We start from the raw sequence: 53,169 nt of genomic DNA, 5'->3' as shown, positions 1-53,169 counted from the left end.
GAATAACGTTTTTTTGTACTTGGGGGTAGTAAAAAGGCTTAAGTTGATGGGCATGGGAGTCAATCAGCAGAGCAAAAAAAAGGGATACTATATGCGGCTGGTGCTTATACGATGTGGGGAATCCTACCGATCTATTGGAAATGGGTTGAGGAAGTTCCAGCAGATGAAATATTAGCACACCGCATCGTTTGGGCATTTGTTTTTATGTTACTTGTATTAGGTGTTACGAAGAGGTTTCGCCAGTTTATTGGGGAATTTGTGAATCTTTTTAAACGACCTAAATTATTAATGTCATTAACAATAGCTTCAGTCTTGATTAGCGGAAACTGGTTTGTTTACATATGGGCCGTTAATCATAATCATGTTATTGAAGCGAGTCTTGGCTATTATATTAATCCGCTTATTAGTATTTTACTTGGTACAGTCGTTTTAAAGGAAAAGTTAAACTTTTGGCAATATGTTGCAGTTGGTTTAGCAGGAGTAGGGGTTGTCATTTTAACAGTACGTTTCGGATCTATTCCGTGGGTTTCTCTTTCACTTGCCTTTTCATTTGGATTGTACGGATTAACGAAAAAACTGTTAAATTATGATGCTACAATTGGACTTACGATGGAAACGATGTTAGTGACGCCGTTTGCGATCATTTATCTTGTTATGACAGGAGCACATGGTTTCGGCTCATTTGGATCTATTTCAATGTTATCAACGTTACTTTTAATAGGAGCAGGTATTGTAACGGCATTACCACTATTTTATTTTGCAAAAGGAGCACAACTTATTCCGCTTTATATGGTGGGATTTTTACAATATATTGCGCCAACAATTAGCTTAATTTTAGGTGTATTTGTATTTGGTGAACATTTCACATCTACACATATGATTGCATTTTTCTGTATATGGGTTGCTTTATTTGTATTCTCGGTAGCGAAGACAAAGTTTTTAGTGCAGAAACAACCGAAATTTATAAAAAATAAATCAGCAAAAGTATCATAATGCGTAGTATTTTCTACGCATTTTTCTTTATACTTATATTATATAGAATTTCCATTATAGTCAGTAAGGAGCTGAGAACATGGAAACAATTTTACATAATGATCCGCTTATGGCAGCTGTAATTTCATGGTTTTTAGCACAATTAACGAAAGTAGTCTTTAAATTAGTTAAAATGGGTGAATTTGATTTTGCAAAGTTTTTTGCTTCAGGTGGGATGCCAAGTTCTCATGCTTCAACTGTTACAGCGCTTGCTACAGGAGTTGGAGTAGTGGAAGGTGTGGAAAGCTCGATGTTTGCGGTTGCTGCTATTTTTGCCATTATTGTTATGTATGATGCTTCAGGAGTAAGGCTTGCAGTAAGTAAACAAGCAAAAATATTGAATGACTTTTTTCACGGTAGAGAAACAGAATATAAGAAGTTAAATGAACTTGTTGGGCATACACCGTATGAAGTAGTAGTTGGTGCTTTATTAGGGATTATTGTCGGAGTAGGATATTGTTTATGAGCAGAACATGTTATATGTTCTGCTTTTCTTTGTTTTTATACATATTCAGCTACCTTTTTGAATATCGTTATACGGATTTCGAAAGGGTGGGTGAGTAACTTGTTATTATATGAAAAAGTGCATGAAGAAATAGCGAGAAGAACAACTGCACTTCAAACGATGCAACGGCAAGATGGTACGTGGCGGTTTTGTTTTGAAGGAGCGCCACTAACAGATTGTCATATGATTTTTTTATTAAAATTATTAGGTAGAGATAAAGAGATAGAACCGTTTGTAAAAAGATTAGCATCACTTCAAACAAATGAAGGAACATGGAAATTGTATGAAGATGAAGTGGGTGGTAATTTATCTGCTACAATCCAATCTTATGCTGCCTTACTTGCATCGGAAAAATATACAAAAGAAGATGCGAATATGAAGCGAGCGGAAATGTTTATAAATGAGCGTGGGGGGGTAGCGCGTGCTCATTTTATGACGAAGTTTTTATTAGCGATTCATGGAGAATATGAATATCCTTCTCTCTTTCATTTGCCAACACCAATTATGTTTCTGCAGAATGATTCCCCTCTCAGTATATTTGAATTGAGTAGCTCAGCACGTATTCATTTAATTCCGATGATGTTGTGTTTAAATAAAAGATTTCGAGTAGGGAAAAAGTTATTGCCAAATTTAAATCACATTGCAGGCGGGGGCGGAGAATGGTTTCGGGAGGACCGATCTCCGGTTTTTCAAACACTATTAAGTGACGTGAAGAAAATTATAACGTATCCACTTTCTTTGCATCATAAAGGATATGAGGAAGTAGAACGTTTTATGAAAGAGCGTATTGATGAAAATGGAACATTATATAGTTACGCAACTGCCTCGTTTTATATGATTTATGCTTTACTTGCATTAGGACATTCTATTCAATCACCAATTATTCAGAAGGCTATAACGGGAATCACATCTTATATATGGAAGATGGAGAGAGGGGGCCATTTGCAAAACTCTCCGTCAACTGTATGGGATACAGCTTTACTCAGTTATGCTTTGCAAGAAGCTCAAGTTCCGAAAGCAAGTAAAGTGATTCAAAATGCATCAGCGTATTTACTAAGAAAACAGCAAACGAAGAAAGTAGATTGGAGTGTACATGCACCGGATATATCCCCAGGTGGTTGGGGGTTTTCGGATGTGAATACGACGATTCCAGATATTGATGATACAACTGCTGTGTTAAGAGCATTGGCGCGAAGTAGAGGGAACGAAAATGTAGATAATGCTTGGAAGCGAGCGGTTAATTGGGTTAAAGGATTGCAAAATAATGATGGTGGTTGGGGGGCTTTTGAAAAAGGAGTAACGAGCCGTATATTAGCAAATTTACCAATCGAAAATGCAAGTGATATGATTACAGATCCTTCTACACCAGATATTACAGGAAGAGTGTTAGAGTTTTTCGGGACATATACGCAAAATGAATTGCCCGAGAAACAAAAACAAAGTGCGATAAATTGGTTAATGAATGTACAAGAGGAAAATGGATCATGGTATGGGAAATGGGGAATTTGTTATATATATGGTACGTGGGCAGTGTTGACTGGTTTACGGTCACTAGGAATACCATCTAGCGATTCATCATTGAAACGAGCAGTTTTATGGCTTGAACATATACAGCATGAAGATGGTGGCTGGGGAGAATCTTGCCAAAGTAGTGTGGAAAAAAGATTCGTTACTTTGCCATTTAGTACACCATCCCAAACAGCATGGGCTTTAGATGCCCTCATTTCTTACTATGATAAAGAAACACCAGTCATTCGAAAAGGTATTTCATATTTGCTCTCCAACCCTTATGCAAATGAAAAATATCCTACTGGAACAGGTTTACCAGGTGGATTTTATATTCGTTATCATAGTTATGCTCATATATATCCGTTGCTTACTTTGGCTCATTATGCAAAAAAATATAGAAAATAAACCGAGAGATGTCTCTCGGTTTATTTTGTTGGGTAGTAGGTCCCTTTTGAAAAGAATAAGGTTGTGATGTACCTTATTTTTCGGTTGATTGGCGTTTTTGACGTGCATCAGCGGCATTTGCACGTGCGTTTGCTTCTAAGTCATTGTGGTCAGCGAGTTCGCGAGAGAACTCAACGTCAATGCCATCAGTTGCTTTGCTTTGTTTGAAATTCTTTTTGTTCATTCGACACAATCTCCTTACACTTTATCCTGCATAACGGGTAGTAAAATTCCCACCTCAAAATTCAGATGGAACAAAGAAGCTAGGTGGGAGATTAACTGCCCGTAAATGCCCGATTGGTTCAACTAATAATCAGTGGGGATGAACAAACTTCCCACTGATTAAAGTTTCACTTTATGCGACGTTGCAAAGTTAGTTTGACACAAATAGACTTTTTTATACAAAGAGGAATTGGAAAGCAAGGAGCCGAAATATACAGTATAAGTAATAGAAATGAGGGATAGGGATGGAGTTTTTAAATGGGAAAACAGCTGTTGTAACAGGAGCTGCACAGGGAATTGGAAAAGAGATTGCAAGGGTTTATGCAAAACTAGGGGCGAAAGTATTAATTAGCGATGTAAATGAAGAGAATCTACAAAAAACGACACGTGAGTTATCAGATGAAGGATATGAAGTGTGCTCATATCGATGTGATGTGAGTAATCAAAATGAAGCAAAGTCGTTAATTGAATATGCGGTTCAAAAATTTGGTACATTACATATTTTGGTGAATAATGCTGGAATTACAAGAGACGCAATGTTACATAAAATGGAGAAGTCTGCTTGGGAACAAGTATTACAAGTGAACTTAACTGGAGTTTTTTATTGTATGCAACCAGCGCTTCTTTACATGAGACAACAAGGGTATGGACGCATTATTAATATATCTTCAATTAGTAGAGAAGGAAACATAGGTCAAGCAAATTATGCGGCTACAAAGGCAGGAGTTGTCGGTTTAACGAAAACAGCAGCGAAAGAAGTTGGAAGCTTCGGTATTACTTGTAATGCGATTTGTCCGGGGTTTATGGATACAGATATGACAAAAACGATACCAGATAAAGTGAAAGAAAAGATGGTTGGTGCTATTCCAGTTGGTAGAATTGGAACGCCAGAAGATATTGCGAACGCGGCAGCCTTTTTAGCATCAGAATACGCATCTTATATTACAGGTGAAGTATTAAATGTGAGCGGAGGACTGCAAGTTTAAAGGAATACATAATGAAAAGAACCTGACCAGGTAGGTCAGGTTCTTTTCATTAATTTAAGTTAAGCCAAACGCTCTTTACTTCTGTATAGTTATTTAATGCGTAAGATCCCATTTCACGGCCAAGACCAGATTGTTTAAATCCTCCAAATGGAGATGCTGCATCAAAGACGTTATAACAGTTTACCCATACTGTACCTGCACGTACTTTACTTGCAACATAGTGTGCTGTTTTAACATTTTCTGTCCACACACCAGCCGCTAAGCCGAATTGTGATTTATTTGCACGTTCAATTACTTCATCAATATCGTTAAACGGTATTGCAGAAATAACTGGACCGAAAATCTCTTCTTTTGCGATCGTCATTTCATCATTTACGTCAGCGAATACTGTAGGAGAAACGAAGTAGCCTTGATCGAATGGATTACTTCCTCCGCAAAGTACTTCAGCGCCTTCTTCAATCCCTTTTTCAATGTAGCCCATTACACGTTTTTGTTGTTCTTCAGAAACGAGAGGACCAATTGTTGTTTCAGGGTTAAGACCGACACCTTGATTTAGTTTTTTAGAATAGAGGACGAGATCAGCCATGACATTATCATACATTTTCTTCGGAACAAATAAGCGTGATCCAGCAGAGCATACTTGTCCTTGGTTAAACATAACACCAGAAAGTGCACCAGGAATCGCGCGAGATAAATCAGCATCTGGCAAGATGATATTTGGTGATTTACCGCCTAACTCAAGTGTAACGCGTTTTAATGATTCGGATGCTTGTCGCATAATTTGTTTACCGACAGGAGTAGAACCGGTAAATGCAATCTTATCAACGAGTGGATGATTAACGAGAGCTTGTCCAGCTGATTCACCGAATCCAGGTACGATATTAATAACACCTTTTGGGAATCCAGCTTCTTCAATTAATTCAGCTAAGTATAGAGCAGATAGTGGAGTTTGTTCTGCAGGTTTTAAAACGATTGTACATCCTGTAGCAAGCGCTGCTCCCATTTTCCACATTGCCATAAGAAGCGGGAAGTTCCAAGGGATAATTTGACCAACGACACCAACAGCTTCATGGCGTGTATAGTTAAAGTAATCACCGGAAACAGGAATTGTTTGACCAACGATTTTCGTAGCCCAGCCAGCGTAATAGCGCATATGCTCAATTGCAAGTGGTATGTCTGCTGCCATTGTTTCACGGATTGGCTTTCCGTTATCTAATGTTTCGAGCTGTGCAAGCTCTTCTTTATGTTCTTCCATTAAATCAGCTAACTTGTACATGAGACGGCTTCGCTCAGCAGTGCTCATACGAGACCAAGGACCTTCGTCAAAAGCCATGCGAGCTGCGACTACAGCTTTATGAATATCTTCGCGACCAGCTTCAGAAACGACGGCAAGTGTTTCACCAGTTGCTGGATTAGGTGTTTTAAATGTTTTACCGGAAGCGCTTTCAATGAAAGATCCATTCACATATAACTTTTTTGTACCTTGAAGAAACTTTTCTACCTTTTCATGAAGATTTACAGCTAGTTGACTCATTGTATAACCCCCTTGAAAATATAATGTAAACGCAGTACGAGACGGCGCTTATTCCGAAATCAAGGATGTGGAAACTAGATGGAAAGCCTCTAATTAAAATCATAATTAAGAAATACTGAAAATTCAAATTTCATTTGTGTTACAATTGTAAAAAATATGTAATGTAAGAGAAGCTTCTATATAATTATAAAAAATCCTGCTTGTTTTTGCTTTCAAGTAGGAAAAACTAGAAGAACAATGGTACAATAATACATCGTGAGAGGAGGGGGAAAAATGAAAGATTATCATGATGATCCACGGTTTCGAATAGCTCATAGAGAAGCGTTAATTGGTCTTGGACTTGCTATTATTAATTTTATAATATGGTACGGATTCGCTTATGGGCTTGGTAGTAAAAATCCGAGTGAATATACATATGTATTAGGTTTTCCCGCATGGTTTTTTTATAGCTGTATCGTTGGATTTATCGTTATGGTTATTTTACTTAGTTTAGTTGTTCGTTTTGTATTTCAAGATATTTCACTCGATGAGGAAGAAAAAAGTGAGGAATAATAGATGAATTGGTATGTAATCATTCCAATGATAATTTCGTTTATCGTTGTATTTTTAATTGGTGTATATGCTTCAAGACGCGTGCAAGCAACTGCTCATAATAAATTTTTACAAGAATATTTTCTTGGTGGGCGTGAGCTAGGCGGTTTATTATTAGCGATGACAATGATTGCTACGTACGGTAGTGCAAGTAGCTTTATTGGTGGTCCGGGTATTGCTTACAATATGGGGCTTGGATGGGTACTGTTATCTGCGATTCAAGTTGTAACAGGGTATATCGTTTTAACGGTTATCGGTAAAAAGTTTGCAATTATCGCTAGGAAGATGGAAGCAATTACTCTTATCGATTATTTAAAAGGGAGATACAATAATAAAGCAGTTGTTATACTCTCTGCGTTATGTATTATTATCTTTTTATTTTCGGCGACAGTAGCCCAGTGGGTCGGCGGCGGACGATTAATCGAGTCACTAACGGGTCTATCGTATACAACAGCACTATTTTTATTTACTTTTTCTGTACTTGTGTACGTATTAATTGGTGGTTTTCGTGCAGTCGCGCTATCAGATACATTATTAGGAATCATTATGTTAGTTGGAACGACAATCATTTTAATTGCTACTGTCATTGCTGGTGGTGGAATTGAAAAGATTATGCAGGAACTTGTTCAAATTAATCCGAATTTAATTACACCATTCGGCGCAGATGGCAGTTTAACGAAATCATATGTTACATCATTTTGGATTTTAATTGGAATTGGTGTTGTAGGTTTACCGCAAATTAGCGTGCGTGCCATGTCTTATAAAAATTCAAAAGCTATGCACCAAGCTTTAATAATTGGAACAGTTGTCGTTGGTACAATTATGATCGGTATGCATTTAACAGGTGTATTTGCAAGAGTAGTACTTCCAGGTATAACGGTACCAGATAAAGTAATGCCGCTACTCGCGATGGAAGTGTTGCCACCTTGGTTAGCTGGAGTTTTCTTAGCTGCACCAATGGCGGCGATTATGTCTACAGTAAACTCTTTATTATTACTTGTAAGCTCGTCAATTATTAAAGATATATACGTAAATTACATAAATAAAGATGCAGCAGACAGTACGATAAAAAAAGGAAGTTTGTGGATTACTGGTATTGTAGGACTACTCGTTTATGTAGCGGCCATTAAACCACCAGACTTTTTAATATGGTTAAATTTATTTTCTTTCGGTGGATTAGAAGCAGCATTCATTTGGCCAATCGTATTAGGGTTATATTGGAGAAAAGGAAATGCTACAGGAGCGCTTGCTTCCATTTTCGTTGGAGTAGGTTCATATATGTGTATTCATCTTTTCTATCCAAATCCGTTCGGTATACATACAGTTGTCTTCCCAATTTGTTTTGCGTTTATCGCTTATGTTATTGGAAGTATGAGTGCTGTAAAAAAAACAGTATAGGTTAGCTGAAGAACGTAGTCCTTATAAGACTGCGTTTTTTCGTATGAATTTGTTCTTTTTTATTCTGTATATCCACGTTTATTCATAAGTTAATAACAACTGAGGAGATGGAGTTGAGGTCGATGAAAAAAGTGTTATTTTTAGGAGACCCAGGAATTGATGACTCTTTAGCGATTATGTATGGATTGTTGCATCCTGATATTGATATTGTTGGGGTAGTAACGGGATATGGAAATGTAACACAAGAAAAGGCGACAAGTAATGCCGCATATTTATTGCAAATGGCAGGACGGGAAGATATACCTGTTATTAATGGTGCGAAAATTCCTTTATCCGGAGATGTTACAACGTATTATCCAGAAATTCATGGGGCAGACGGTTTAGGACCAATTAAACCTCCAAAAACTTTTTCGCCAAATATAAAACCTTTTTGTGCATTTTTTGATCTTCTTGAAAAATATAAAGGAGAATTAATAATAGTCGATGCTGGTAGATCAACAACACTAGCGACAGCATTTATTTTAGAAAAGCCGATGATGAAGTATGTGAAAGAATATTATATAATGGGCGGTGCTTTCTTGATGCCTGGCAATGTAACACCAGTCGCAGAGGCGAATTTTCATGGTGATCCCATTGCGTCACAATTAGTCATGCAAAATGCCAAAAATGTGACATTAGTGCCACTTAACGTTACATCGGAAGCAATTATTACGCCGGAAATGGTAAAATATATTACGAAACACTCTAAAACGAGTTTTAATAAGTTAATCGAGCCGATATTTACGTATTATTATAAAGCTTATAGAAAGTTAAATCCGAAAATAAAAGGAAGTCCAGTACATGACGTCGTTACAATGATGGTTGCGGCAAATCCATCCCTTTTAGACTATGTATATCGTCGTGTCGATGTAGATACAGCTGGAATTGCAAAAGGAGAGAGTATTGCTGATTTTCGGCCTCAACCTGATGCAAAAGCATTAAAAAATTGGGTGCGAATTGGTTGGTCGTTGCATTATAAAAAGTTTCTTGAGGATTTTGTGAAATTTATGACGTAGACATAATAGGAGCATACAAGTTAAAATAATGGAGATGGTTATTTAAATGACCATCTCCATTATTTTGTTTTTAAATGATAAATAGAGAAGAGTTACACAATAGGAGAGGAATTTTACTTGAAAAAAACTATAGTATGCGCAGTAATTGTGGGTATTTTTGTTTTGCTAATATCGGGTAACTTTTTAGTGAAAAAAGTGTGGAGTTCAAATAATGATGATGCACAGTATATTGCATCTTTTATTGAAGAACATAAAGATGAAAAAAATAGTGCGCTTCTAGTAAAGAGAAATGATAAAGTTGTTTATTCTGTAAACCCAAATGTTGTATTGCCAGTTGCTAGTACGATGAAATTAATTGTGGCGCTTGAATATACGAAACAAGTTACTGAAGGGAAAATTGATTCGTCTAGTTTCGTGTCGATTAATGATGTGAATCGCTATTATGTGCCAAATACAGATGGTGGTGCACAAGATAGATGGCAAAAGTATTTGGAGAAGACGGGCAAGATAACTGAAGGAGCGGTTTCTTTAGAAGAAGTGGCAAAAGGAATGGTTAAGTTTAGTTCGAATGCAAATGCTGAATACTTAATGGAATTGTTAGGATTAGATAACATTAATCGAAACTTACAAAGTTTATCACTTCCTGCACATCAACCACTATTTCCAATCGTTTCATCTTTGTATATCCCGGGATATTTGCATAAAGAATTACATGTTCCAAAATATAAAATAGAGAAAAAGTTAAAAGAAATGTCTCAAGAGCAATATCGTGAATATGCGATGATTATTCATGAACGCTTAAAGAAGAAGGGACCATTATTACAGAAGGAAATTCCGCTTTATTTAGAGGAACGTTACGACAAAATTTGGTCAGATAGATTACCAGCAGCTTCGGCAAATGATTATATGGTATTACTTCAAAAGGCAAACCATAAAGGTGGTTTGACAGAAGCTGAAGAAAAAGTGTGGGCAAATATCGTTGAAACAGACATGAGTGCCAAGAAATACCGTAAAACATTTAGACATGCTGGGCAAAAGAATGGTTACACACCATGGACGGTTACAAAAGCGGTTTACGCTATGGATAAACGTGGAAACTGTACAGAAATTGTGTTTTTGGCGAATAATTTAAATGAAGACGATAGTGCAGAAATACGGAAACATTTAGCAAACTTACATTTCCAAGTGTTGCAAAGTGATAAGTATGATGCGACTTTTATTAAATAAACTCGGTGCAGAGAGCACCGAGTTTATTTTTATCCCGCTTTAATGGGCAGTAAGACCCCCACCTCAAAATTCAGCGAAAGCAAAGAAGTTAGGTGGGGGATCAACTGCCCTTAAAAGCCCGATTGGTTCAACTAATAATCAGTGGGGGATGAAGAAAACCCCACTGATTAAAGTTTCACTTTATGTACAAGCACTTTTTTTCTATCAATGGGTATGATGGGTAGTAATACTTAGGTGAGAGGGGAAAAGGTGATGAAACAGAGTAAGGAAGAGTTTATAAAGAGTGAAGGCGCTGATTTCCCTGGAAAAACATATGTGGATTGTGTATTACAACATGTATTTGATTTTCAACGAAATTACTTATTGAAAGATATGTTTCAAGTGCATAAAGCACATATTACGATGCTGACTGAAGAAAGTTTAATGAAAATAGAAGAAGCTAAAGTTATATTAAACGCACTTAGAAAAGTAGAGCGAATACCAAAAGATAAATTGGTATATACAGAGCAGCATGAAGACCTCTTTTTTTTAATCGAACATTTAATTTCTCAAGAAGCGAAATGCGATTTTGTAAGTAATATGCATATTGGTAGAAGTAGAAATGATATGGGTGTAACGATGTATCGCATGAGTTTAAGGCGGTATATATTACGATTAATGGAACATTATTTGCTATTGCAAGAAAGTGTACTGCAACTTGCTGCTGATCATAAGGAAACGATCATGCCAGCTTATACACATACACAACCGGCACAGCCAACAACATTTGGTCATTATACTTTAGCAATTTATGATACGATGCAAAGAGATTTAGAACGAATGAAAAAAACATACCAGCTTTTAAATCAGTCTCCAATGGGGGCGGCTGCACTCTCTACAACAAGTTTCCCGATTAAACGAGAACGAGTTGCTTATCTACTTGGATTTACAGCTGTAATTGAGAACTCATATGATGCTGTTGCCGGAGCGGATTATTTATTAGAAGTTAGCTCGCTACTTATGGTAATGATGACGAATACGAGTAGATGGATTCATGACTTTTTGTTGTTAGCAACGAAAGAATATGACGGTATTACTGTTGCAAAGCCATATGTACAAATTAGTAGTATTATGCCGCAAAAACGAAATCCAGTTTCAATTGAACACGCTCGTGCAATTACGAGTAGTGCTTTAGGAGAAGCATTTACAGTATTTCAAATGATTCATAATACACCATTTGGTGATATTGTCGATACGGAAGATGACTTGCAGCCATATTTATATAAAGGGATTGAAAAGGCAACTCGTGTTTTTTGTATGATGAATGCAGTGATCCGAACGATGAAAGTAGAAGAAGAAACGTTAAAAAGTCGTTCCTATAAACATGCAATAACGATAACGGATTTCGCCGATGTTTTAACGAAAAATTATGAAATTCCATTTCGGCATGCTCATCATGCAGCAAGTGCTATTGCAAATATGTCATTGGAGCAGAAAAAAGAACTACATGAATTACACTTCAAAGATGTAAATATGTATTTGCAAGAACATTTTAAAATAAATTTATTAGAAAAAGAGTGGAAAGAAATTATATCGCCAGAAGCTTTTATTCAAAAAAGAAATGTATACGGTGGACCGAGTAAAAAAGAAATGAAGCGTATGATTAAAAATCGAAAAGAGTCATTTCGAAAAGAAGAAGATGTATTTGAAAAGGAAAAACAGAGAATTTTACAAGCTGAAAATGCCTTGAATACATTAGCTTTGAATATTATTGAATCGTAAAAGAAGGATTTAATGAATTAATCGCCAATACTTAATTAAAATATAAATAGAGAGAAGAGATTGTCGATGATTCAATTACATGTATATGAAGAGATTTTTCATTTTAAAGAAGATGTTACACCATTTCTAGAAAAGAATGAGCAGGAAAATAATCTCATATTAGGTGTATTACAAATGGTTCAAGAACCGATATTTATGGGGGTAGCGAAACAAGGAGAAGACATTGCGGTTGTATTTCTGCAAACAGAAGAGAAGAAACAAATCATTGTTGCTACGTCTGAAATTGTGGAAGAGGACATCGTGGAACTTGCAAAAAAATTAACGAAAGTATATCCAAATGTTCCTGGATTAATTGGTAATAAGAAAATTGTACAGAAATTAGCGGAAGAGATTGCGACGTTAGAGCAGAAAAAAACTACTGTTGCAATGGAGCAAGGTGTATATGAATTAAAACAAGTAAAGAAAAAGTGGAACGGAGATGGAATCTTTCGAGAAGTAAGTAGTGAGGAGCTACCATTAATAGAACAGTGGATATATCAATTTTGCGAAGATGTGAAGCTTCCTACTACGAAAGAAGAAGCGAAACAAACCGCTCATACATTAATTACTAATCGTCGTCTTTTTGGTCTAGAAGTAGACGGGAAACTTGTTTCTGTAGCTGCAAAAACGAGACCAACTACAAATAATATAACAGTTAATTTCGTATATACGCCGAAAGAAGAACGGACAAAAGGGTACGCATCTAGTTGTGTCGCTGCACTTAGTCAACGTATGTTAGGCGAAGGTTACAAAACAACGACATTATATACTGACTTGGCAAATCCAACATCAAATAAAATTTATCAAGAGATTGGTTATGAGAAGTTGATGGAGTCTGTACTTATATTTTTAGAGAAATAAAATGAAAAGGCACGCTATTAAAGCGTGCCTTTTTGTTATTCATCAATTCGAATTACTTCACCTTGCGGAAAATTCTCAGTTTCTAGTAAGTTACGAATTGCTTTCGCAACATATTCAGGTGATAATAGTTTTCCTTCTTCTTTTAATGCAATGAAGCGATCCAAATTTATGAAGTCTTCTTTATTTGTTTCACGAATTTGTGATTGCATATTTGTATCAACAACACCAGGTGCAAAAGCGACGATTTTTACTGGATATTCTTTTTCTACTTCTTCAGTTGCTACGCACTGTGTAAACATATTTACACCAGCTTTCGTTGTACAATAAGCGCCCCAGCCAAAGTAAGGATTTTTTCCTGCACCAGATGAAATGTTAATAACGCGTTTATCTACTTTCCAGTCTTTCGTATGTTTCATAAATGTAGATATAAGAATCATAGGTGCAAGTAAATTAATGTGAACGTTCGTAATGAATTGTTCGCTTTCAGCTTTTTCAATCGGCTTCATAGGTGCAACTGTACCTGCATTATTAATTAAATGAATAGAGGATACATTGTCTTTTTTAATAGATGAAATAATTTCTTTAAAGTTAGTTTCTAAGTTATGTACATCTTGAAGATCGAGGGAATGAAAAATGCAATTGCTGTTATATTGTTCTGCAAGTTTAGTAAGCTCTTTATTTTCTCTTCTAGAAATAGAGATGACAGTTGTACTTTCTTCTAACAATTGCGCAGCGATTGCCTCACCTAAACCTTGTGAAGTTCCTGTTATAATAATGTAGCGCATAGTTTTATAAACTCCTCTCATATGTGCGGAATTTTGTTGGACAACGTACATCCCATAGGTTGTCTACATTTTATAGTATAGAGCACTTTTTACTATAAATGAAATGAGATGATTGTGTGCCTTTTATAAATCGTTTTACGACAACAGTACCTGGTGCCGTCACGTTCACTGGGAATACGCTGGGGCTTAGCCCTACATCACCTGCACCAGGTAATATTTTTGGTACACTTGCTGTGTTTACGACAGTAAATACAGCGTTGCAAGTACCAGGATTCCCAGCAGGGACAACAGATGAATGGCAATTGAATTCTTCAAGTGCAATTTTAAATCTTCCAGCGGGAAGCAGTGTGTTATATGCAGAATTAGTTTGGGCTGGTACTTTCCGGACTGATACGGAAGATGTTTTACCATTTTTAAATGATAACATTACATTTACAACGCCAGCAGGGACGTTTTCTGTTACGCCAGATCCTGCTACCGCGCAGCAAGGTTCAGTAGGAAACCAGTTTTATTATGCTCGCTCTGCCAATGTAACGAATCTTGTTAGTGCAGGTGGAGCAGGCACATATACAACAGGTGCCGTGCCAGCTGCAAGAACTTCAGCTGACCCGACAATCAGTCGTTCAGCTGGATGGACGCTTGAGGTTGTGTATCAAAATGCAAGTTTACCACTTCGAAATTTGTCAGTATATGCAGGCCAAGAAATTATTGATGCTTCATCACCACCAGTTGATGCTACTATTTCAGGATTTGCTACGCCGGCAACAGGAGCTGTTACAGGAAGAGTGCTCGTAACTGCTCAAGAAGGCGATTCTAACATTGTTGGAGATCAACTTCGCTTTGGACCGAATGCAAATGCTACAGTGGCATTATTCGGACCGAGAAACCCTGCGAATAATTTCTTCCAGTCTCAAATTTGTAATGACATTGGAGAGTTAGATACAACCGGGACATTTGGAGATTTGAATCAGCCGTTAGGGATAGCTTTAGCTGTCCGAAGACAAGGATGGGATATTACGAATGTAAATGCCTCTGCATCATTAGTAAATAATCAAACGTCAGCAACAGTTCGATTTGTTACAAATGGAGATGGATACGCTGCAGCTGGTTTTGGTGTTCAAATTGATGCAACAGGTCCAATTATTAATCCTGTTAAATCGGTTAATAGAACAGTCGCAGGGGTAGGGGATACTCTCACTTATACGATTACGGTCCCAAATACAGGGACAGGAAGTGCAGAAAACGTTGTATTACGTGATAGTATTCCGAACGGAACGACGTTTATAGCAGGTAGTGTAACAGTAGGTGGAGTAACACAACCGAATGCAAACCCTGCTAATGGAATTAATTTAGGTATAATCCCAAATAACACGCAAAGAATTGTTACATTTCAAGTTCGAATAACATCATTCCCGAATCCCAATCCTATTTTAAATCGTGCAATGGTGTCATATCAATTCCGTCCTTTCGTTGGTAGTCCTCCTATTACAAGTACTTCTTCTTCAAACACAGTACAAACGACAGTGAATCAAGCAACTATAAGTATGCAAAAATCTGTAGATTTACAGACGGCAACGCTTAATGATGTATTAACGTACACAGTTAATGTCACAAATAATGGGAACGTTACTGCAAACAATGTTATTTTTGTTGATAGTATACCTGCTGGAACAACATTTGTTCCAAATAGCGTTACAGTGAATGGAGTAGCACGTCCAGGAGCGAATCCGGCAAGTAGTATTAATCTTGGGAGTATTAATGCATCGCAAACGACTGTAGTGCGCTTTCAAGTTCGAGTAACATCGAACCCTCTTGTCAATCCAATTCCAAACCGTGCGAGTGTAACATTTAACTTTACTCCAGTGCCTGGTCAACAACCAGTTTCAGGGCAAGCGACAAGTAATACTGTAGTTACGACAATTAATATAGCTGATATAACAACGAGAAAAACAGTGGATAAAGCTTTTGCAACGGTTAACGACGTTCTTACGTACACGGTAACAATTCAAAATACAGGAAATGTACTTGCAACGAACGTTATTTTTCAAGATCCAATCCCAATTGGAACGACATTTATCGCAAATAGTGTGACTGTGGACGGGGTTTCACAACCTGGGGTAAATCCAGCGACTGGGTTTACAGTAGCTAATATATCTCCTGGCGGAAGTAGGACTGTTACATTTCAAGTACGAGTAACATCTACACCATCGGGAGGTACGATTGCGAATCGCGGAAATGTATCTGCTAATTTCGTCGTTATTCCGAATCAGCCACCGATAACGATTAATAGACAAACGAATACAGTTGTGACACAAGTTAATACAGGCGGTTTAAATTTAATAAAAGAAGTAAATACAACGCAAGCGGCGGTAGGGGATACTTTAACGTACACAATTGCCGTCCAAAATACAGGGAACGTTCCGTTAACAAATGTATTTTTCCAAGACCCTATTTCTTCTGCGGTTTCATTTGTTGCAAATTCTGTAACAATTAATGGAGTACAGCAAAGTGGACTAAATCCGAATACAGGATTTTCTCTTCCGAATATTCCTGCGGCTCAAACAGTTGTAGTCACATTTGACGTATTAATTGTACAGAATCCAGAAAATGAAGATATTTTAAATCAAGCAAATGTAACAGCAAGCTTTCAAGTGAATCCAAGTGAACCTCCAGTAACAATCAATGTACCGAGTAATGTTGTGAATACGACAATACAATCAGGAAACTTTGAAGTTGTGAAAGCAGTGAATACGGATGTTGCAACAGTAGGGGATGTTTTAGTATATACAATCGAAGTTATAAATGCAGGTAGTGTACCAGCTACAAATGTGTTTTTCCAAGATTCAATTCCGCAAGGGACATTATTTATTGAAAATAGTGTATTGGTTAATGGAGTTTTACAAGAGGGGGCAGATCCAGGACTAGGATTCCCATTAAATGATTTGCCTACTGGCGCAAGTGTTATTGTTACGTTTGAAGTATTAATTGATGAAATTCCCCAAGGAAATAATGTCGTAAATAATGCGAATGTAACTGGAGATTTCCTTGTAAATCCAACAGAGCCACCGATTACTGTAACAGTACCAAGTAATACTGTTATGACGGTCGTGAATTCTTCAGGGTTAAATGTAATGAAAAGTGTAAGTGCTACTGAAGCCGGTGTAGGAGATACGTTAACGTATACAGTTCGTATACAAAATAGTGGAACAGTAGCAGCAACAAATGTATCATTCCTTGATCCGATTCCATCTGGAACAACATTTGTAGCAAATAGTGTAATAATAAATGGAACACCTCAACCAGGTTTAAACCCAACAACTGGATTTCCACTTGCTAATATTCCAGTAGGAGGGATGGTAACAGTTACTTTCCAAGTGACAATCACGAGTGTACCACCAAATAGAGTTCTTCCAAATAATGCGAATGTAACTGCTGATTTCCAAGTAAGTCCTCTCCAGCCACCAATTACAATTGTAACGATTAGTAATATTGTTGTGACGCGAGTGAATGTAGGATCACTTAATGTAATAAAAAGTGTAAATACACCACAAGCCGGTGTAGGAGATACGTTAACGTATACGATTCTTATTCAAAATACAGGAACTGTTCCTGCAACGAATATTGTTTTTCAAGATCCAATTCCATCTGGTACTGCGTTTGTAGCAAATAGTGTGACGATAAATGGAGTCGTACAGCAAGGTGCGGATCCTATGGCGGGTTTCCCGGTACCAAATATTCCGGTCGGGCAAACGGCTACGATTACGTTTCAAGTTACAGTGACGAGTGTTCCGAGCGGTGGAAATATAAGAAACCAATCGAACGTTACTGCAAGTTTTCTTATAAATCCAGCAAACCCTCCAATAACGACTGTTACAAATAGTAATTTTGTAGTGACGCAAGTAAACACAGCACAGTTAAATATACAAAAATCTTCATCTGTACAACAAGCAGCACTTGGAGAAACTTACACATATTCTGTTGTCATTCGAAATAACGGTACAGTAACAGCAACGAATGTCTCTTTCCTTGATCCAATTGCTTTAGAAACAACTTTTGTAGCAAATAGTGTAACGATAAATGGAACGCCACAACCTGGATTTGACCCAAATGTTGGTTTCCCGCTTCCTAATATTGCAGCTGGAACATCATTGACAGTAACGTTCCAAGTTACGGTAGTTGCACCGTCTACACGTGGAGCAGTATTAAATACAGCATCTGCTACAGCCACTTTCTTATTAAATCCTTTACAGCCACCTGTAACAACAACGAATTCAAGTAATACAACGGTAGTTACAATACCGTTACCTCCTCCTGGTGAAGTAACTGCAACAAAAACAGTTGATGTTGCAACTGGGGCCGTTGGGGATGTATTAACGTATACTGTGCTCATTTCAAACGTAGGAATTATCTCTGTTACAGATGTGTTCTTCCAAGATGTCATACCAGAAGGAACGATGTTTGTTGACAATAGTGTAACGATAGGTGGAGTGCAGCAACTTGGTTTAAATCCAGAAATAGGATTTACAGTTACTCCATTATTAATCGCTGGTGGAAGTATTGAGGTCACATTCCAAGTGACGATTACAGAAATTCCAGATAATGAAGTCATATTAAATGATGCAGATGTTACATTTACTTCACAACCAAATCCGCAGGAACCACCGATTACGGAAACGATATTAACAAATTTAGTCGTTACGACAATTAATATAGCGTTTATTTTTCCATTGAAACTAGTAGATAAAGAAGTAGCGACGGTAGGGGAAATATTAACGTATGATGTATTGATTTTTAATTTCGGAACAGTGCCAGCGACGAATGTTCAATTTATCGATACTACTTCCGCGGGTGTAGCATTTGTACCAGGAAGTGTGAGCATAAACGGGGTACCAGCACCAGGATTAGATCCTTTCATTGGTTTTACAGTTCCAGATATACCTGTCGATGATTTTGTACTTGTCACATATCAGGAAGTGGTTACAAGCATACCAGAAGGTGGAACGATTGTTAATTTTGTAGACGTTACAGCTACATTTGCTGTAAGTGAAACAGAACCGCCTATTACGGAAACGACGACAAGTAATACGACATTAACGGAAATCAATGAGCCTGGTTTGAATGTTTTAAAATCAGTAAGTCAGCCGGTTGTTGCAGTAGGCGATACAATCACATATACAACAGTAGTTCAAAATACAGGAACAGTGCCAGCAACGAATGTTCAATATAGTGATGTATTACCTTCCTCTATAGCATTCGTGCCGAACAGTGTAACGATAGATGGTGTGTTACAAACTGGATTCAATCCGAATAACGGATTCCCGCTTCCAGATATAAATCCAGGTGAAAGTGTAGAAGTCATCTTCCAAGTAACCGTTGTTAGTGCGCCATCAAACGGAACAATTGCCAATACGGCAAATGTAACTGGAAGTTTTGTATTAGTACCAGGAGAACCACCAGTTATAGTAACAGAGCCGAGCAATACAACACTTACAACTGTAAATAGAGGGCAATTTAATGTTATTAAACAAGTAAATAGGGTTGCTACTCTCGTTGGAGATATATTAACGTATACGGTTCAAATAACGAATACAGGAACAGTAACAGCTAATGCTGTTCAGTTTGTTGATACCATTTCAGCAGGGGCGTCATTTGTACCAAATAGTGTAACGATAAATGGAGCCTCGCAACCAAACTTAAATCCAATTACTGGATTTGGAGTTGGAGATATACCGGTAGGTGAAACAGTTATAGTGACGTTTCAAGCGACAGTTACAAACATCCCGTCATCAGGAACAATTACGAACGTTGCAAATATAACAGGAAGCTTTACTTTAGTGCCAGGAGAGCCACCGGTTGTAGTAACAGAGCCGAGTAATACGACGATAACTAGAGTGAATAGAGGACGATTCAGCGTTATAAAATCTGTAAATAAAGAAGCTACACGATTAGGAGATACGTTAACTTATAGTGTGCAAGTTACAAATACAGGAACAGTAACAGCAACGAATGTTCAGTTTATCGATGTTCCATCACCTAGTTTAGAATTCGTTCCTGGAAGTGTACAAATAAATGGGATTCCGCAAGTAGGTTTAGATCCATTTGTAGGCTTTGCATTGCCTGATCTTGCAGTAGGGGATAGTGTATTAATTACATTTGAAGTAAATGTAATCGCAGTTCCGCCTTCTAGTAGCATTATGAATACAGCAAGAGTAACGGGTGATTTCGAATTGATTCCAGGAGAACCTCCGTCTACAATTACAAATTCAAGTAATACGACGGTTACGCCGGTAAATAGAGGCAGCTTAGATATGCTAAAAGAAGTAGACCATTCAGTTGTTGGTGTAGGAGAAACGGTAACGTATACTGTTCGTATATTAAATACTGGTACTGCTGATGCAATGAATGTTCAATTTATCGATGTGCTATCTCAGGAAGCTGATTTCGTTCCAAATAGTGTAACAATAAATGGGGTTCCGCAACCGGGGTTAAATCCGCAGATTGGATTTACGATACCTGATATACCAGTTGGTGAGACGGCACTTGTAACATATGAAGCTACGATTACAAGTTTTCCGGATGGTGGAACAGTAGTAAACGTTGCTGGAGCGTTAGCAGAATATATTTTAGTACCAGGAGAGCCGCCAGTTACAGTGATGGACACGAGCAATACAGTTATTGTAACGGTAAATACTGCAATCTTATTTGTTGCAAAAGGAGCAAACTTTGAAGTAGCGATGATAGGGGATGTTGTCACTTACGGAATCGCTGTTATAAATGATAGTACAGTTCCTGTGACCAATATTGTGTTAACAGATATCATTGATCCGAATACGCTATTTATAAATGGTACGGTAACGGTAAATGATGTACCTCTTCCATTCGCTAATCCGAATACTGGTATTCCGTTAGGTGATTTTCAGCCAAATGATGCAGCAATTATTAATTTCCAAGTTGTAATAACAGGAGGGCAAATAAATAATTTAGTTACAAATACTGCTACAGCGAATGGGCTCGCAACTGTAAATCCGAATGAGCCGCCAGTAGTAGTTGAAGGTGATAGTAATACAGTTGTTATCCCGTTTATTCCTCAAAATGTCTCAACGACAGTCGTAAAAACTGCAGATTTACAGGCAGCAACAATTGGAGATGTCATTACGTTTACGACAGTCATCACAAATACGGGTGATACTGTAATGCAAAATATTCGTTTTCAAGATATGTTAGATAGTAGTGTTCGATTTGTTCCTGGAAGTGTAACGGTCGATAATACGCCAGTGCCGAATGTAAGCCCGGCAGTAGGGTTTCTTATCGGAAGTTTAAATCCTGATGAAGCAAGGACAGTTTCGTTCCAAGTAGCAGTACAGAGTGCGCCAAATGGTTCAGGAAATTATATAAATCAAGCGAGTATTCGTTTTGAACATCAAGTAGGCACAGTATTGCCACCTGTTACACAAATAGTAGAAAGTAACATAGTTGTCATTCCATTTGTTCCAACGATTGAACAAATTTGTGAAACAAACTTTAATTGCTTAGATAAAATTCCATTTCAATGTTCTCCGTGTAATCATTTGCATGGACATAAAAAATAAAAACAGAAAGAGCATCCTGAAAAATAATTGGATGCTCTTTCTGTTTTAATCATATAGATTCATTTTCGGGGGAGGTGAAAAATTCGTCGATTTTGTCGGAGAGTAGTAATGGAATGGCTCCTTTTATAACAGAAATGTCCCAGTCCCACCATGCGAGATTCTCTAGTTTGTCAATCGTTTCTTGTGGGAAACGATATCGAACAAATTTTGCAGGATTACCAGCTACAATTGCATACGGGGGTACGTCTTTTGTAACAACGCTCCTGGCGCCGATAATGGCCCCGTTACCAATTGTAACACCAGATAAAATGCAGGATTGATAACCAATCCATACATCATTGCCGACTATGATATCACCTTTTGAAGAAGGGTGACCAGTAATATGTGCTCCTTCATCAAAAAGTGCATTAAATGGATAAGTTGTTATCCAGTCTGCACGATGTTCACCGCCAAGTATGAAAACGACTTCTTCTGCTAATGAACAAAACTTACCTATTTTTAATTTTGTTTCATCGTTCCAAGAAAAAATGGTTGGCCCTACTTTACTATAAGTATAATCACCAATATCATATTTATTATATTCAGGTTTTTGATTTAAATATAACATGCTTCTTCAGCCTCCTTTCTTAATTAAGTGATACGTATGGAATATTATATGCAAGATGTAGTAATGTGAACTGTATTAATAGGTGAAATGACCAAAAGGGAGTGGGATGTATGCGATACGAAATGGGTTTATATAATAAATCGTTTCAGTCAATTCAATCAGGAAAAAAGTATATGAAGTACGCCTATACGATAAAAAACGTCAACTAATAAACAAAGGCGATGAAATCGTATTTACGAATCTTACGACAACAGAAATGATGACGGTAAAAGTAACGGAAATAAAGCGATACGAGAGCTTTAAATCTATGTATGAACAAATTGATAAAAAATTATTGGATTGTGAAAATGATAGTTTAGAGGAAATGTTAGAAAGTACATACAAAATATATACGAAAGAACAAGAAAAAGAGTGGGGAACAGTCGCGATTCGTATTGAGGAAATAAAATGATAAGAAATCGCGGGGCGGCTATCATTGTACAGGAAGGGAAAATCGCTCTTATAAAACGTATTCGAGAAGAGGAAACATATTATGTTTTTCCTGGCGGAGGGATTGAGGAATGTGAAACGCCTGAAGAGGCAACGAAAAGAGAGGTATACGAAGAATTAGGGGTACATATACAAGTGGAGCACCTTATTGCAAAGGTAAAATATAAAGGAAATGAATATTATTATGGTGCCTATATTACAGGCGGAGTGTTAGGAAGTGGAACAGCTGAGGAATTTCAGCGGGAAGATAGAGGAAGTTATATTCCGTTATGGCTACCGATAAACGAGTTGGAAAAAGTGAATATAAAACCTTATGAAGTGGTCGGAAATATATTTAATCATTATAAAATATAACGTCTGACAACATACAAAAAAAACCATTGACATAGGCCTCTGATTTAAGTATTGTATTCGAGTATGTTTATAATCAGGAGGTTTATATGAGCAATCAAACTACTACACATCATGTGAAAATGACAACAGCGGATCCATCTGGAATTGGTCTATTTGGATTAGCGATGGTAACACTTGTAGCATCATCTCAAAAGTTAGGCTTAACAGATGGCGTTTCACTTGTATTACCATGGGCAATCTTTTTAGGAGGATTTGCACAAATCTTTGCTTGCATTCACGATGCAAAGCATAACAATACATTCGGTACGACAGCATTTGGTGCGTACGGCCTATTTTGGTTAGGTGTTGGAATGACTTGGTTAATTCAACTTGGAGTATTTGGCGAAAAATTAGCACAAGCTGCAGATTCAAAACAGCTTGGTGTAGCCTTTATCGGATATTTGATTTTCACAATCTTTATGACGATTGGTGCAATGGAAACACATAAAGTATTATTTATGATCTTCGTCCTTATTGATTTCTTATTTATTGGTCTTTCATTAAGTACTTTAGGTGTTATGCCGCACGCAATGCATAATTTAGCAGCATATTCTGAACTTCTTATTTCATTATTATCTTTCTATGGTTCAGCAGCAGCAGTGTTAAATACACACTTCGGAAAAGTTGTTTTACCAGTAGGAAAGCCTTTTGGTATTTTTAAAAAGTAATAAAAAAGCACAGATGATTGTATAGTCATCTGTGCTTTTTTTATTTATTGATAGCTATAGCGGTCGTACTTGTTAATTCAGAAATTTTTTGAGAGCTCGCAGAATTACCGTCTATTGTTACATGAACTTGTTGCTTAGGGTTCGCTTTAACTACCCATGCGTTTGGTAAATAGCGTGATTTATGAGATAAGGTGGAAGGGATATTTAAAATATCTCCCATTGCATATAATGTTGCTGATGATCCACCGTCCATTGCCATCGCATTGACAGCACCTTTTTCATAAAGAATATCTTGACAATCTCTCAAGGAAGCACCAATGCTGTGAGGTTGTCTACCATCAATGACGAAAAACATAATCGAGCCATCTTTTTTCTGGGCCATAATACTTCGAGGACCATATCCCCAACCACCATCATTTGTAATCATTTTTTCTCCATTTACAATTAGCTGAGGCATAAATCCAGCAGCGGAAACAACATTTTTATTTAACAATTGGCTAGCAGAAAACTCCCCAGAAACCATTTGTCCGTATTTTGTAATACCACTAGTGAGGGTAGGGGTATTAATATCCTTCGGAGTGTTTATAACTTTACCGTTTTCAATAACAATACCGATTCCAGTTTTACCGCCACCATGCCCGGTTTCATCCCAAAATCCACTGGCATTGACAGCGGCAACTGCATGGTTTCGCTTTGCCATTACATATATTTTTTCTTTATTGTTTCAATAGAAACATCTAGTGGTAAATCTTTTCGTCTTTCTAACTCTTTTTTTGAAAGTTTAGAAGTTAAAAATTCACTATTTTTCCATTTTGGATTTGTGATGGATTGAGAAATATCATTTAATTCTTTATCAGACAATAACGTGAATTTTGCATATTGAGGATGCTGAGAAGTCAAAATACTCTCGGCGGTGATAACACGTAAATTATGACCGTATGCAGTACCGAATAAAATAATAGCAGCTCCTATTAGTAAGGATATTGTTAAAAGGGAGGTTGCTTTTAAAAATTTAATAAAATACTTTCTCATCATAAGGACTCCTCTTTCTGTAAAGTGAACAGTTGATTAATGATTGAGCATGATACAAACACATTTTTTATTTGAAATAAGTAATGTGAAATGATGATAATACAATAATGTTTGAAGATAGATTTGGCAATAGTTCAATATGAATGTAGATGTTTAAAATGAAATATAAATAGTCAGATGTGAAATGTAAATAGTCAGATGTGAAATGTAAATAAAAGTAGAAAAAATCAATTGAAATTGATTCTCATTATTAATATAATGAGAATGAGAATCATTTATTGTTAGAGGGGGATGCCAAAGTGGCAAAAATTTTAATAGCTTATGCAAGTATGTCAGGAAATACAGAGAGTATTGCTGATTTAATTAAAGTTAGTTTAGATGCTTTTGATCATGAAGTAGTATTGCAAGAGATGGAAGGCATGGATGCTGAAGAATTATTAGCTTATGATGGAATCATTTTAGGATCTTATACGTGGGGCGATGGTGAATTACCATTTGAAGCGGAAGATTTTCATGAGGACTTAGAAAATATAGATTTAGCTGGGAAAAAGGTAGCGGTATTCGGATCAGGTGATACGGCGTATGAACTGTTTTGTGAAGCGGTAACGATATTTGAAGAACGCCTTGTAGAACGAGGTGCAGAGCTTGTACAAGAAGGGCTGAAAATTGAATTAGCTCCAGAAGATGAAGAGGATGTTGAAAAATGCAGTAATTTTGCAATTGCATTTGCTGAGAAGTTCTAAGAATGGGAGTGTCAACGTGGAGACAATGTTAAGTGCAACTGCTATTACAAAGTTAAGAGATGGAAAACTGTTGTTAGCTACTACATATAATGGCTTATTTGTTGAACAAGACGGAGAATGGAAACGAATTTTAAATGGTTTTCAAAAACGAATTAGGGATTTACATAGCGAAGATAATGTAGTTTATGGTGTAGGTGACGAAGGGATTTTTATTCGTAGTATGAATGGTGGAGAGAACTGGACAATTCAGCGTTTTCCAACAAAAGCAACGAGTTGGAATGTATGTAGCAATGTACAAGGAACTGTCATTGCTCATGGAGAAAAAACGCTGTATCTTTCTAATAATTTCGGTTCGACATGGGAGACTATTCATCCGTTTCTTGAGTATGGCAGTGCGGCACCGTCTATTCGATCATTATTTTTATATAAACATTACTTATTTATTGGTACGAAAATACATGCTAAGTATGGTGGTGTTTGGCTCTTTGATTTGAAGACACGTAAATTAAAGAGGATTAAAATTGCGATGAATCAAATGATCTCTGCGTTGACTTTACACAATTCTTATTTAGTAGCGGCAAGTGGATCGTGCAAGGGAGTTAGCGGGAATATTTCTTATTGTAAAATAGATGAAAGTATTGCAAGTGAAAAAATATATTGGCATACATGTCAAAGTGAGCAGAAAGCAAGTAGCTATTTAGACTTAAGTGTAGACCAACATGTCTTATATACAACTTCAACGCAAAATAAGGCGGGTATTAGTAGTGTGTGCCGTGTACTTCTTGACGAAGGTATTGTTACAGTATGTGATTCAGTTAAAGGGCACGGATGGCGCATTGTTAATCAAAAAGATGGTTATGTAGTAGCTGGATCAGGTGAATTAAAAGCAATGCAGTGGGAACAAAAAATAATTTGAGAAAAAAACTTTACTTTTATTATATTGATATGATATAGTATGTTTAAACCATTTTACTTTTAATAATATAGAGATTTAAATGAGCTGTAACTTCCGAGGAGGATAGCAATGTTAAATCTCCTCAGGGGTTGCAGTTTTTTAATATCTGGCTTATTATTGTAAGGTGGTTGAAAATGAATATGTACATATAGGTACATTGTAGGAGGATTTTTTTCATGCAAAACGGTAAAGTAAAATGGTTTAACTCAGAAAAAGGTTTCGGTTTCATCGAAGTTGAAGGCGGAGAAGACGTATTCGTTCATTTCTCAGCTATCCAAGGCGAAGGCTTCAAAACTTTAGAAGAAGGTCAAGAAGTTACTTTCGAAGTAGAACAAGGTAACCGTGGACCTCAAGCTACTAACGTAAACAAGAAGTAATTTTTGAAAAAAGAAGGGCTCGCCCTTCTTTTTTTTTGCATTTTTATAGATGTCCTCCTACTTACATATCATAACAAGACTGAATTTTCATTTATTTATTCGTAGTATTTTTGTATAAAGTACATGAATAAATAAATACTGAAAATAAAGTGTTTGTGTGAAAAGGAATTTAGAAAGAGGTAAATAAATTGAAAAACGCTACACATTTCATTGTGTTTGATATTGAGAGGAATTTCAGACCGTATAAATCAGAAGATCCGTCAGAAATAGTTGATATCGGAGCTGTAAAAATAGAAATAGGTACAATGAAGATAATTGAAGAATTTTCAGAGTTAGTAAAACCAAGTGCAAGATTAACTCGTCATACAACAAAATTAACCGGTATTACGAAGAAAGATTTAATGGATGTAGAAAAATTCCCTCAAATTATAGAGAAATTTATTCAGTTCATCGGCGAAGATTCTATATTTGTTTCATGGGGAAAAGAAGATTATCGCTTTCTATCTCATGATTGTACATTACATGATGTTGAATGCCCAAGTATAGAAAAAGAAAGTAGAATTGATTTGCAAAAATTTGTTTTCCAAGCATATGAGGAATTGTTTGAACATACGCCAAGTTTACAATTTGCGGTAGAACAGCTCGCTTTAACGTGGGAAGGGAAACAGCACCGTGCTTTAGCAGATGCCGAAAATACAGCAAATATACTTCTTAAAGTGTATAGCGAGAGAGATATTAATAAGCGATACAAAAGACATGGTGAACTTGAACTTGTAAAAAACGGAAAACTAACAGAAAAAGCGAAAAAAAAGATGCGGAAATGGGTGTTTAAAGAACTAAAGAAAAATACAGAACGCCCTTTTGAATGGAGTACATTTGAAAGTAGCGACACGTGGGAAAGTATAACGGAAAGATATTATATAAGTGAAAATACAGTAGAACTCCTGAAAAAACATTTTCGTACGGCAGTGAGAAAAGCGGAACGGCAGATTAGGTATTTGGCTGAGATGGAGGAGAATGTAGAGGTTAAATGACATTCTCCTCTATTTCTAGCTACATAAATTTAACATCATTATACTGATGGATGAATAAAGTATTCATATTAAATAGGAATTGATTTGTTGTGATTGGGCCATTATAATTGCTTTGAAAATTAAGGGGTGGTAAGTATTTTTAAATACATTCATAAAATTAGAGCCCATAGAAATGAAAGAGGATAGAGTTAAATGGAAGCAATCTTTAACATTGTAACAGTTGTAGTTTTGGGGATAATATTTACCACGCTATCAGCAGGAATTATACTTCCTTTCATAGCAAAGAAGAAGAATTGGAAAAAGCTTAATATATCTTTAAAGCGTGGTGTATTAAAGATTAAAATCGAAGAGTAATATATGAGTTTTATACAAGGGAGGTGTGATAGTGATAGACTTGGATATTAAAGACGTCACCGTACAAATGGAATTAAACGGTGTCTTTTGGAATGAGGATGGGGTTGCTGAAATGACGGTGACTACAAAAGCTGAGCATTCTTTTCTTCTTCGTTTAGTAGTTGACTTAAAAAGTAAAACTATTAGGGCGACAAGTGCCGACATAGTGAATGGATTCTGCCCTCTGTGCAAACAGAAAAGGGACGAATGTAGTGAACTTAATGACTTGCAAAACAAAATGGATATTTTAGAAGAAGCCTATGATTGGGTGAGAGAGCATCCAGAATATCGTTTTCAATTATCTTTTTACGAGTATAATAAATTTGAGGTAGTGAAGTGAAGTTTTCATTTTACCAACATATATAGTGACTACTCTAATGGAAAAACGCTTGTACAACAAGGAAGGAATTTACTTGATTCTGCGACAATTGATATCTTGGATCAATAATAATTTTTAAAAATAAGCATATTTTTGTTATAAATCAGGAAAAACGATTCTATTAAGAATCGTTTTTTAATATAAACATTAACTAAGCTCAAAATAAAAGAGCGCTTATTAAAAGCGCCCAGTAAAAAACAGATATATGGAAGGATTTATTCAATCCCGTTCGGATCATACGAATACTGTTGCTTATTCTCAATTCGCTCAATCACATCTTGCAGCTCATCTGGCTTCAGAAACTCAATAGGAGAGAAGCCCTTTTCAAACGTAAGTGTGTCTGCTTCAATCATAAGTACATATCGGTCATTTACCTTCGCAATATGTATTTGATCCCCGAAATCAGCAAGTAAAGCCTTCACAGAGATATGATCTGCTTTTAGTTTTAATTCCACTTCAGGAGCGTGCTCGACGATTTGGGCAGTTGCTTCCATTACTTCTTCGGTTGAAAATTGTTCCATAATTTCGCGTTTCGGACTGGCAGCCCATACTTCCATCGCTTGGTCGAATTGTTCGCGTTCTTCCGTACCTTCTTCAAATACATCTTCAATTTGGTCGTATACCATGTCCATTACCTGTGTTTTCATAATTTCAGGCATAGAGCGTTCATATTCGACGAATTTTAAGAAGTCTTCAAAGTAGCGGGCATGTGATGCTTGGTGTATTTTTAGTTCGCCTACTTCAACCATACCTTCTTCAGGCATGTATGGATACTGGATAGATTTCATATTCTTTGTTGTGATGGCCATTTCAACGTTACGAATCAGTGTTGATTCATCAGAAATAGAAGCAACCTTTGGTTCGAAGTCGCATTTCATTACGAATACGAATGGGTCATCAAAGTATTTGCGTAGTTTTGCCTGAGCAATTAAAAATACACCACCGCGTACAGCGCTTGTGTCAAGATATGTATAAACGAGAGGTTCGCTCATATCTTTAAAGTTGTCCTTTGTTTCTGCAAAGCGAATACGATTAAAAAGGTTGTAATGAGGGTTTGAATCAAGTTCGTGCCCCTCCTCTACAATAAAGCGACCAATTTTTGTTGGGGCTTGTTCTGTTTTTGCATGACGTTCTACTTTTCGCTTCGATATTTTTAATAACTCACCATTCAAAAATTCTTTTAAGGAGCTATCTTCATATTCTTCAGCGTCTAAAGTTTGAAAATGTTTGTAGCGTTTATCAACTGCTTCACCTTTTCCTTCTACTTGTACAACATAAAAGGAAAGATAATTTATTTCAAAATCCATATTTATCACCTTGTTTCATTTCATTAACTCTTATCAGTATAGAGATGGAAAAAACTTTCGTCAATTTATATAAGGAAGGGGGAGCCCCTTCCTTATATAAATTTTATTTTTCTGATTAAAATCCGTCTTCTAATGCTGCGAATGGAATGTTTAGTCTGTTTTCTACCGTACGTAAACGTTGGTTTAAGCGGTTTAGTCTACGTGTATGGCGCTCAACTGTATTTTCTAGTTGACGTACTCTTTGTTCAAGCTCATTTACGCGTCTTTCTAATTGACGATTTCCAGTGCCAGGAAAAGAGATTGGAAGTTGGAATTGTCTATTTTGGTCATATGGATTCGTTTGCTCTGCTTGATCTATATAAGATTGATATTGTGCTTGTAAGTCATACTGTGGTTGTTGGTATGCATATTGATTATATGGATCATATGGATTGTAGGGATACATAATAACATCCTCCATTTCTTTAAAATAGGTTGAATTCACCATAATGTATGTGCAAAAGCGGAGCGGTGGCACGGCAAATACCTATTTATGTTGATGAGATTTCTCTTTATCCCGCATTAACGGGCAGTAAGACCCCCACTAATTAAAGTTTCACTTTATAAAAAATAGCTTGAAGGTTTTTGATTTGAATTTCTTTTGCTTAATGGTATATACTGGATAAAGGGGAGAGTTTACATAAAAGTTACAATTCTATCAAACTCAAACTTTTATGTAAATATGTATAGACATTTATAAAAGAAAAGAGTAATTTATATAGAGTGAAAAATAACTTGTAACATTTTATAAACATATTGTAAAATGATTGTAACAAAACATACATAAAAATGAAATAAATACATAATAGTGATGTTGGGGAAAGGGAGAGAGTATATTGTTCCGTAAAGTAAAGGGTATATTAGTTGGGGTGTTATGTGTAGCTGTAGTGAGTGGCTGTGGTGCAAAAGTAAGTGATGTTGCATTGGTAAGTGATATTGGTGGGCACACTGTAGAGGCTAAAGCAGAAGTGCAGGATACTATTAGTTTAGTTGATGGCCGAACTGGTACTGAAGTGAAAAAATTAGATTTATCTGGTTTAGGCTATTTCGAAGATGAAGCGAAATTTAAAAAGTCTGTAACAAAGGTTGTTGGTGAGGTTGGAAAAAGCGTCGACAAAAAAATGGTTCCTTCACGTATAGCACCTGATGGAAGTTGGCAAGAAGGAAAACCTTCTTATGAATTAATGGAAAAAGAATTAGTAGATAAATTGTTAAATGTTGGTATGTGGGATGCTACGTATCAGTTGCCGATCGTGGAGAAAAAACCAGTCGCAACATTAAGTGATGCGCAAGGAAATGGTGCGGTAATTGGTAGATATGAAACGAACTTAGGTGGTTCAACAGGTGGCCGTATTGAGAATATTCGTTTGTCAGCAGCGAGCATAAATGGAGTTGTGTTAGCAAAAGGAGACCGTTTCTCTTTTAATTCATTAATCGGTGATACAACACCAGATAAAGGATATCAATTAGGGAAAGAAATAGTTGATGGTAAATTAGTAGATGGATATGGCGGTGGTGTTTGTCAAACATCTTCAACTTTATACAATGCAGCAGATCAAGCTGGCCTGAAAATGGTGGAGAGAACTACACATTCTAAAACGGTAGGTTATGTTCCACAAGGAAGAGATGCTACAATTGCATATCCATATTTAGATTTAGTATTTGAAAATACGAATGATGCACCTGTGAAGCTTTATATGGGCATTCAGGGTGGAAAGCTAGTTGCTGAAGTACATAAAATGAGATAAGTATAATACCTTTATAAAAAAGCCATTATTTCTAAGTTTGATAGAATTAATGGCTTTTTTGTGCAATCAATATTACACCTCAAGATATAATGAACAGGAGGAAATTTAATAGGAGTAAGACAGTCTAAAAAAAGCATTAAATTTAATTCATAGTTTTCTTATTGACATTATTAGTAATGGGGTGTATTCTTCATAATAACAACTAAATAAATGGAAAAATTTATTGATTTTCTTATCAAGAGAGATGGAGGGACTGGCCCGATGAAATCTCAGCAACAGGCTGTATCAAAGTACTGTGCTAACTCCAGCGAACGCAATAGGCGTTTGAAAGATGAGGAGAAATGGATTCACATTTAACTCTTCTTATATGCGTAAGAAGAGTTTTTTGTTTAGAGAGGGGGGATAGAGTGAAGTTTGATGTAACGTATTTTTTAGAAAGTTTTCCGCAATTATTTAAATATGTATACATAACTTTAGGGATTACTGTAGTTTCAATGATTATTTCCTTCGTTATAGGGATCGGCTTGGCGATCATAACGAAAAATAAAACGAAATATTTATATTCAATTGCAAGAGTGTATATCTCTTTCTTTAGAGGAACCCCGTTATTAGTTCAATTGTTTGTTTTATATTTCGGATTACCACAAATCTTTCCGACATTTACAGTGCTTACAGCTATGCAAGCAACTTTAATTGGCCTAAGTTTAAATAATGCTGCTTATTTATCAGAGATTATTCGAGGTTCATTAAATGCTGTGGAATCAGGGCAAATGGATGCCTGTTTATCAGTTGGAATGACAAAGGCGCAAGCGATGCGACAAATTATTTTTCCGCAAGCTATTCGTGTCGCAGTACCGTCACTTGGAAATAATTTTGTTGGATTGTTAAAAGAATCTTCGTTATCTTTTGCACTTGGGGTGGCTGAAATTTTAGCACAAGCGAAAATGCTAGCGGCACAATCATATCGTTATATGGAAAGTTATTTAGCGGTAGCGATAGTATATTGGATTATTACAATCGTAATTAGCTGGGGACAGAAAAAGTTAGAAAAGAAACTAGATGCACCATATTTGTAACAGAAATGAGGTGATATATATGATTGAGATAAGAGATTTGTATAAGTCTTACAAACATAATGAAGTACTAAAAGGAATTTCACTTACTGTAAATAAGGGAGAAGTAGTAGTCATTATTGGACCTTCTGGTTCGGGTAAATCGACATTATTAAGGTGTTTAAACTTATTAGAACAACCGAATGATGGCAGTATTAGAATTGAAGATTTAGAGATTTATGCGAAGAGACTTTATAAAAAAGAAATAATACAATTGCGTCAAAAAACGGCAATGGTTTTTCAAAATTATAATTTATTTAAAAATAAAACAGCATTGCAAAATATTACAACGGCATTAACGGTTGTACAGAAAAAAAGTGAAGAAGAGGCAAAGGGAATATCGAGAAAAATATTAAAACAAGTAGGCTTAGCTGATAAAGAAGATTTTTATCCAACAATGTTATCAGGAGGGCAACAGCAAAGGATAGGTATTGCTAGGGCAATGGCTTTAAATCCCGCAGTATTATTGTTTGATGAACCGACTTCCGCACTTGATCCAGAATTGGTGAATGAGGTATTGCAAGTTATTAAAGACTTGGCAAGGCAGCACATAACGATGGTTGTTGTTACACATGAAATGAATTTTGCAAAAGAGGTGGCGGATCGCGTTATATTTATGGCTGATGGCATTATTGTAGAGCAGGGAACACCAGAAGAAATTTTCCGAAACCCACAAAATGAACGTACGAAAAAGTTTTTACGACAATTGAATGCTTCAGAAGAAGGCAATCATTTCGTTATTTAGGAGGAAGAATTGTGAGGAAATCATCATTATTACTAACATTAGCATTAACAGTATCAGTTGGAGTTTTATCAGCTTGTGGTTCAAATACAGCAAGCGAAACAACAAATGAAAAAGTAGTAAAAGTTGGGACATCTGCAGGTCGTAGTCCATTTATTTTTAAAGAAGGTGAGAAAGTAAAAGGCTTTGATGCTGAAATTATTGAAGCGGCTGCTAAAAAGGCTGGGTATAAAGTAGAATGGAATGTTTCTGATTTTGAGGGATTATTTGGCTTATTAGATTCAGGACGAATTGATACAATTGCAAATGAACTATCAGTTTCTCCGGAAAGAAAAAAGAAATATGATTTTTCAATTCCGTACGTGTATTCTGGTTCTGTATTCGCGGTGAAGAAAGATAATCATACCATTAAATCGCTAGAAGATTTAAAAGGTAAGACTGTAGGTGTCGGGCTTGGTACAGCTGGAGAGCAAGAATTAAAAGCATTAAATAAAAATAATGCTTTTACAATTAAAACGTTCTCAGAGGATCCGACAGCGGAATTGAATGAAGTAGGACTTGGACGCGTCGATGCCTATTATAATGATAAAGTTCAAGTAGAAACAACTATAACAAAGGCGAAATTGGACAACGTCAAAATAGGATTTGGCCCACTTGAATGGGGAGAGATTGCATTTCCATTTGCAAAAAAGAGTGAAAAGTTAGAAGATATAAATAAAGCGTTGAAAGAATTAGAGAAAGATGGCACATTAAGTGATATATCGAAAAAATGGCTAAAAGTTGATGCTACGAAAAAACAAAATTAAGGTGTATTCGTTGAATGGAGTTATCGCCTATCAACTGATATAAAAAATTAAAGGAAACTAGAGAGGAAGTTATTCATGGTACAAATTCATCCGAAAACACGTATTGGTCATGTTGAATTTAAAGTGAAAGATTTAGAGCGTCAAATTGCTTTTTATGAAAATGTTGTAGGCTTAGAGGTAATTAAGCAAGAGGGAAATAAAGCATATTTATCTGGAAAAGGTGGAAAGAACGCGTTACTTGTTCTTGAAAAGTTAGAGGACGGGGTACTGCAAGAACCGCGTACGACTGGTATATATCATGTAGCCTTTTTAGTTCCGACTCGTGAAGCTTTTGCTTCTACGCTATTTGGGGTTCTTCGTAATAAGAATGTAATTGACAGCCCGGCTGAGCAAGAAGGGCGTTATACATATTCAAATGAAATTTTACCAATTTCAAGGTTTAATAGTGCAAGTGATCATACATATAGCGAAGCTTTTTATTTGCAAGATTTAGAGGGGAATGGTATTGAAATTTATGCAGACCGTCCGCGCGATCAATGGGGAGAAGGGCCAGGAGGAAGTACACCACTTGATTTAAAAGAATTGGCAACACTCGTTGATTATGAGTTTGCTGGTTTGCCTGCTAATACTGTCGTTGGGCACGTACATTTACGAATAGCTGATGTAGAGAAATCACATGAATTTTATGTGGAAACAGTAGGTTTTGAAGTACAACAGCGTGAAGAGGATTGCTTATTTATTTCAGCAGGGGGATATCATCACCATATTGGTGCAAATACGTGGAACGGAGTAAACAATCCACACCCACCAGTACATGCAACTGGACTAAAGGTATATGCGATTGTACTACCGCATAAAGAAGCATTAGATGAAGTGAAAGAAAGATTAATAGAAAAACAACATGAAATAAATGAAACTACAAATGGGTTTGCGGTAGTAGATCCAAGTGGTATTACAGTGCAGTTTGAAATAAAAGCAGTATAAAAAAAGAAGCTAGAAAGTGTTTAATCACTTTCTAGCTTCTTTTTGATACGTAATCCAAGTAGCACAAGGGTTAAAAGGGAAGGATTTTAATATTTCCATTGCATATATACTAGTTGAATCGAATTCACCTTGAATGAAAGAATAGCCGTGTTTATTTGCATACATAATTTGTTCGAAAACGAGAATTTTTAGTAATGGTAAATTGTCTGTAGTGTGAGTTCCGCACCATCCTAGTTCTAACGTATTATCCTTTTCCGATGTATGGAGGAAAGAGTACCCAATAATTTCGTTCTCTTCACTTATAATTAGAAAGCTCCCATCTAATAACACGTCATCAGCTAAGATCTTTTTTTTCCAAGTTTCGAGAGGATATAAGGCAACGGGATTTGCTAAGTGGGTTTGCTTGTAAATGCCTTTTACTAAGTAGGCTAGTTTTTCTAGTAAGTTACTATTAGATACGATGTTTGATAAAGTTTGTAAATGATAATTTGAATTAGGAACTATATCGATAGGAACTATTTTTTGTAAGTCTAATATTGGCATATATGTTCTTCGGATTTCAATAAAATTATTTTGTTCATAATAAGCTTTTAAATGAGCTGACGTTTCCCATATAGAAGTTTGGAATGGTAAATTAAATTGTTCTCGTTTTTGAATCTCAGTAAATAAGAATTGTTCAATATGTAGCTCTGAATAGAAAGGGTTCGTGTATATTCGAAAGTATGTGCAGTATGGATGGAAGTTACTGTTCCAGGCGAAAAAGATACCCACTACATCTTTTTTATAGTAGGCAACATACGCGCAGTTTGTTTTATTGTTTCGTAATAAGTTAAGCAGAGAATATTCTTCGTTGTATAAATCAATTAGTTTTCTTACTTCTAATTCATTATTATCTCTATATCTTTCTAAGGAGAGATTACTTTCGTTTAATGAGTGATTCATAGCTCAATCCAATATCTTCTTACTACAATCCCATCTTCCTCAGTGAAATCATCATCACGAATCCCGCCGTTATGTAAAATTGTTTTTTCAGAAGCGGTATTCACTGCGTCGCAAACGACAAGTACTTTCGTGATGTCTAATTCCTTCGTTTTTTCTAATGATAATGCTAGTAACTTCGTAGCATAACCTTTTCTTCTTTCAGAAGGGCGAATGCCATAACCAATATGACCGCCAGCGTTAAATAGATGTTCAGTTAAACGATGACGTATATTAACAGCTCCGACAATTCTATTATTATCTGTAACGAGCCAATATGTAGAATCTGGTACCCAAGTTTCAGGGATATTTATTCCGTTATGCGCATCGAGAAGTTCTTGAACCATAGCTGGGAAGTTGGCAGGATTTTTTGTGATAACCCACGGGATCATTGTTTCACCGCTATCTTTCCATTCGTTATAGAAATCTAAGTATTCTTCTTGTAAATCAGTAGTAGGTGTAAGTAACGAGACGTTCATTGTTAGTAAGCTCCTTTATTTATGTAGTTTTTATAAAAAAATTATGACACAAAATGAAAGCGTTTTCTGAAATTTCTCAACCTAATTTCATGTAATTCACCTTTGTTTTTTTAGAAAATTAGTGGAGGTTTAAAATTAGAAGTTATTTATTTTATGTTAACATTTAAAATATTAACATAAAACGGTCGGAGTATTAAGTTTGTTTTAGTGGTATTCTTTCGTATCGATAAATGGATGTTTGTGATAATTTTTGTTTTATCTATCTATAATGAATGAAAGGGGGAAGTGCCCGTGAGTGTAGATTTTGATTTTATTATACGAATCGGTGTTGCTGGCTTGTTAGGAGCAATGATTGGTATTGAAAGAGAAATTCGATCGAAAGAAGCTGGATTAAAGACTCATTTCCTCGTAGCGGTAGGAAGTGCGTTAATAATGGTTGTTTCGAAATATGCCTTTTCAGATATTGTGTTTGAAGAGCATATGTCTCTAGACCCAAGTCGTATTGCAGCACAAGTCGTTAGTGGAGTTGGCTTTTTAGGTGCAGGCACAATTATTATTCAAAAGCAGGCGGTGAAAGGATTAACGACAGCGGCTGGTTTATGGGCCACAGCAGGAATTGGATTAGCAATTGGGGCTGGCATGTATGTAGTAGGGATTGGAGCGACGATTCTCGTTTTAATTGGTTTAGAAATTGTAAGTCGTATTTTTAAAGTGCAATTTTTATTTCCACAAAATATAACAGTGCAAATGTTTGTAAATAAACATGAAGCAGTACAACAAATATTAGAAACACTACAGGTGAAAGGTATTCCAATACTTTTATATGAAGTAGAAGCTTCACAGCAAGGTACAGAAACTGTTTATAAGGTAGGGATGCAACTGAAAAATATATCGTCAGAAGAAAAGAATGAGTTTATTCAGTATATGCAAACATTACCGGAAGTTACGTTTATAAAGTTAAAATCATAGTGTTGAAAACGAGGATAGATGTAGCAGGAATTTTGCTATTATCTATCTTTTTTTGATATAAAATGCACGGAAAGTCAAGCGTTAATTTTACATGGAATGGATACATGTGTGAACGTTACCTTATTTTTTCTCAATACAGGACAAAAAGTAAAAATAGTAAAATAATGGAGCGGGACACTAAAAATGTAAGGTAGGGGAGAGTATGAAAGGCTATTCAAAAAAAATGTTAGTAGGGGTAAGTTTTGCTAGTTTAATGTTAGGGAGTTTTCAAGGGGTAAGTTTGGCAGAAGATACTAAGGGAGAGCAAGTTTCTTATCGAAATGTGCTCAAAATGGAGCCAGTCGGTGTACAACTACCAGTACAAGAATTAGCTCATTCATCGAAAGTGCTCGAAAGCAAGTCTTTTGAGAAAAGGCTACAATTTGCCGATTTATCACAAAGACCGCCTGAGCTAAAAAAGGAAAGTAAGCAATTAGCTGTAGCGAAAACTTATACAATTGCTGAGTTAAATCAATTAAGCAATCAGCAGTTAGTAGATTTACTTGTAACAATTGATTGGGAGCAGATTACGGGGCTATTTCAGTTTAATACAGACAGTCTAGCATTCTATCAAAATGATAGTAGAATGCAGGCGATTATTGATAAATTGAAGCAGCAAGGACAAGCCTATACGAAGGATGATTCAAAAGGGATTGAGACATTAGTAGAGGTATTACGTTCAGGATTTTATTTAGGATTTTATAATTCGGAACTTAGTAAATTAAATGAACGAAGTTATCATAATAAATGCTTACCTGCATTAAAAGCGATGGCTAACAATTCAAATTTCAAGCTGGGTACATTAGAGCAAAATAGAGTGGTATCATCATACGGAAAGTTAATAGGAAACGCTTCGAGTGATGTGGAAACGATAACATCAGCTGCAAAAATTTTTAAACAATATAATGATAATTTTTCTACATTAGTAGATAATCTTTCAGCTGGAAATGCTATTTACGATATTATGCAAGGTGTTGACTACGACATTCAATCGTATTTGTACGATACGAGGAAAGCACCGAAAGATACAGTATGGTATCAGAAAATAGATAGTTATATTAATGAATTAAGTCGTTTTGCATTAATGGGAACGATTACAGCAAAAAACGGTTGGCTTATTAATAATGGCATTTATTATACAGGTAGACTCGGTACGTTCCATAGTACAGGAACGAAAGGGTTACAAGTTGTAACAGATGCGATGAAAATTTATCCGTATTTAGGGGAGCAATATTTCGTAGCTGCTGAGCAAATCGCAACGAATTATGGCGGAAAAGATGCAAATGGTAAAGTGGTGAATTTAGATCAAATAAGAGAAGATGGAAAGAAAAAATATTTGCCAAAAACGTATACGTTTGATGATGGGGCAATTGTTTTAAAAGCTGGAGATAAAGTGACAGAAGAAAAAGTAAAACGTTTATATTGGGCGGCAAAAGAAGTGAAGGCACAATTCCATCGTACGGTTGAAAGTGATCAACCTTTAGAAAAAGGAAATCCTGATGATGTATTAACGATGGTTATTTATAATAGCCCAGCAGAATATCAATTTAATCGTCAATTGTACGGATATGAAACGAATAACGGTGGTCTTTATATAGAAGGAACAGGTACGTTCTTTACTTATGAGCGTACGCCAGAAGAAAGTATTTATAGTTTAGAAGAATTATTCCGACACGAGTTCACACATTATTTACAAGGTAGATATGAAGTACCAGGGTTATGGGGACAAGGAAAAATATATGAAAATGAAAGATTATCTTGGTTTGAAGAAGGGAATGCTGAATTTTTTGCAGGGGCAACGAGAACGGATAATGTTGTACCGAGAAAGAGTATTATAGGAGGATTATCTTCAAATCCAGCAGAGCGTTATACGGCAGAGCGAACGTTAAATGCAAAGTATGGAACGTGGGATTTCTATAATTATTCCTTTGCTTTACAATCTTATATGTACAATAAGAGATATGATATGTTTGATAAAATACATGATCTTATTAGGAAAAATGATGTAACAGCATATGATGCATATCGCTCTACATTAAGTAAAGATGCGAATTTAAATAAAGATTATCAAGACTATATGCAAATGCTAGTTGATAATCGTGAGAAATATAACGTGCCATTAGTATCAGACGATTATTTAGCAAATCATGCACCGAAACCAGTTTCAGATATTGCGGCAGAAATAACGGCGGAAGCAAAATTGAAAAATGTATCAGTGAAGAAAAATAAATCACAGTTCTTTAATACATTCACACTACAAGGAACATATACAGGAACTGCAGCAAAAGGAGAATATGAAGACTGGAAAACAATTACACAAAACGTTAATGATACGTTAAAACGTTTAAGTGCAAAAGAATGGACAGGTTATAAAACAGTAACAGCATACTTCGTAAATTATCGCGTGAATGCATCAGGACAATTTGAATATGATGTTGTGTTCCACGGTATTAATACAGAAGAAGGTGCAGAGAATAAAGCGCCAGTTGCGGTTATAAACGGTCCGTATAGTGGAAATGTAAATGAAGCAATTTCATTTAAAAGCGACGGATCAAAAGATGAAGACGGGAAAATTATTTCATATAAATGGGAGTTTGGAGACGGTACTGTAAGTAATGAGCAAAATCCAACTCACGTATATATAAAAGAAGGAACGTATACGGCGAAATTAACGGTAACAGACGATAAAGGAGCAACTAATACTGCTACAGCGACTGTAACTGTTCAAAAGAAAGAAGATAACAGTGTAGAAAAAGAACCGAATAACTCATTCCAAACAGCAAACAAACTGCAGTTAAATCAAGTCTTACGTGCTAGTTTAGGAAATGGCGATACAAGTGATTTCTTTGAAATTAATGTGGAGACTGCTAAAAACCTTCAAATTAACGTAACGAATGAAAATAATATCGGAATGAACTGGGTACTTTATTCTGAAGCAGATTTAAATAATTATGTTACGTATGCTCAGCAGCAAGGGAATAAACTAGTAGGTAGTTACTACACGTATCCAGGGAAGTATTATTTACATGTGTATCAGTATGGCGGGGGGACAGGGAATTATACGGTGGAAGTGAAGTAGTAAAAAGGGAGTTGTCTTTTTCAATGAATGGCACAAGGTCTGTACTTTAATGGAAAAACAACTGTAGGAAATGTCTATAATGATAATAACAAATTAAGTGTCGAGAGATGTTATATTTACATTAAACAAATCTAATCAGTAAATGAGATAAAGTCGATGAACTAGTATTTCATCACGATGTAAGAAAAGTTATAAATATTAAGTGTTTTTAATTGAATTAAACTAAAGGATCAGAGTATATCTGTAACAATAGATAAGCCCTGATCCTTATTATTTTTAATTAACACACATGAATTTAAGATAATTAATAAGTAAGCTAGCGCTAGCGGGATTCTTAAAATTCATTTATGTAATTAACTAAACAGAAAATTTTTATCGCATTAGTAAGGGATACTAATAGAAAAGCGTGTCCCTTTACCTAAGTTACTCTCTATCTCTATATCTCCGTTTAATTCTTTAATAATACTATAAGCAATCATAGTACCAAGTCCAGTTCCTTTTTCTGTTGTTGAATAGAATGGCAAAGCAATTCGTTTTATTTGTTGAGATGACATCCCAATTCCTGAATCAATAATATCAATTATGATATTTCCTTTTACTTTTTGTATATTTATTTGTAATAATCCACCATTTTTCATAGCCTCAATTCCGTTTTGGATGATGTTGTTTAGACAGAGTTTGAATTTTTCGGGGTCCCCATTTATATAAAAGGAATCTGTACTATTTTGTTTGATTTCAACTTTGTATGATAGAGCGAGTGGTGAAATAGTATCTTTCACTTGATTTAAAATGTGATTAATATCTATTTTCTCTTTTAGGGTGTTCTGTGGTTTGGTTAAAGATAAATAGTTATTAATAGTAGATTGTATTTGCTGCATTTCAATTAACATGATTTCTAAGTATTGATCCTGAGATAGCTTAGAGGCATGTTTTTCATTTAATAATTGAGTGAATCCATGTACCGTGGTTAGTGGATTGTGGATTTCGTGTGCAATTGACGCTGCTAGTTCGCTAGCTATATAAAATTTTTCAGCTCGTTGTAGCTTTTCTTTCATTTTATATTTCTCAATCATTCCCTCTATTAAATAAACTGATAATAATACTGTGAAAATATTAATGATTATGTAATTTAATAAAAATTCTATGAGAGTAGAGTCTATTTTCCCTCCTGTATGTATTTGAGTTACAATACCGCAAATAGAAAGTGAAGTTGTACATACTAAAATAAGGAGTAAGCTTAATAATACTTTTTTTTCTTTAACATACATAGGTAATAAGTAACGAAAGAGCATTGTTATACCAAAAATAATAGTGAAGATAATAAATGATGGAAGAACGCCATTTCCGCCTAAGTAAAACCGATAAGAAAGATATAAAATTCCTATAAAAACAATGTTTTTTGTATTTCCATATAGAAAAACTAATATTATAGGAATAAAACGTAAATCATAAATAAATCCCACATGTAAATGAAAAGGAAAAGTCATACAAAAAATAATAGCAATGGAGGAAAGGATAGAAAATAACATATTATTACATGTTGTTTTTTCTTTAAACTCTAGCCAAAATACGTGATAGCTAAGGATACAAATTATTATAATAAAGGTATTTAATAAAAGAGTAGAAATTCCCATAGTTTTGCATCTCCGATAGTTTGTAAGTAGAATTATGTATGAGTTGGACATAGATGTTTAGTATTAGTAGACTTTTTATCTAAAAAAGGAAGGGTACTTGAAAAACATGCTGTTATATTACTCGTATTAAAATTGATAAGGAAAATAGAAAAAATCTATTTAAATTTATGTACATATGAAATTATAAACTAACTTTTGTATAGGTAAAATTTGGATTGAGTTACTGATAAAATAAGGTTTTTTAAGTATGAATATTCTGTGAAAATGATATGCGTGGTGACTCCTGTTTTGTAGCCTTCGTTATATTAACATGGAATATATCAAATTACAAAGTGAAATTTTAGAAAAATTTTATTAGTACATTTTATCTGAAATAGAAATGCTATTTATGTGAGTATTTTAGTACTTACTCGTATAAAACTTTGTTAGAAAAAGAATTTAAAATTTACATGTTTTTTATGAAGCGTAATATTGTAACTTTATCTATGTGGGTTTCTCAATAACTATTAAGGTGAAGAGTTAAGATATATAGGTTTATAGATATGAATTATTACATAAAAACGCACTTGGAAAAGGATGTATGATGGTAATTGAATACAAACATCAAGGGGGAACTTAAAATGAAGTTAAATAAACTAGTGCTTAGTTGTGGAGTAGTTTCAGCATTAACACTTGGTGTGTTAGGGAATAATACTTATGCTGAAGAAGTACACAAAACGAATGATCCAATTCATGTAGTTGAACATGTTTCTGCAGACTTATTATTAACCCAAACAATGGATTATAGTGGCGAGGCTGAAACTTCTTTCGTATATGATGGGAGTACTGACTTAAGCTTCTCTATGAAAAATAATGGTCAAAATACAATGGGATATAGTGTAAAAGGTCCAAATACAGAGCTAATTGTTGGTGGTTATATAAAACCTGGAGAACAACAAATTAATGTTACAAATGTACGGAATGCTTTATCTCCATTACCGAATGGAACATATAAAATTTACGTTTCAAATGATGATGGTTCTAAGGGGCAATTCCAAGTTTCAGTAAGATCTATGAATTAAATTTAAAACGCTTTGCTTTTAAGTTAATTTAATCTTTACTTATTGGAAAGAAGCTAAATTGAATTGAGAATTACCGATAAAAATGAAAACGAGCACCTTATCTAATTGTGAGAGGCTGTTCGTTTTTTGCTATTAAACAGAAAACAATTATAAATACATTTTGATATTTCCATTGCTAACCTACTAGATTGTGTCAACGAGAGAATGTCTACTATAAAAGATATCAAAATAAAGATGATGTAACATTCCGCTAAATTATATGGGGAAATAGAAAAACCACTCTTATATGAGTGGTTTTTAGTAATTATTTTTAGGTTATACATTTAAAATTAGGCTAAGTTATAGAAATAATAAACATTTAATCCGTTGTTATTATTTTGGTTCTGGATAATGATTGTAGTATGAGATTCTAATAAATTCTTGATAGACATTTGTTAATTTAGCATCTCTAAGAGCATCGTTGAATTTTTGCATACGTACACTACCTTGAGCGTAGCCTCCACCAGGAGTATAAGGGTTTCTAGCTTCAAAGTCATCCAAAAATACTTTTAATTTTTTATAGTCTTGAGATTGATAGAAAGCCACGGCCTCTTCAGGAGTAACATCAAAGTAAGAGGATGATGTTGAGTTATAAGAAGCTGCTTGAGCAGTAGGTACCTCTAGCATAGTTGCAGCTCCACCGAACATAGTAAGCGCCATAGAAGATACAATAATTTTTTTAAACATAATAAAACCTCCATGTAGAATATTGGATTAACAGTAACCCTGTAATCATTATAGTTACATTGAAAATGATTATCAAATGCAATGTTGCATAATGTATCCCGCTATTTGTGGGCAGTAAGACTCACGCCCAAAAATTCAATGAAAGTAAAGAAGTTAGATGGGGATCGAGCTGAATAAAGTTTTACTTTATTCTTTAAATGAGGAGTCACCCTTATATCTCAATGAAGGAGCGTAATAGAGAATTAATAGATTAAAAGAGGTGTATAAATTACTCGGATTAACCAGAAAATGAAAAGGCTATTTTTAATAGTGGGAAAGCTTAATAACTGAAGTGAAGGAATTGCTATTTATATATTTAACATACATATTTGTCTTTTAACTTGTAGGCGTGTTTTAGAATTTGTATATAGTAAATTCGTTAAAAAACTTGATAAATAATAAAATGTGTAAATTTTTTGACTATTTAATTAAAATTATTTAATATTTGTAATTTATTGTTTTATAATGATAATCGGGTCGATCGTGAATGTTTTAGATATTGCGATATATACTCGGATTAATTTATTCTAGGGAGGTTACAAAATTGGGTAAGAGAGTCATTATAAGAGTTTTTACATTATTATCAGTACTGGCATTATTCCTTAATGTATTTTTACCTAGGGCTAGTGCAGAGGTTATGACGCATGAGAAATATTCAATGGACTGGAGTTATAGTAATAGTCTAGGTAAGTACATTCGCACTGAAATGATTAAAAATTCAAGTGGTCAAATTGCTTATTGCTTAACTCTTGGATTAAAATCACCAAATGGTGAAGATCTTCCTGAAATGGGGAAAACAGATAATGTAGTATATAGAGTCTTATTAAATGGTTTCCCACAAAAAAGTGCTGAACAGCTGGGAGTAGCTAATAAAAATGAAGCGCATTATGCAACGCAACTTGCGGTTTGGAATGCATTAGGTCAACTCGATGTAAATGAATTAAAACATGAGAATAAAAATGTTGAAAAAGCAGCTAAGGCTATTATTAGTAATGCTAACAATAGTGAAGAGACTCAAGATGTTTTTATGAATGTGATTCCTGCTGAAAAGCAAAAAGCAGAATTAAAGGGTGAATTCTTCGAAACAAATCTATATTCAGTACAAACAAATGCTAAGAGTGGTTCTTATAAGGTAGTAGCGAAAAATGCACCTAATGGAGTTAGAATTGTTAGTGAAAATGGAGAAGTGAAAGATCAGCTTTCAGTTGGAGAAAAATTTCGTATCCAAATTCCTAAGAATACAAAAACGGGTGAATTTAATTTAAGTGTAGCTGCTAATTTAACTAAAGTTCAAGCAATTGCTTACCGTGGTACGGATACTGTTCAGAACGCTACAGTATTATTAGAAAGAAATGAAGAAAAGCTTAGTAGTGATCTTGCAGTAAATTGGGAAGCAGCTGGTTCTTTAAAAATTAAAAAGGTTGGAGAAAATGGAGAAGTTTTAGCTGGTGCAGTATTTGAGGTCTTTAATGCAAATAATGAATCAGTTGGAAAAATCACGACTGGTGCTGATGGTATGGCAGAATTAAACAACTTACCAATTGGTACTTACACATTAAAAGAAATTAAAGCACCAACAGGCTATGTTTCAGATGATAAACCACAAACTATTGAAGTTAAGACAGGAGAAACAGGAGCTGTCCAAATAGTAAATAACAAAGTAAAAGGTAACATCGAAATTAAAAAGCTCAGTGATTCAGGAAAGGTTTTACCAAATGTTGAATTCACAGTCTTTACTGAAGATGGAAAAGAAGTGCAAAAAGTAGTAACAAAAGAAAATGGAATTGCAAACGTTGAAGGTCTTACGTATGGTAAGTATTATTTCTTAGAGACAAAAACACCTAATGGATATATTGGAAATAAAACAAAGTATCCTTTTGAAATTAAAGAGCACAATAAAACACTTACTTTTACAGTGGAAAATACCGAAGTGAAAGGTAGTGTAAAATTACTAAAAGTAGATAATGAAGATATTAGCAAAAAATTAGAAGGTGCAGTATTTGAATTGAAAGATGAAAGTGGAAAAGTAGTTGGGGAATATAAGACAGATAAAAATGGCGAGATTAACGTCAAAGATTTAGCGTATGGTAAATATTCATTTGTAGAAAAGGCTTCTCCACATGGTTACGTTCTTGTTAAAGAACCAATTATGTTCGAAATAAAGGAACATGGGAAGATTATTGAGTTATTGGCAGTTAATCATCTTATCAAAGGTGATCTAGAAATTACAAAGGTAGATGTAGCTGATGGAAATAACAAGCTTCCAAATGCAGAATTTACGATTTATAACGAAACAGGAAAAGAAGTAGTAAAAGGAAAAACAGACGATAAAGGAATCGCTAAATTTGAAAAATTACCATTTGGAAAATACACATATAAAGAAACTGTTGCACCAAAAGGTTATGTATTAAATGAAGAAACGTTCTCTTTTGAAATTAAAGAGAATGGTCAAATCATTAAACACATTGTCAAAGATGAAAAGATTCCTTCAATAAAAACAACAGCTACTGATAAAACAGATGGCACAAAAGAAATGCACACGTCTAAGTCTGTAACAATCCAAGATAAAGTGGAATACAAAGACCTACAAGTAGGTAAAGAATACACTTTAAAAGGTAAATTAATGAATAAAGAGACTAATAAACCATTAGTTGTAAATGGTAAAGAAGTAACAGCTGAAACGAAGTTTACACCAAAAGAAGCAAATGGCTCTATTACATTAGACTTCACATTTGATGCAACTGGTTTAGAAGAAAAAGAGGTAGTAGTATTCGAAGAGTTATTGAAAGAAGGAAAAACTGTTACAACACATGCTGATATCAATGATAAAGGTCAAACAGTTAAGTTCGTTAAGCCATCAGTAAAAACGACAGCAACAAACAAAGCTGATGGTGGAAAAGAGATTCATTCAAAGGATTCTATCACTATTCAAGACAAAGTGGAGTATACTAACTTAGTTGTAGGTAAAGAGTACACTGTAAAAGGTAAACTAATGAACAAAGCTATTAACAAACCATTATTAATTGATGGAAAAGAAGTAACAGCTGAAACGAAGTTTACTGCAAAAGAAAAGAACGGTTTTGTAACATTAGACTTTACTTTTGTTGGTGCTGAACAGCAAGGAAGAGAAGTAGTCGTGTTTGAAGACTTATTACATGAAGGGCAAGTAATTACAACGCATGCTGACATTAACGATGTAGGTCAAACAGTTCGATTTGTAGAACCTTCTATTAAAACGACAGCTATAAACAAAGCTGATGGTTCTAAAGAGTTAGACGCTTCTAAATCTGTAACAATCCAAGATAAAGTGGAATACAAAGACTTAATCGTGGGTAAAGAGTATGTTGTAAAAGGTAAACTAATGGATAAAGCAACAAACAAGCCATTATTAGTTGATGGTAAAGAAGTAACAGTAGAATCTAAGTTTATTGCTAAAGAGAAGAATGGTTCTATCACACTAGATTTCACATTTAATGCTTCTGCATTACAAGGTAAAGAAGTAGTAGTGTTTGAAGAACTGTATCAAGATAATATATTAGTAGCTATTCACGCTGAAATTGAAGATAAGGGACAAACAGTGAAATTTAAAGAGGTAAAGCCGGAACAACCTAAACCAGAACAGCCAAATTCAGATAAAAATACTCCAACACCAGAGCAGCCTAACGAGCAAGTAAAAGAACAACCACAACCTAAGCAAGAAATTCAATCTAAAATTGGATGGTTACCGCAAACAGGTACTAATCTTACAAGTTGGATCTCTATGGCTGCAGGCGCATTACTGTTAATTGTTGGTGGAGTGATTTTCTTAAAACGTAAAAATGCATAGAAATTAAAAAATAAGCACATCTGTTTTTATAACAAGATGTGCTTATTTTTATCATTTTAGCCAAGAAGACTCCTATATTTAAGCGTGAATGGCATTTAAAATAGCAAATTTATTTGTAGTAAATAATACATAATTTTGTTTTACTGTTTTAATTAAAATACGGTCTGTTGTTCCATAAGCTGTTCCAATACGTATGACATCTACTTCCTCAACACCAGCATAGGTAGCATCTTCGGTAATCTCAATCACATCACGTAATGGAATTGTAATCTCCGCCAATTGCCATGAAATAATTAACTCTTCATTTGGTTTTTTTTACATTAATGCCTAGCATTATACCAAGACCCTTCAATAATAATACGCTACACTTCTGATCTTATTATATAAATTTTTAGATTTTTTATCTATATGTAGGAATAGAATTTATTTATATTTGTGAGCATCTTAATGATGTCAAACAAATAGAAGGATATACAGTCTTTCTATTAAGAAATATGGTAAGAACAAAAGTTCACTTCAAATTAATATGAATTTGATATGGTTGAGATATTATGAACGAGAAATAGTAAGAGTTGCAGGAAGGAAATGAATAATGAGACTTAAATTAGTAGGGATTTTCATTTGTGTAATTATGATGTTAGGTATCTTTATAATTTACACCAATCAATCTATTGGTAAAGAACCAGATAAGACGAACTATGAATCTCGTGAAAACTCCATAAATAAAGAGAAAGATAGTAGAGGAAAAGGGCAATCAAAATACAATGAAAGTTCTTTTGCTAGTATACAGGCTGTAGTTAATAAGGAATATGGATTACCCGAAGACTATAAACCAGAGGATTTAGTTGTACCAAATGTACCATTCTCATTTAGTGGAACGGTAGAAAAGAGCCACCTCCGTAAAGAGGCGGCAGAAGCACTGGAAAAGTTATTTGATTTAGCAAAGCAGGAGGGGATTCAGTTAAATGCTGTTTCGGGATTTCGTTCCTATGACTATCAACAACGACTGTATGCAAACAATGTGAAAAGAAAAGGACAAGAGCATACGGATCGCTTCTCGGCAAAACCAGGACATAGCGAACATCAAACAGGGTTAACAATGGACGTTTCTTCTAAAAGTGCGAACAATGAACTAGAGTTATCCTTTGCTAATACGAAGGAAGGAAAATGGCTGAAAGAAAACGCGCATCGCGCAGGGTTTATCATTCGTTATCCTAAGGGAAAGGAAAGTATTACAGGTTATGCCTATGAACCTTGGCATATTCGCTATGTAGGAGATATTGCTGAAAATATATATAAACAAAAGCAGACTTTAGAAGAATACATGAATCTATGAAAATAGAATTGAAGAATTAAACTGGCTATCAATAGACGTGAGATTGTAAAAGGCAGGGGATATAAATTAAGGTGTTTTTTAATTTTTTGGTGAAGAGGGAAGGTATCCCTCTTCTTTTTTCAGTCCTTGTAAAATTTGAGGATGTCTTAAGGGAGTGAAAAGATGGATTGTGTGAGTGTATTAATAAAGGCTACTTTAGGTGGCTTCTAGAGATGTTTTTTGAGGAAATACTAGTATTCATTGCAGCAATCGCCTATATTATAGGAGCATTCACGTTGGGATATAACAGAGAATTATAGAGTAAAGTAGGATTCAAAAGCATTGTTGAAAATGCGGTGGTTATAAGTTATTTTCCTATTAAAATAATTAGTCTTTGTTCAAAATTTAAGATTGTTATTTTATTATATCTAGTAACTATTTATAATATTTAATAATTACTTGGTTTACTATTAAGGTGGTTATCTTACAAAATTGTAAGGTTATTTTAATTGACACTCGTATGTATAAGTAACTATACTGGTTACACGATGTTGGTGAGTATATTTAATAATCTCTATCTATAAGTGTATGTCCGAGGATTATTTTTAGAGTAATAGTTCGATTTTAAATTCGTTATCCGTTATATATTAATATTAACGAATTAATCTATTCTTTATTCAAGGTCGTATTATTTAAAGATTAATTATAAATGATATATTTACCAAATTGTAATAACTTGATAGAGGTGTTCATTTTGAAATACAAATTAATTGCTACAGGAATTCTTGCTGGAAGTTTATTATCCTACTCATCTAATACATTTGCAAATACTCATAAGTTCCCAGATGTTCCTGCATGGGCGGACAAATCCGTTAATTATTTAGTTGATAAACAGGTATTGAATGGCTATCCAGACGGAACTTTCGGTTCAAATGACTCATTAGACAGAGCTTCAGCTACAAAAATTATGACAAAAGTTTTAGGTATACAAATTGACTCTAATGCAAAACCATCATTTACAGATTCACAAAACCACTGGGCTACTCCGTATATTGCTGCTGCTGAAAAAGCTGGTATTGTTAAAGGTGAGGGTAATGGAATCTTCAATCCATCCGGAAAAGTAACTCGCGCTGCTATGGCTACGATGCTAGTAAATGCATATAAACTACAAAGCACACCAAATCATAACGAGCAGGTTAAATTTGAAGATTTAAAAGGCCATTGGGGAGAAAAATATGCCAATATTTTAATCGGTTTGAAAATTTCTAATGGTACTGAGAACGGTTGGCAACCAAATAGATTTATAACACGTGCTGAAGCTGCTCAACTTACTGCAAAAACAGATATGATGCAACATCGTCCAAAAAACCCATTAGAAAGCAAAATAATCATTATTGATCCTGGACATGGTGGCGAAGATCCTGGGAAATCCACAAAGGGATTACCTGAAAGTAAGATTGTACTAGACACTTCTTTACGTCTACAACAATTACTTGAAAAGCATACACCATTTACAGTTTTATTAACTCGTCAATCTGATAATAGACCAGGACATGATCAAAAAAGTTCTTTACAGGAACGTGTTAAATTTGCTAAGAAAAATCAGGGTGATATCTTTATAAGCGTACATGCAAATGCTTTTAATGGTAATGCAAAAGGGACAGAAACATATTACTATAAATCTTCTAAATCCGAAAAAACAAATCCTCATGTGGAAGAAAGTCGTGTTTTAGCGGAAAAAATTCAAACACGTTTAGTAGAGGCACTTCAAACACGAGATAGAGGAGTTAAACATGGAGACCTTCATGTTATAAGAGAAAATGACATGCCAGCTGTGTTGACGGAACTGGCGTTTATAGATAATGGTATTGATTACAGTAAATTATCTACGGAAAATGGCAGACAAATTGCAGCAGAAGCCATTTATGAAGGAATTTTAGATTATTATGAATGGAAAGGAAATAATGTATCTGAATATAGGCTGTAATAAGTAATTGAAAATATAGTAATTCTCGAAATGAAGAATTCTATAATTTTTTTGCAGTTTTTCAAACAACAATTTTAAATTTGTATTTAAAATTGTTGTTTGAATCGTTATTTTATGTTTTAATAATGTTGATAATAGTTATCAATAATAGTGAGAGGAAGATTAGTGAAACATGTGTTTTTAGTTAGTGTCATAAAAGTTAATGAATTTCTATATTGTATGGCTATGAATCTATCTCTATTTTTGTGAACTAGAAATAATATATTTATATCTTTTAAATGTTTAAGAAGGAGTGGCTGTCTGTATGAAAAAAGCAAAAGAAATAGCTAAATGCGTTGCGGTAGTGTCCGTTATTATGTCTGGATCATTTGGTTTACAAGCAACATCTGCATTTGCAGATTCTAAAGGAACTGTGGAAAATCTTCAAAATGGTGGGAAGGTCTATAATAGTTTTAAAACTACTTATGACATGAAGCAGAATATCAAAAATTCAATAAAAGTTTCTTTTATTGAGGATCCTTACGCAGATAAAAAGATTGCAATTGTTACCACTGATGGTAGTAATATAGATGCTAAATATACAATTAATAGCGGATACTATAACGCAGGTTTAAAATGGCCATCAGCCTATCATACTGAAGCAGAAATAACAAGTGGTGATAGTGCTCAATTCCATAAAGCTGCCCCAGTTAATACAATGACTTCAGCAAAGGTCACTTCTGAGGTAGGGTATACACTTGGTGGAAGTGTTAAAGTAGGAGTAAATGATAAAGGGCCAAATGCCGATGCAAGTATCACAGGTAGCTTTGCTTGGAAAGAAAGTGTATCTTATGATCAAGTAGATTATAAAACGGTATTAGAGACTCACACAGATAAAAAATTAAATTGGAAAGTAGGATTCCAATCATTTAATTTCCCAGAGTGGGGAATTTATAATCGTGATTCATTCAATACTTTCTATGGTAATCAACTATTTATGAAATCACGTAGTTATAATGAAGGAACGAATAATTTTGTTTCAAAAGATACAGTACCAGCTTTAACAGGATATGGTTTTTCTCCAAACGTAGTAGCGGTTATTACTGCTGATAAAACAGAAACTACATCAGATTTAAAAATAACAAATCGTAGAATTTCAGATCAGTACAATATCGAATGGGTAAGTTCAAAATGGTGGGGAACAAATAATAAAGATACATATAATGAATTCTTTACGAACCACTATAAATTAGACTGGAAAAATCATCAAGTTACTCTTGATAACCAAAAAGCCCTTGAAGAACAAATGAATAGTATCAACAGCGTGAATGATAAACTTAACAAAGGAAAAGGGAAATTATCTCTTTCAATGAATGGAAATCAACTCAAAGCTACGTCTAGCAATGCTGGTTATGGTATCAGTTACGAAGATAAAAATTGGGGTATCTTTGTAAATGGTGAAAAGGTCTATACTTTTAATGAAAAATCAACTGTAGGCAATATATCTAATGATATTAACAAATTAAACATTAAAGGACCTTATATCGAGATTAAACAGATTTAGTCAGAAAATGATGGACGATTGATGGATAATTATCTCATCAAGATACGAGTATACTAGTTTATCCCGCATTAACGGGCAGCCCGATTGGTTCACCTAATAATCAGTGGGGGATGAACAAAACCCCCACTGATTAAAGTTTCACTTTATT

The 53,169-nt window shown here is 35.0% G+C and carries 41 protein-coding genes, 3 pseudogenes and 1 riboswitch; of the genes and pseudogenes, 32 read left to right on the top strand and 12 right to left on the bottom strand.

All coding sequences use genetic code 11. The features are described 5' to 3' along the window. Positions 1-111 precede the first annotated feature (111 nt). The 3 genes from rarD to ACODS7_RS14020 all read left to right on the top strand — a co-directional run bounded on the left by rarD (position 112) and on the right by ACODS7_RS14020 (position 3,451). On the top strand, positions 112-993 hold the full coding sequence (rarD, locus tag ACODS7_RS14030) for an EamA family transporter RarD (protein WP_086412244.1): 882 nt from the start codon (positions 112-114) through the stop codon (positions 991-993). A gap of 79 nt (positions 994-1,072) precedes the next feature. Beyond that, positions 1,073-1,498, top strand: coding sequence for a divergent PAP2 family protein (locus ACODS7_RS14025; protein ID WP_016080711.1), 426 nt, complete (start codon positions 1,073-1,075; stop codon positions 1,496-1,498). A 99-nt stretch (positions 1,499-1,597) separates the two neighbouring features. Next, on the top strand, positions 1,598-3,451 hold the full coding sequence (locus ACODS7_RS14020) for a terpene cyclase/mutase family protein (RefSeq protein WP_016080712.1): 1,854 nt from the start codon (positions 1,598-1,600) through the stop codon (positions 3,449-3,451). Between the two features lie 73 nt (positions 3,452-3,524). Here ACODS7_RS14020 and ACODS7_RS14015 read toward each other — a convergent pair whose 3' ends face one another. Next, on the bottom strand, positions 3,525-3,674 hold the full coding sequence (locus ACODS7_RS14015; RefSeq protein WP_001035815.1) for a YfhD family protein: 150 nt from the start codon (positions 3,672-3,674) through the stop codon (positions 3,525-3,527). 283 nt (positions 3,675-3,957) lie between these two features. Between ACODS7_RS14015 and fabG the strand changes: the two genes are divergently transcribed. Then, positions 3,958-4,698, top strand: a complete 741-nt coding sequence (gene fabG, locus ACODS7_RS14010; RefSeq protein ID WP_000395038.1) for a 3-oxoacyl-ACP reductase FabG — start codon at positions 3,958-3,960, stop codon at positions 4,696-4,698. A 49-nt stretch (positions 4,699-4,747) separates the two neighbouring features. Here the strand turns inward: fabG and dhaS are convergent, their stop codons facing one another. Continuing rightward, positions 4,748-6,232 carry an aldehyde dehydrogenase DhaS gene (dhaS, locus tag ACODS7_RS14005; protein WP_000080279.1) on the bottom strand — a complete coding sequence of 495 codons (1,485 nt, stop codon included), beginning with the start codon at positions 6,230-6,232 and terminating at the stop codon, positions 4,748-4,750. Between the two features lie 273 nt (positions 6,233-6,505). Here dhaS and ACODS7_RS14000 point away from each other — a divergent pair, with 273 nt between their 5' ends. The 6 genes from ACODS7_RS14000 to ACODS7_RS13975 all read left to right on the top strand — a co-directional run bounded on the left by ACODS7_RS14000 (position 6,506) and on the right by ACODS7_RS13975 (position 13,164). After that, positions 6,506-6,784 carry a YhdT family protein gene (locus tag ACODS7_RS14000; protein ID WP_000656244.1) on the top strand — a complete coding sequence of 93 codons (279 nt, stop codon included), beginning with the start codon at positions 6,506-6,508 and terminating at the stop codon, positions 6,782-6,784. Positions 6,785-6,787: 3 nt separating this feature from the next. Further along, positions 6,788-8,221 (top strand): sodium/pantothenate symporter, encoded by a 1,434-nt coding sequence (gene panF / locus ACODS7_RS13995; RefSeq protein ID WP_016080713.1) that lies wholly within the window; start codon positions 6,788-6,790, stop codon positions 8,219-8,221. A 122-nt stretch (positions 8,222-8,343) separates the two neighbouring features. Then, positions 8,344-9,276, top strand: a complete 933-nt coding sequence (locus ACODS7_RS13990; RefSeq protein WP_000756465.1) for a nucleoside hydrolase — start codon at positions 8,344-8,346, stop codon at positions 9,274-9,276. A 117-nt stretch (positions 9,277-9,393) separates the two neighbouring features. After that, positions 9,394-10,503 carry a serine hydrolase gene (locus tag ACODS7_RS13985; protein WP_000751366.1) on the top strand — a complete coding sequence of 370 codons (1,110 nt, stop codon included), beginning with the start codon at positions 9,394-9,396 and terminating at the stop codon, positions 10,501-10,503. Positions 10,504-10,755: 252 nt separating this feature from the next. Beyond that, complete coding sequence (gene argH, locus ACODS7_RS13980) at positions 10,756-12,264, top strand: argininosuccinate lyase (RefSeq protein WP_088114649.1); 1,509 nt, start codon at positions 10,756-10,758, stop codon at positions 12,262-12,264. A gap of 66 nt (positions 12,265-12,330) precedes the next feature. Beyond that, the gene (locus ACODS7_RS13975) at positions 12,331-13,164 is read left to right on the top strand and encodes a GNAT family N-acetyltransferase (protein ID WP_029442997.1); all 834 of its coding nucleotides are present in this window, start codon (positions 12,331-12,333) and stop codon (positions 13,162-13,164) included. 35 nt (positions 13,165-13,199) lie between these two features. Here the strand turns inward: ACODS7_RS13975 and ACODS7_RS13970 are convergent, their stop codons facing one another. Next, complete coding sequence (locus tag ACODS7_RS13970; RefSeq protein WP_016080716.1) at positions 13,200-13,949, bottom strand: (S)-benzoin forming benzil reductase; 750 nt, start codon at positions 13,947-13,949, stop codon at positions 13,200-13,202. 116 nt (positions 13,950-14,065) lie between these two features. Between ACODS7_RS13970 and ACODS7_RS13965 the strand changes: the two genes are divergently transcribed. Then, positions 14,066-21,538, top strand: coding sequence for a DUF7507 domain-containing protein (locus ACODS7_RS13965; RefSeq protein ID WP_243168458.1), 7,473 nt, complete (start codon positions 14,066-14,068; stop codon positions 21,536-21,538). A 49-nt stretch (positions 21,539-21,587) separates the two neighbouring features. Here the strand turns inward: ACODS7_RS13965 and ACODS7_RS13960 are convergent, their stop codons facing one another. Beyond that, positions 21,588-22,145, bottom strand: a complete 558-nt coding sequence (locus tag ACODS7_RS13960) for a CatB-related O-acetyltransferase (RefSeq protein ID WP_224979977.1) — start codon at positions 22,143-22,145, stop codon at positions 21,588-21,590. Between the two features lie 110 nt (positions 22,146-22,255). Between ACODS7_RS13960 and ACODS7_RS13955 the strand changes: the two are divergent. The 3 genes and pseudogenes from ACODS7_RS13955 (at position 22,256) to ACODS7_RS13945 (ending at position 23,695) form a co-directional block, all read left to right on the top strand. Then, a pseudogene (locus ACODS7_RS13955) lies at positions 22,256-22,596 on the top strand (ASCH domain-containing protein). Beyond that, a complete protein-coding gene (locus ACODS7_RS13950; protein WP_224979981.1) occupies positions 22,593-22,988 on the top strand; it encodes an NUDIX hydrolase in 396 nt (131 codons plus the stop codon). The pseudogene ACODS7_RS13955 and the gene ACODS7_RS13950 overlap by 4 nt, the downstream one beginning before the upstream one ends. 86 nt (positions 22,989-23,074) lie before the next feature. Beyond that, on the top strand, positions 23,075-23,695 hold the full coding sequence (locus ACODS7_RS13945; RefSeq protein WP_000070938.1) for an acetate uptake transporter: 621 nt from the start codon (positions 23,075-23,077) through the stop codon (positions 23,693-23,695). A 40-nt stretch (positions 23,696-23,735) separates the two neighbouring features. On the opposite strand, the pseudogene ACODS7_RS13940 reads toward ACODS7_RS13945, so the two are convergent. Then, a pseudogene (locus tag ACODS7_RS13940) lies at positions 23,736-24,727 on the bottom strand (phosphodiester glycosidase family protein). Between the two features lie 299 nt (positions 24,728-25,026). Here ACODS7_RS13940 and ACODS7_RS13935 point away from each other — a divergent pair. The 6 genes from ACODS7_RS13935 to ACODS7_RS13910 all read left to right on the top strand — a co-directional run bounded on the left by ACODS7_RS13935 (position 25,027) and on the right by ACODS7_RS13910 (position 28,569). Beyond that, positions 25,027-25,470 carry a flavodoxin gene (locus ACODS7_RS13935; RefSeq protein WP_001062758.1) on the top strand — a complete coding sequence of 148 codons (444 nt, stop codon included), beginning with the start codon at positions 25,027-25,029 and terminating at the stop codon, positions 25,468-25,470. A gap of 16 nt (positions 25,471-25,486) precedes the next feature. Continuing rightward, on the top strand, positions 25,487-26,386 hold the full coding sequence (locus ACODS7_RS13930; protein ID WP_048564501.1) for a WD40/YVTN/BNR-like repeat-containing protein: 900 nt from the start codon (positions 25,487-25,489) through the stop codon (positions 26,384-26,386). 215 nt (positions 26,387-26,601) lie between these two features. Then, positions 26,602-26,802: a cold shock-like protein CspB gene (gene cspB, locus ACODS7_RS13925; RefSeq protein WP_001179150.1), complete on the top strand. Its 201-nt coding sequence runs from the start codon at positions 26,602-26,604 to the stop codon at positions 26,800-26,802. A 188-nt stretch (positions 26,803-26,990) separates the two neighbouring features. Next, positions 26,991-27,836 carry an exonuclease gene (locus tag ACODS7_RS13920; protein ID WP_048564502.1) on the top strand — a complete coding sequence of 282 codons (846 nt, stop codon included), beginning with the start codon at positions 26,991-26,993 and terminating at the stop codon, positions 27,834-27,836. Between the two features lie 192 nt (positions 27,837-28,028). After that, on the top strand, positions 28,029-28,190 hold the full coding sequence (locus ACODS7_RS13915) for a hypothetical protein (RefSeq protein WP_048564503.1): 162 nt from the start codon (positions 28,029-28,031) through the stop codon (positions 28,188-28,190). 31 nt (positions 28,191-28,221) lie between these two features. Next, the gene (locus ACODS7_RS13910) at positions 28,222-28,569 is read left to right on the top strand and encodes a hypothetical protein (protein ID WP_029442991.1); all 348 of its coding nucleotides are present in this window, start codon (positions 28,222-28,224) and stop codon (positions 28,567-28,569) included. Positions 28,570-28,823: 254 nt separating this feature from the next. Here the strand turns inward: ACODS7_RS13910 and ACODS7_RS13905 are convergent, their stop codons facing one another. Then, positions 28,824-29,915: a DUF3900 domain-containing protein gene (locus ACODS7_RS13905; RefSeq protein ID WP_000345035.1), complete on the bottom strand. Its 1,092-nt coding sequence runs from the start codon at positions 29,913-29,915 to the stop codon at positions 28,824-28,826. Positions 29,916-30,030: 115 nt separating this feature from the next. Then, a complete protein-coding gene (locus tag ACODS7_RS13900) occupies positions 30,031-30,360 on the bottom strand; it encodes a hypothetical protein (RefSeq protein WP_000283711.1) in 330 nt (109 codons plus the stop codon). 430 nt (positions 30,361-30,790) lie between these two features. Between ACODS7_RS13900 and ACODS7_RS13895 the strand changes: the two genes are divergently transcribed. The 5 genes from ACODS7_RS13895 to ACODS7_RS13875 all read left to right on the top strand — a co-directional run bounded on the left by ACODS7_RS13895 (position 30,791) and on the right by ACODS7_RS13875 (position 35,346). Further along, positions 30,791-31,702 (top strand): VanW family protein, encoded by a 912-nt coding sequence (locus ACODS7_RS13895; RefSeq protein ID WP_043937942.1) that lies wholly within the window; start codon positions 30,791-30,793, stop codon positions 31,700-31,702. Positions 31,703-31,931: 229 nt separating this feature from the next. Beyond that, positions 31,932-32,040: riboswitch (SAM riboswitch) on the top strand. Positions 32,041-32,109: 69 nt separating this feature from the next. Next, positions 32,110-32,778 carry an amino acid ABC transporter permease gene (locus tag ACODS7_RS13890; RefSeq protein ID WP_000667177.1) on the top strand — a complete coding sequence of 223 codons (669 nt, stop codon included), beginning with the start codon at positions 32,110-32,112 and terminating at the stop codon, positions 32,776-32,778. A 19-nt stretch (positions 32,779-32,797) separates the two neighbouring features. Then, a complete protein-coding gene (locus ACODS7_RS13885; protein WP_016080723.1) occupies positions 32,798-33,559 on the top strand; it encodes an amino acid ABC transporter ATP-binding protein in 762 nt (253 codons plus the stop codon). 11 nt (positions 33,560-33,570) lie between these two features. Next, a complete protein-coding gene (locus ACODS7_RS13880) occupies positions 33,571-34,362 on the top strand; it encodes an amino acid ABC transporter substrate-binding protein (protein WP_098629538.1) in 792 nt (263 codons plus the stop codon). A gap of 75 nt (positions 34,363-34,437) precedes the next feature. After that, positions 34,438-35,346, top strand: coding sequence for a VOC family protein (locus ACODS7_RS13875; RefSeq protein WP_098137943.1), 909 nt, complete (start codon positions 34,438-34,440; stop codon positions 35,344-35,346). Positions 35,347-35,370: 24 nt separating this feature from the next. Here the strand turns inward: ACODS7_RS13875 and ACODS7_RS13870 are convergent, their stop codons facing one another. Next, positions 35,371-36,288, bottom strand: coding sequence for a GNAT family acetyltransferase (locus ACODS7_RS13870; protein ID WP_243168457.1), 918 nt, complete (start codon positions 36,286-36,288; stop codon positions 35,371-35,373). Continuing rightward, complete coding sequence (locus ACODS7_RS13865; protein ID WP_098137939.1) at positions 36,285-36,803, bottom strand: GNAT family N-acetyltransferase; 519 nt, start codon at positions 36,801-36,803, stop codon at positions 36,285-36,287. Before ACODS7_RS13865 ends, ACODS7_RS13870 begins: the two co-directional genes overlap by 4 nt. Before the next feature lie 291 nt (positions 36,804-37,094). Between ACODS7_RS13865 and ACODS7_RS13860 the strand changes: the two genes are divergently transcribed. Together ACODS7_RS13860 and colA are read left to right on the top strand one after the other, a co-directional pair. Then, positions 37,095-37,772: an MgtC/SapB family protein gene (locus ACODS7_RS13860; protein WP_098629537.1), complete on the top strand. Its 678-nt coding sequence runs from the start codon at positions 37,095-37,097 to the stop codon at positions 37,770-37,772. Positions 37,773-37,974: 202 nt separating this feature from the next. Then, the gene (colA, locus tag ACODS7_RS13855; protein WP_098629536.1) at positions 37,975-40,890 is read left to right on the top strand and encodes a collagenase ColA; all 2,916 of its coding nucleotides are present in this window, start codon (positions 37,975-37,977) and stop codon (positions 40,888-40,890) included. A gap of 380 nt (positions 40,891-41,270) precedes the next feature. On the opposite strand, the gene ACODS7_RS13850 is transcribed toward colA, so the two are convergent. Next, positions 41,271-42,524, bottom strand: coding sequence for a sensor histidine kinase (locus ACODS7_RS13850; protein ID WP_098137937.1), 1,254 nt, complete (start codon positions 42,522-42,524; stop codon positions 41,271-41,273). 620 nt (positions 42,525-43,144) lie between these two features. Here ACODS7_RS13850 and ACODS7_RS13845 point away from each other — a divergent pair. Beyond that, entirely contained in the window at positions 43,145-43,585 is a 441-nt protein-coding gene (locus ACODS7_RS13845; RefSeq protein ID WP_000773517.1) for a hypothetical protein, read from the top strand. A gap of 372 nt (positions 43,586-43,957) precedes the next feature. On the opposite strand, the gene ACODS7_RS13840 is transcribed toward ACODS7_RS13845, so the two are convergent. Next, entirely contained in the window at positions 43,958-44,311 is a 354-nt protein-coding gene (locus tag ACODS7_RS13840; protein ID WP_016080730.1) for a hypothetical protein, read from the bottom strand. A 583-nt stretch (positions 44,312-44,894) separates the two neighbouring features. Here ACODS7_RS13840 and ACODS7_RS13835 point away from each other — a divergent pair. After that, positions 44,895-48,176, top strand: coding sequence for a VaFE repeat-containing surface-anchored protein (locus ACODS7_RS13835; protein WP_098137935.1), 3,282 nt, complete (start codon positions 44,895-44,897; stop codon positions 48,174-48,176). Positions 48,177-48,254: 78 nt separating this feature from the next. On the opposite strand, the pseudogene ACODS7_RS13830 reads toward ACODS7_RS13835, so the two are convergent. Beyond that, positions 48,255-48,510: pseudogene (locus ACODS7_RS13830) on the bottom strand (SunI/YnzG family protein). A gap of 258 nt (positions 48,511-48,768) precedes the next feature. On the opposite strand from ACODS7_RS13830, the gene ACODS7_RS13825 reads away from it, so the two are divergent. The 3 genes from ACODS7_RS13825 (at position 48,769) to hlyII (ending at position 53,021) form a co-directional block, all read left to right on the top strand. Next, on the top strand, positions 48,769-49,512 hold the full coding sequence (locus ACODS7_RS13825; RefSeq protein WP_029442983.1) for a M15 family metallopeptidase: 744 nt from the start codon (positions 48,769-48,771) through the stop codon (positions 49,510-49,512). Positions 49,513-50,245: 733 nt separating this feature from the next. Then, a complete protein-coding gene (locus ACODS7_RS13820) occupies positions 50,246-51,478 on the top strand; it encodes an N-acetylmuramoyl-L-alanine amidase (protein WP_016080733.1) in 1,233 nt (410 codons plus the stop codon). Between the two features lie 304 nt (positions 51,479-51,782). Then, positions 51,783-53,021 carry a hemolysin II HlyII gene (hlyII, locus tag ACODS7_RS13815; protein WP_043937930.1) on the top strand — a complete coding sequence of 413 codons (1,239 nt, stop codon included), beginning with the start codon at positions 51,783-51,785 and terminating at the stop codon, positions 53,019-53,021. The last annotated feature ends 148 nt before the right edge of the window (positions 53,022-53,169 follow it).

Source organism: Bacillus sp. FG16 (assembly GCF_057809515.1).
Note: the sequence above shows the minus strand (reverse complement) of the source record. Positions and strands in the feature narration are given on the sequence as shown.

Excerpts from the sequence above, each read along its gene's own strand:
- rarD (WP_086412244.1), top strand. The coding sequence starts at position 112 with ATGTGGGGAATCCTACCGATCTATTGGAAATGGGTTGAGGAAGTTCCA.
- ACODS7_RS14025 (WP_016080711.1), top strand. The coding sequence starts at position 1,073 with ATGGAAACAATTTTACATAATGATCCGCTTATGGCAGCTGTAATTTCA.
- ACODS7_RS14015 (WP_001035815.1), bottom strand. The coding sequence starts at position 3,674 with ATGAACAAAAAGAATTTCAAACAAAGCAAAGCAACTGATGGCATTGAC.
- fabG (WP_000395038.1), top strand. The coding sequence starts at position 3,958 with ATGGAGTTTTTAAATGGGAAAACAGCTGTTGTAACAGGAGCTGCACAG.
- dhaS (WP_000080279.1), bottom strand. The coding sequence starts at position 6,232 with ATGAGTCAACTAGCTGTAAATCTTCATGAAAAGGTAGAAAAGTTTCTT.
- ACODS7_RS14000 (WP_000656244.1), top strand. The coding sequence starts at position 6,506 with ATGAAAGATTATCATGATGATCCACGGTTTCGAATAGCTCATAGAGAA.
- panF (WP_016080713.1), top strand. The coding sequence starts at position 6,788 with ATGAATTGGTATGTAATCATTCCAATGATAATTTCGTTTATCGTTGTA.
- ACODS7_RS13990 (WP_000756465.1), top strand. The coding sequence starts at position 8,344 with ATGAAAAAAGTGTTATTTTTAGGAGACCCAGGAATTGATGACTCTTTA.
- argH (WP_088114649.1), top strand. The coding sequence starts at position 10,756 with ATGAAACAGAGTAAGGAAGAGTTTATAAAGAGTGAAGGCGCTGATTTC.
- ACODS7_RS13975 (WP_029442997.1), top strand. The coding sequence starts at position 12,331 with ATGATTCAATTACATGTATATGAAGAGATTTTTCATTTTAAAGAAGAT.
- ACODS7_RS13970 (WP_016080716.1), bottom strand. The coding sequence starts at position 13,949 with ATGCGCTACATTATTATAACAGGAACTTCACAAGGTTTAGGTGAGGCA.
- ACODS7_RS13960 (WP_224979977.1), bottom strand. The coding sequence starts at position 22,145 with ATGTTATATTTAAATCAAAAACCTGAATATAATAAATATGATATTGGT.
- ACODS7_RS13950 (WP_224979981.1), top strand. The coding sequence starts at position 22,593 with ATGATAAGAAATCGCGGGGCGGCTATCATTGTACAGGAAGGGAAAATC.
- ACODS7_RS13945 (WP_000070938.1), top strand. The coding sequence starts at position 23,075 with ATGAGCAATCAAACTACTACACATCATGTGAAAATGACAACAGCGGAT.
- cspB (WP_001179150.1), top strand. The coding sequence starts at position 26,602 with ATGCAAAACGGTAAAGTAAAATGGTTTAACTCAGAAAAAGGTTTCGGT.
- ACODS7_RS13915 (WP_048564503.1), top strand. The coding sequence starts at position 28,029 with ATGGAAGCAATCTTTAACATTGTAACAGTTGTAGTTTTGGGGATAATA.
- ACODS7_RS13905 (WP_000345035.1), bottom strand. The coding sequence starts at position 29,915 with ATGGATTTTGAAATAAATTATCTTTCCTTTTATGTTGTACAAGTAGAA.
- ACODS7_RS13900 (WP_000283711.1), bottom strand. The coding sequence starts at position 30,360 with ATGTATCCCTACAATCCATATGATCCATATAATCAATATGCATACCAA.
- ACODS7_RS13885 (WP_016080723.1), top strand. The coding sequence starts at position 32,798 with ATGATTGAGATAAGAGATTTGTATAAGTCTTACAAACATAATGAAGTA.
- ACODS7_RS13875 (WP_098137943.1), top strand. The coding sequence starts at position 34,438 with ATGGTACAAATTCATCCGAAAACACGTATTGGTCATGTTGAATTTAAA.
- ACODS7_RS13870 (WP_243168457.1), bottom strand. The coding sequence starts at position 36,288 with ATGAATCACTCATTAAACGAAAGTAATCTCTCCTTAGAAAGATATAGA.
- ACODS7_RS13865 (WP_098137939.1), bottom strand. The coding sequence starts at position 36,803 with ATGAACGTCTCGTTACTTACACCTACTACTGATTTACAAGAAGAATAC.
- colA (WP_098629536.1), top strand. The coding sequence starts at position 37,975 with ATGAAAGGCTATTCAAAAAAAATGTTAGTAGGGGTAAGTTTTGCTAGT.
- ACODS7_RS13850 (WP_098137937.1), bottom strand. The coding sequence starts at position 42,524 with ATGGGAATTTCTACTCTTTTATTAAATACCTTTATTATAATAATTTGT.
- ACODS7_RS13845 (WP_000773517.1), top strand. The coding sequence starts at position 43,145 with ATGAAGTTAAATAAACTAGTGCTTAGTTGTGGAGTAGTTTCAGCATTA.
- ACODS7_RS13840 (WP_016080730.1), bottom strand. The coding sequence starts at position 44,311 with ATGTTTAAAAAAATTATTGTATCTTCTATGGCGCTTACTATGTTCGGT.
- ACODS7_RS13825 (WP_029442983.1), top strand. The coding sequence starts at position 48,769 with ATGAGACTTAAATTAGTAGGGATTTTCATTTGTGTAATTATGATGTTA.
- hlyII (WP_043937930.1), top strand. The coding sequence starts at position 51,783 with ATGAAAAAAGCAAAAGAAATAGCTAAATGCGTTGCGGTAGTGTCCGTT.